Origin of the sequence: Pseudomonas sp. Marseille-Q1929, from assembly GCF_017316265.1 — a bacterium.
Taxonomy (GTDB): domain Bacteria; phylum Pseudomonadota; class Gammaproteobacteria; order Pseudomonadales; family Pseudomonadaceae; genus Aquipseudomonas.
This window is the reverse complement of record NZ_JAFLWU010000021.1, coordinates 1-56,849: the sequence shown is the minus strand read 5'-3', so window position 1 is coordinate 56,849 and position 56,849 is coordinate 1. Positions and strand designations below refer to the sequence as shown.

Here is a 56,849-nt window from a genome sequence, read left to right as displayed (position 1 = left end):
TCGAAGGCGCGCGATTGATCTTGAAGCGTAAGGCAAAGCTACCGAACCCGGTTAAGGCCCGTGAGATTCATCGGCGGGGGTGGAGTGGCCTGTCCACACCCGAGGAGGTCGCTAGCGCGCTGGAGGTGCTGATCGATTACGGGCATCTGATGGAGTTGGAGGTCGATTCCGCAGTGACTGGAGGCCGACCGACCAAAGCGTACAGATGGATCGGGGAGGTCGGTAACGATGGGCAGATGGGTTGAGAGAGCACAGAAATGCCCTGACGACATACCGACAAAACTGACAGAACCGAGTTTTGTCGGTTTTGTCAGTACCCCATCGAACTGTTTTCAGGAAAAAACGCCGGTTGAGCAGAAGGTCGCCCAGATCCTCGGGGAGGATGGCAAGCCGTCGCACCACATCTTTACAGCCGCTACGGCCTCACCTGAATGGCGCAACGCCCGTGACCAATACCTGAATCACCTAATGGTCTGTCGTGCCTGCCATGCTCCGACAAGCCGCTACTGCCCCGCTGGTACTGAGCTGCGCGCCGCCTACAACGTCGCATCTGGTGCTGACCATGCCTAGCCAACAGGACGCACTGCGCAAGCTGTGGAAGGCATATCACAAGCACAATACGGCGGTGATGCTGGCCTGGTTTGCAGGAAGGATGCAGCGCGGGCAACCCAGTAGCCTGCCATTCCCTAATGAGTTGCGCGGCATGACATGCGGGGCCAAGACCCGGGCGGGTACGCCATGCAAGCGCCGAGACCTATTCAAGTCCGGCAGATGCCGCTTACACGGAGGGCTATCGACGGGGCCAAAGAGGAAGCAAACCCCATGAGGTGTTGAGTATTCCTAAGGTAAACCGCGCCGGTGTGCGTATTGGTCTATTACTCGAACAAGCCTGGCAGCCGCTGGGCTTTTTTGTGCGTGATTAAAAAGCATCGGGCGAGAAGTGGCACTCAAGTGCCGATGAGGGGCAGCCGCCAGCATTCGTTTAGCAATTCGTTAGAGATTTGAGTCTATAAACACAAACGGCCTACGCCGAAATGACGTAAGCCGTTGATTTTATTGGTGGGCCCACACGGACTTGAACCGTGGACCAAAGGATTATGAGTCCTCTGCTCTGACCAACTGAGCTATAGGCCCTTAACAGGTCGCGGATTATAGCGATGGTTTCTCTGCTGTGCTATCCGAAAAATCCTCAAGGCTCATACGAAGAAAGCTCGCGGCAAAAAGCTCGGGCGGCAGGGGCAGGCTGACGATGTAGCCTTGCATCTGTTCGCAGCCTTCTGCGGCAAGGAATGCCTGTTGCGCGGGGTTTTCCACGCCTTCGGCGATGATGGTGAATTGCATGCTGTGGCCCAGGGCGATGATGGCACGGACGATGGCGGCGTCGTGGGGGTCGTCGGGCAGGCCGCGGACGAAGGATTGGTCGATTTTCAGGAAGTCCAGCGGCAGGCGCTTGAGGTAGCTGAGGGATGAATAGCCGGTGCCAAAGTCGTCAATCGCCAGTTGTACGCCCAGTTGCTTGAGTTGGTGCAGGACTGCCAGCGCTTCTTCGGCCTGGCTCATGATGAAGTTTTCGGTGATCTCCAATTGCAGGCAGCCGGGTTCGAGGCGGTAGTCGTGCAGCAGTTGTTCGATGCGTGACAGCAGGTTGGGGTGGCGCAGTTGCGCGCCGGCGAGGTTGACCGAGAGTGTGCCGAAGTCGTCGAAGGTGCGACGCCAGGCGTGCATTTGTCGGCAGGCTTGTTCGAGTACCCAGTCGCCAATCTGCAGGATCATGCCGTTTTCTTCGGCCAGGGCAATGAAGTGTTCGGGGGGCACGTCGCCAAAGGTCGGGTGGTGCCAGCGGATGAGGGCTTCTGCGCCGATCAGTTCTTGCGTCACCAAGCTGAGTTTTGGCTGGTAGTACAGGCTCAGCTCGTCGCGTTCGATGGCGCGGCGCAGTTCGTGCTCCAGGGCCACGCGTTCGTTGGCTTGGGCGGTGAGGTCGCGGGTGTAACTCTCGACCCGGTTGCGGCCCTTGGCCTTGGAGCGGTACATCGCGGCGTCGGCGTTCTTCACCAGGGTGGCCACGTCGGTGCCGTCCTGGGGGTAGAGGCTGGTGCCGATACTGGCGCTGATAAAGAACTCGTGTTCGCCGGCCTGGAACGGTGGGGTGAAGCACGCCAGCAGTTTGTTCGCGAGGTAGTCGGCGTCGGTGGCGTGTTGCAGGCCAGGCAGCAGGATGATGAATTCATCGCCACCGAGGCGGGCGACGGTATCGATGTCGCGCAGTTGCTCCTTGAGGCGCACGGCGATGTCCTTGAGCAAGAGGTCGCCAATGGGGTGGCCGAGGCTGTCGTTGATGTGTTTGAAACGGTCGAGGTCGAGAAACAGCACGGCGCCTTGCTTGCCGGTTTCTTGATGGCCGTTGAGGGCGGCCTGCAGTCGGTTTTCGAACAGGGTGCGGTTGGGCAGGCCGGTCAGTGGGTCGTGGTGTGCCTGGTAGTCGAGGCGCGCCTGGGCCAGCTTGAGGCTGGAGATATCGGCAAACACCGCGACAAAGTGCGTGATCAACTGCTCGCGGTTGCGCACGGCGCTGATCGTCAGCCAACTCGGATAAACCTCGCCATTCTTGCGGCGGTTGGAAATCTCGCCCTGCCAATGCCCTTGGGCCGTCAGTTGATGCCACATCGCGGCATAAAACGCGCTGTCGTGCAGCCCGGAGGCGAGCAGGCGCGGGGTGTGGCCCAGGGCTTCGGCCTCGCTGTAGCCGGTGATCTCGCTGAAGGCGCGGTTGACTGCGCTGATGTTCTGCCGGGTGTCGGTGATCAGCACGCCTTCGGCGGTGCTTTCGAAGACCGTGGCGGCCTGTTGCAGCTTCTCCTGCATCAGTTGGCGTTCGGTGATGTCGCGGGCGATGGTGAGCATGCAGTCGTCATCGCCAATGGGCAGTGGCCGGCTGGACAACTCGCAGAGGCGGATCTGCCCGTCGCTGCGGCGGATATGGCAGATGAAGTCGCGGACAAAACCGTCGCGGTGCATCAGTTCCAGCATGTGCTTGCGTTCGTTGAGATCGACCCAGATGCCCAGGTCCAAGGCGGACTGGTCGAGGGATGCCGCGCTGTTGAAACCGGTAATACGGCTGAAGCCATCGTTCACTTCGATCAGCAGGCCATCGCTCTGGCGGCTCAATAGCAGGCCGTCGGGTGAGGCATGGAACGCCTTGGCGAATTTTTCTTCCGAGGTTTGCAGCTGCTGCTGGGTTTCCTTGAGCTGGGAGATGTCGCGCACCACCACCACGATGGCTTCGATGGTGTCGAGTTGGAACGGCTCGGCGGAAATCAGGCCGGTAAAGGCTTGGCCGTTGCTGCGCCGAAAGGCCATCTCCAGGTTGCGGATACTGGACGTCTGCACCCGTTGCAGCAGGTCTGGGCCGGTACCCTCGGTCCCCCAGATGTTCAGCGCCGTGCCGGTTTTACCTACCACCTCTTCGGCGCTCAGGCCAACCTGGTCCTCGAACGCCTTGTTCACTTCCAGCAGGCAGCCATCGGACAGCCGGGCGATTATCAATATGTCCGGGCATTGCTGAAATACCGAGGCAAACTTTTGCTCGGACAGTTGCAGGGCTTCTTCCGTGCGCTTGGCTTCGCTGATGTCGATCATCAAGCCGCGCAGTACGGGCTCATGGCCGTGTTCAATCAGGCTGACAATATCGCGCACCCACAGACAGTGGCCATCGGCGGTGATGACGCGGTAATCAATGCTGTGGTCGCGGTTGGCGCGGGTTTCGCGCAAACAGTAGGTTTCGGCGCGTGTCAGGTCGGCTGGGTGAATGATGTTGCGCCAGAAACCGGGGATCAGCCAGTGCGCGCGGGGATAGCCCAGCAGGTCCTCGGCGTGGGGCGACACGTAGCTGTAGGTGAAATCGACAACGCTGGCTTCCCACGCGATAGCAGACAGGCTCTCCACCAAGCCGCGATAGTGGTATTCGCTGCTGCGCAGTTCTTGCTCTAGCGCGACGCGGCGGGATATTTCCGAGCTGAGCCGGCGATTGATGCGAATGACGATGGCCAGCACGGTGCTCAGCAGCAATACCGCCGGCAAGCCGTAGGTCAGCAGGTCAGTCCAGAACTCACGGTGATCGGTAATGCTGCCCACCCAGTGTTGCTGGATGGCGTCGGTTTCTTGCGGGCTGAGGTCGGCGAGGACTTTATCGAGGATGCCGACCAGCATTTTGTTGTCCCGGGGCACGCCCATCGCCAGTTGGTAGCGGTAGGGCGTTTCGCCACTGACGTACAAGCCATCGAGTTTCAGTTGGCGCAGGCTCCAGACGCTGGAGGCGAGGTCACCGACCACGGCGTCCACTTCGTCGGTCGCCAGTGCTTGCAGGGTCGAACTGACATTCGGCATGGCCACCAGGTTGAGGTCGGGGTGATGGGTGCGCAGCAGTTCATGGGGCGCGTAATTCTCCACCACGGCAATTTTCAGCCCGTAGAGGTCCTTGAGGTTGTGCGGCTTGGCGCCGCCCTCATGGGCCAGGATCACGATGGGAAAGTCCAGGTAGGGGCGCGTGAACGCCATATAGCTCTGGCGCTCCGGGGTGGACATGATGCCGGGCAGCAAATCCAGTTGGTTGTTCCTGGCTTGTTCGAGCACAGCGCTCCAACTGGCCGGTTCGATCAGCTTGATCCTCACGCCCAGGCGGTCCTGGATCAGGCGCACGTAGTCTGCGGCCAGGCCTTGGTAGTGGCCATTTTCATCGCGGTATTCGAAGGGTGGCCATGACGCATCCACCCCCAGCCGCAGCTCCTGATGGTCCGCCAGCCAGCCACGCTCATCATCGGTAAGAGTCAACGCGCCAGCCGTTGCGGTCCAGGTCAGCAGCGACAGCAGCAACACAGTCGGCAATCTGGGCATAACGGTCTCGTTATGGCACGGGGAATGTTTCGAGTGTAGACGGGCATTGCGGGGGGAGGGGGGTTACGCAGAGTTTTCTCGATGCAAAACAAAACCCCCGGCCTGGGCCGGGGGTTTTGGTATCACTCGTCGAGGAAGGAGCGCAGATGCTCGCTTCGCGTCGGGTGGCGCAACTTGCGCAGCGCCTTGGCTTCGATCTGACGGATCCGCTCGCGGGTCACGTCAAACTGCTTACCGACTTCCTCAAGGGTGTGGTCGGTATTCATGTCGATGCCGAAACGCATGCGCAGTACCTTGGCTTCACGGGCAGTGAGGCCGGACAGTACGTCGCGAGTCGCTTCTTTAAGGCTCTCAACGGTGGCGACATCGATTGGCGACTGCATGGTCGAGTCTTCGATGAAGTCGCCCAGATGGGAGTCTTCGTCATCACCGATCGGGGTTTCCATGGAGATCGGCTCTTTAGCGATCTTCAATACCTTGCGGATTTTATCCTCAGGCATTTCCATGCGTTCGCCCAGCTCTTCCGGGGTCGGTTCGCGACCCATTTCCTGCAACATCTGCCGGGAAATACGGTTGAGCTTGTTGATGGTCTCGATCATGTGCACCGGAATACGGATGGTGCGGGCCTGGTCGGCGATCGAGCGAGTGATCGCCTGACGGATCCACCAGGTGGCATAAGTCGAGAACTTGTAGCCGCGACGGTATTCGAACTTGTCCACAGCCTTCATCAAGCCGATGTTGCCTTCCTGGATCAGATCGAGGAATTGCAGGCCACGGTTGGTGTACTTCTTGGCGATGGAGATCACCAGACGCAAGTTCGCTTCAACCATCTCTTTCTTCGCGCGGCGGGCCTTGGCCTCACCGATCGACATGCGACGGTTGATGTCCTTGATCTCGGCAATTGTCAGGCCGGTCTCGGTTTCAAGCGCAGTCAGCTTTTGCTGGCAACGGATGATGTCCGGCTGCAGGCGACCGATGGCTTCAGCGTATTTCGCCTTGCCTTTGGCCAGTGCGTCGGACCAGCTTTCGTCAACTTCGTTGCCCGGGAACTGGCGCAGGAAGTCGGTACGCGGCATGCGCGCATCACGGACACAGAGCTGCATGATCGCACGCTCTTGTGCACGCAGACGCTCAAGGGCGCTACGAACGCGTTCAACCAGGCCTTCGAATTGCTTCGGGACCAGCTTGATCGGCATGAACAGCTCAGCCAGGGCCAGCAGCTCGGCGATTGCCTGCTTGTTGGCGCGACCGTGCTTCTTCAAAGCCTTGCGGGTGATTTCCATTTGATCGGAAACCGCACCGAAACGCTGGGCAGCAATGATCGGGTCTGGACCGCTTTCGACTTCTTCTTCGTCGTCGGTGCTGGCTTCAGCCTCGTCGTCGTCGGTGTCATCGTCCGCTTTCGCGGCTTTGGCATCGACAGGCGGCGGTACTTCGGCAGCAGGCGGCGCGATGCCGTCGTCCGGGTCGATATAACCGCTCAGGACGTCGGACAGGCGGCCACCTTCGGTGGTGACGCGAGTGTACTCGGAGAGAATGTGGTCAACCGTGCCAGGGAAGTGCGCGATTGCGCCCATCACTTCACGGATACCCTCTTCAATACGCTTGGCGATTTCGATTTCGCCTTCGCGTGTCAGCAACTCGACGGTACCCATTTCACGCATATACATGCGCACAGGGTCAGTCGTGCGACCGATGTCGGTCTCCACCGCGGCCAACGCAGCAGCGGCTTCTTCAGCGGCTGCCTCGTCGGTATCGGCGTCGGCCAACATAAGGGCGTCCGCATCCGGAGCACTCTCGTGTACGGGGATCCCCATGTCATTAATCATGCGGATGATGTCTTCCACCTGCTCTGGATCTGAAATATCCTCAGGCAGGTGATCGTTGACCTCTGCGTAAGTCAGATACTTCTGCTCACGACCAAGGGTGATCAACTCTTTGATACGAGACTGCTGTTGCGCTTTTCCGGACATAACACCCTATCCACTGAAGGTCTTGGCGGGCAAAAAACAAGCCGAGGATTATACCCGAGCTATGACCTCACACGCCAGCTGAGGTCGGGTTTGATGCGGAAACATTCTGTTTTAAGAGGTCGCGCATCTGTTTTGCTATCTGAATTTGCTCTTCAGCCGATAATCCAGGCTGCCTTGCTCTCTTGATGAGTTCATCGAGGGTCTGCGTGTGCTGGCCCTCGGATAACCTAGTAATGGTGTCTAAAAACTGTTGTTCAAGGTTATCGCCGTCAATTAGCCACTCCTTTTCCGCGAGTGCCTTCAACAAGCGACCTTGTTCGGTGCCGTGCCAGCGAGCCATCAACTGAATTGAGTTTAGCTTAGGATTTTTCTGCACTGCTTCAATCAGCGCGATTAGCACCTGGGCGTACGTGTTGCTGGCGTTGGCAAAGTGATCGGCGCTTTCAACCTTTCCCGCCAATTGCGGGTGATGGATGAGCGTGCGCAGGGCAATCAAGGTTGGCGCTTCTACGGCGACCGGGGTGCGGGGGGCGTGAGCCTCGTCGCGATTGCCGCGCTTGCCGTCCTTGCTCCAGGGTTTCTTGTCCCATTGCTTGCCGCCGGCGCCGGGTTTTTTCGGTTTCCACTCCTGCTGGGGCGTGTAGGTCTCGTGCGGTTGGTGGAAGTCGCCATAGTCCGGCATGGCGTCGTAATCCATGCCTGGGTCGTAGGCTGGTGGCGGTGCATCTTGCGGCGCGCTGTGGGCCAGCTGGTTGACCGCTTCGCCGCTTAGTCCGGTGATTTCCTGCAAGCGCTGACGCATCAGGGTGCGCAAGTTGGCACCCGGTACCTTGTCGATCAGCGGCGCAGCGAGGGTGGCCATGTGGGCCTTGCCTTCGAGGGAGCGCGGATCGGCCTCTTCGGTCAGTTGCTGGAAGAAGTAGTCCGCCAGCGGCTGCGCATGTTGATTGATGCGTGCGCGGAATGCGTCGGTGCCTTCGGAGCGGACCAGGGTGTCCGGGTCTTCGCCTTCGGGCAGGAACAAAAAGCGCGCACGGCGCCCGTCTTGCAGGCTCGACAGCGTGGCTTCGAGCGCGCGCCAGGCGGCGTTGCGGCCGGCCTGGTCGCCGTCGAAACAAAACAACACGCTGGGCACAACACGAAACAGGCGCTTCAAGTGTTCTTCGCTGGTGGCGGTACCCAGGGTTGCCACCGCGTTGCGCAGGCCCTGCTGGGCGAGCGCAATCACATCCATATAGCCTTCAACCACGATGATCTCATCGAGGTTGCGGTTGTTCTTGCGCGCTTCGAACAGCCCGTAGAGTTCCTGGCCCTTATGGAATACCGGGGTTTCCGGGGAGTTCAGGTACTTGGGCTTGTCGTCCCCCAGTACCCGGCCACCGAACGCGATGATGCGGCCACGGCTGTCGCGGATCGGGAACATCACGCGGTCGCGGAAGCGGTCATAGCGCTTGCCGGTCTCGGCGTTCTCCACCAAGAGGCCGGCGTCGATCATGGCTTTTTGTTGCAGGGTGTCGCTGCTCAGGTGCTTGTACAGGTTGTCCCAGCCGGGTGGGGCAAACCCCAGGCCGAAGTCACGGGCGATTTCGCCGGTGAGGCCGCGACCCTTGAGGTAGTCGACGGCGGCCTTGCGCTGCGGATGGCTTTTAAGCGCCTGACGATAAAAGTCGGCAGCGGCCGTCAGCAGTGGGTACAGCGGCGAATCGGTGGGTTGGCGCGGTTTGTGCGGGCGGCCACTTTCTTCGCGCGGGACTTCCATGCCGGCAGCCTTCGCCAGGTCCTCGATGGCCTGGGGGAAATCCAGGTTGTCGTGGTCCATGAGAAAGCCGAGGGCGTTGCCGCCCGCGCCGCAGCCGAAGCAGTAGTAGAACTGCTTGTCGGGGCTGACGCTGAACGACGGGGTTTTCTCTTTGTGAAACGGGCAGCAGGCCGTGTAGTTCTTGCCGGCTTTTTTCAATTGCACGCGCGAGCTGACAACATCGACGATGTCGGTGCGGTTCAGAAGGTCGTCAATAAAGCTCTGGGGAATCAGCCCGGCCATGGCGTTCTCGTCATCACTGCGTGTAAATGAGGGCCCGCGATGTGCTCGGGCGCACGTATCGTGGCTCGATCATCAGCTGTCTGCTTGGGCTTTCAGGAAGTGTATCTGCCGTTCATTCACTGACGTTAATTTCAATCAGCTTTTCGGCATGGAAATGTTGCCCCGGCATCCGGTGCTGGCCAATGGTGGGCCTCGGAAGCTCGTGCAGGCACAGCCGACTCAGTTGATCGCCTGTTTGTAGGATAAGTGTGCTCGTCAGTAGCCTTGTTAGACTCGTCAGAAGAGACGTGCACCGCTGGCAGAAGAGCCAGTCCTGACGTGTGAAGCAGTTGTTTCGGTCGCGTGTGCGGCGTCAACAGTGAAGCATCAAGCGATATCCGCAAATGCCAACAGCCCGGCTGAGGGCCGGGCTTGGCAGAAGCTTGCTACGAACGTCTGTGTATTAGTACAGACGAACGGCGCGGCGCTGTTCGCGCTGAACTTTCTTAGCGTGACGCTTAACAGCGGCTGCTGCTTTGCGCTTACGCTCAGAAGTTGGCTTCTCGTAAAATTCGCGGCTACGAACTTCAGCCAGTACACCGGCTTTTTCGCAGGAGCGCTTGAAACGACGCAGAGCTACGTCGAAGGGTTCGTTCTCTTTAACTTTGACGGCTGGCATCCAGAGCTACCTTCTTTCATTACCGGGATCAACGTTCTCGTCGCAAGAAATTCGCGGCTGAGGTCGTCGGTTTTTAAGGGTTGCGGATGTTAACCCCTCATTGCCCGGAATGCAAAGCCTCTGATCGAAAACCGCTAGTCGGGAGGGGGAGTGGCGACTATTATGCGCGCCTTCGAATTCAGCCTCTACAAGGCGCAAACCCATGCTAGTACTGGGACTTGAAACCTCCTGCGACGAAACCGGTGTCGCACTTTACGACAGTGAACGCGGGCTTTTGGCCGATGCACTGTTCAGTCAGATCGACCTGCACCGCGCCTATGGCGGCGTGGTGCCGGAGCTTGCCAGCCGCGATCACGTCAAACGCATGCTGCCGTTGATTCGCCAGGTGCTGGACGAGGCGGGCTGCGTGCCGACCGAGATCGACGCGATCGCCTACACCGCAGGCCCTGGATTGGTCGGAGCCCTGCTGGTTGGGGCTTCTTGCGCTCAGGCGCTGGCCTTTGCCTGGGGCATTCCGGCCCTTGGCGTGCACCACATGGAAGGCCATTTACTAGCGCCGATGCTGGAAAAAACACCGCCCGAGTTCCCGTTCGTCGCTTTGTTGGTTTCCGGCGGTCATACACAGCTGGTTCAGGTAGACGGCATCGGCCAATACACCCTCCTGGGTGAATCGTTGGATGACGCCGCCGGCGAAGCCTTCGACAAGACTGCGAAGATGATGGGCCTCAATTATCCAGGTGGCCCGGAAATCGCCCGTCTCGCCGAAAAAGGTGTGGCCGGTCGCTATACCTTCCCGCGGCCGATGTGTGATCGCCCGGGCCTGATGTTCAGCTTCAGCGGCCTGAAAACCTCTGCACTGAATACCTGGCAGCACAGCGTCAGCGCCGGGGACGACAGTGAGCAAGCCCGTTGCGACATCGCGCTGGCGTTCCAGCAGGCCGTGGTGGAGACTTTGACCATCAAGTGCAAGCGTGCCCTCAAGCAGGCCGGGATGAAGCGCCTGGTGATCGCTGGCGGCGTCAGCGCCAACAAGGCCTTGCGCACGTCGTTGGAAAAAATGCTCGGCGACATGAAAGGGGATGTGTTCTATGCGCGCCCTGAGTTCTGCACCGATAACGGCGCGATGATTGCCTATGCGGGCTGCCAGCGCTTGCAGGCCGGGCAGCATGAAAGCCTGGCGATCAGCGTGCAGGCGCGCTGGCCGATGGAGCAGTTGTCGCCGCTGTAACGCGTAACCTGAGCCAGGTTCATCGCGGGTATTTAAAAATGCCGTTCGCGCCCGGCAAACAGGTCGCGTAAATTGCCGCGGTGGCGCCAGACGATCAGCAGTGTCAACACGCTCATCGGCAACAGCGCCGCCGGTTCCTGCCAGGCTAGTAACGGCAGGGTCAGCGGGGTGGCGATCAGCGAGGCGAGCGAGCTGGTGCGGGTCAGGTAGAACGTCAGCAGCCAGGCGATAACGGCCAGCAAGGCCGCGGGTGGGTAGATCCCCAGCAGCATGCCGGCTGCCGTGGCGACACCCTTGCCGCCGCGAAAGCGGAAGTACAGGGGAAACAGATGGCCGAGGACGGCGCACACGCCGATCCACGCCTGCTGTTGCAGGGTAAGGCCGGCGAGGCTGGCGATCAGCACGGGCAACAGGCCCTTGCACAGGTCGCCCAGCAACGTCAGCACGGCGAGCTTCTTGCCGGCCAGGCGCAACATATTGGTGGCGCCGGCATTGCCTGAGCCACTCATTCGCGGGTCGGGATTTCCCGTCAGGCGGCTGAGCAAAATGGCGAAGGACAGCGAGCCGAGCAGGTAGGCGAGAATCGCCAGTAACCAAAACATGCTAACTATTCCGGGCGAGGACGCCCTGATTCTAACGGGGCATCGCGCCCTTGTCGTGCTGCGGAGAAGAGTGCTTGGACAGAGTGTTTATCGAAGGCCTGGAAGTTGACACCGTGATCGGGGCCTACGACTGGGAGCGCGGAATCCGCCAATGCCTGCGCCTGGACCTGAGCTTCGCCTGGGACAACCGCCCGGCGGCGGCCGGTGACGACCTGACCTTGGCCTTGGACTACGCCAGTGTGTCCACACGTATCCAGGCGTTTGCCGAGCAATCGCAATATCAGCTGGTTGAAACCTTCGCCGAGCGCTTGGCCGAAGTGTTGATGAGCGAGTTCCAGATTCCCTGGCTGCACCTCAAGTTGACCAAGCCCGGGGCCGTGCCGGCTGCCAAGGGTGTGGGCGTGGAGATCGAGCGCGGATGTCGCTAACTCAGGTTTACCTTGGCCTTGGCAGCAATATCGAGCGCGAGACTCATCTGTGCGCCGGCCTTGACGCGCTGGCGAGTTTTTTGACGGATATCCGCTGCTCGGCGGTGTTCGAAAGCCAGCCGGTGGGCATCAAGAGTGGTCCGTTCTTCAATCTGGTAGTGTCGGCCTATACCGACCTGCCGCTGATGGAGCTGGATCGCCGCTTGAAATTCATCGAGGCCGACAATGGCCGTTATGCGCCGGAGCGCAAGGGCCTGCCGCTGGATATCGACGTGCTGTTGTATGGCGACCTGGTGGGCAATTTCGATGGCTTGATCCTGCCGCGCGCAGAAATCCTCAAGAATGCCTTCGTGCTGTGGCCGCTGTCGTTGATGGCGCCACAGCGTGTGCACCCTGAAGTGGGCAAGACGCTGGCCGAGCTGTGGCGCGATACGCAGATCGACCAGGTGCTGGCCCCTGTGGGGTTTGAATGGCAGGGCCAGCAACTGACGCCGAGTTCGCTTCTATAGGCTGTGCTGTTCCTTGTAGGCTTTCAGCGCCTTGAGCCGTTCGCGCTTGAGCGCTTCGCCCAGTTCCGGGCCTTTGAAGCCTTGCTCCAGCAGTGGCGCCACTGCCACTTCGCGCGCAGCCTTGGCTGCGCCGCGCAAATAATCGGCCTGTGGATAACTGCGTTGCTCGAAACCCTTGCGGCCCCGGGCGTCCATTTCGCAGGCGACCACAAACTCTTCAAAGCGCTGCGGCCGACGGTACACGTCAAAACTCTGCAGCAACTCCAGCAATGTCGAGGCCTTCAGCTCCAGGGCGCGGTGGCCGTGGGTGTGATATTGGCAGACCAGTAGCGCCAATTCCTGGCAATCCCTCGGTACCTTGAAGCGTTCGTTGACCGCCTTGACCAGCTTCAAACCGGTGTGTTCGTGGGCAATATGCTGCGGCAACTTATCCACAGGTGTCAGGCCTTTGCCCAGGTCATGCAACAGGCAGGCCCAGCGTACGGTCAGCGGCTGTTTGTACGCGGCGGCCTGTTCCAGCACGCTCAAGGTGTGTACGCCGGTATCGATTTCGGGGTGATGGGTCGCAGGTTGCGGCACGCCGAAGAGCGCATCTACTTCCGGCATCAAGGTTTTCAGCGCAGCGCAATCCCGTAGGACCTGGATGAATACCTGAGGCTGATCCTCCATCAGTGCGCGAGAGATTTCTTTCCAGCTGCGCTCCGGGGTCAGGGCTTCCAGTTCACCGGATTCGCTGAGTTGGCGCATCAGTTCCAGGGTTGGTGGTGCAATGGTGAAACCCAGGTTGGCGTAGCGTGCGGCGAAGCGGGCAACGCGCAGGACTCGCAGTGGATCTTCGGCAAAAGCGGGGGAAACGTGACGCAGAACGCGCGCTTCGAGATCGCGCTGGCCGCCATAAGGATCCGTCACATTGCCATCGTCGTCTTCGGCCATGGCATTGATGGTCAGGTCACGGCGGATCAGGTCTTCTTCCAGCGTGACGTCGGGGCTTGCGTGGAACACAAAGCCGCCGTAACCCCGGCCGCTCTTGCGTTCGGTGCGGGCGAGGGCGTACTCGTCGCCGTTTTTCGGGTCGAGGAACACCGGGAAGTCCGAGCCTACCGGCTTATAGCCCAAGGCAAGCATCTCTTCGGCCGTGGCGCCGACCACAACACGGTCAATGTCGGTGACCGGGATGCCCAGCAGGCGATCGCGTACCGCGCCGCCGACTTTATAGATTTTCATGAAAAAGCCTCCATTAGCCCCACAGGATAACGCCTGTGCCTGGCCAATGGAGGCTTTGCGGTTTCAGAGATGCACGACGGCCAGGTCCAGGCGGCCGTAGTCGTTGTCGTTGTGATCGCTGCGCGGTGGCACATGGTGGGTTTTCATCACCTGGTCGCCCTGCAGGGTTTCCAGGTGGATGTCGAAGCCCCAAAGCCTGTGCAGGTGCTTGAGCACTTCTTCGGTGGATTCGCCCAGGGGTTTGCGGTCGTGTTGCTGGTGGCGCAGGGTCAGCGAGCGGTCGCCGCGCACATCGATGCTGTAGATCTGCACGTTGGGCTCACGGTTACCCAGGTTGTATTGCGCCGCCAGGGTCTCGCGGATGGTGCGGTAGCCGGGTTCGTCGTGGATGGCGGGTACCACCAGGTCATCCTTGAGGTCGTCGTCGAGGATACTGAACAGCTTGAGGTCGCGAATCACCTGGGGTGACAGGTATTGCAGGATGAAACTCTCATCCTTGAAGCTGCTCATGGCGAACTTGATCGTGGACAGCCAATCGGTGCCGGCGATTTCCGGGAACCAGCGGCGGTCCTCTTCGGTGGGGTGTTCGCACATGCGCCGGATATCACGGTACATGGCAAAACCCAGGGCGTAGGGGTTGATGCCGCTGTAATACGGGCTGTCGAAGCCGGGTTGGAATACCACGCTGGTGTGGGAAGTAAGGAACTCCATCATGAAGCCGTCGGTGACCAGGCCTTCGTCATACAGGTCGTTCATCAGCGTGTAGTGCCAGAACGTTGCCCAGCCTTCGTTCATCACCTGGGTTTGGCGTTGTGGATAAAAGTACTGGGCGATCTTGCGCACGATACGCACGATTTCCCGTTGCCACGGCTCCAGCAGCGGCGCGTGTTTTTCCAGGAAATACAGGATGTTTTCCTGAGGTTCGGCGGGGAAGCGTGCATTGTCCTTGTCGCTGTTCTTGCCGGTCTTTTTCGGAATGGTGCGCCACAGGTCGTTGATCTGCTTTTGCAGGTGCTCCTCGCGCTCCTTCTGGCGCAGGCGTTCTTCCTCGGCAGAAATCGGGTACGGGCGTTTGTAGCGGTCCACGCCGTAGTTCATCAGCGCATGGCAGGAGTCGAGCAGGTCCTCCACGGCGTCGATGCCGTGGCGTTCCTCGCATTGCATGATGTACTGCTTGGCGAACACCAGGTAGTCGATGATCGAGCTGGCATCGGTCCAGGTGCGGAACAGGTAGTTGCCCTTGAAAAAGCTGTTGTGCCCGTAGCAGGCATGCGCCACCACCAGCGCCTGCATGCAGATGGTGTTTTCTTCCATCAGGTAGGCGATGCACGGGTCCGAGTTGATGACGATCTCGTAAGCCAGGCCCATCTGCCCGCGGCTGTAGGACTTCTCGGTGCTGAGGAAGTGTTTGCCGTAGGACCAATGGTGATAGCCCAGGGGCATGCCGACCGAGGCATAGGCATCCATCATCTGCTCGGCGGTGATCACTTCGATCTGGTTGGGGTAGGTGTCCAGGGCATAACCCGCCGCGATGCGGCTGATTTCCCGGTCGTAGGCCTGGATCAGTTCAAAGGTCCACTCGGAACCCGTGGAAATCGGTTGGCGTCTTTGCTCTTTTTTGGCGGTCATGTCACTAACCTGCGCTGGAAGAGTTCACGGAAGACCGGGTAGATATCGCCGGCCGAGACCAATTGCTGCTGGGCGAACGTGTCGGCAAAGGCTTCGCCGATGCGCTCGTATTCGAACCACAGGGCCTGGTGCTCACGGGGGGTGATTTCAACGTAAGTGTAGTACTGCACGAACGGCATGATCTGGTTGATCAGGATGTCGCGGCAGATCGGCGAATCGTCGTTCCAGTTGTCACCGTCCGAAGCCTGGGCGGCGTAGATGTTCCACTCGTTGGCCGGGTAGCGTTCGGCCATGATCTCCTGCATCAGCTTCAGCGCGCTGGAAACAATGGTGCCGCCGGTTTCCCGTGAGTAGAAGAACTCCTCTTCGTCCACTTCCCGGGCGCTGGTGTGATGGCGGATGAACACTACGTCGATCTTGTCGTAGTTCCGCTTCAAGAACAGGTACAGCAAGATAAAGAAGCGCTTGGCGATGTCCTTGGTGGCCTGGGTCATGGAGCCGGAGACGTCCATCAGGCAGAACATCACCGCCTTGGAGCTGGGGTTGGGCTGCTTGACCAGCAAGTTGTATTTAAGGTCGAAGGTGTCGAGGAACGGCACGCGGTGGATACGCGCGCTGAGTTTCTCGATTTCCGTCTCGATTTCCTGGATATCGCCGAAGTTGTCCGGTTCTTCACGTTTCAGGCGGGCCAATTCTTCCTTGGCTTCCTTCAATTTGGCGCGGCTGCTGCCAGACAGGGCGATACGCCGCGCATGGGCCGAGCGCAGGGTGCGGATGATGTTGATGCGCGACGGGTTGCCCTCGTTGCTGATCCCCGCGCGCACGGTCTTGAAGGTGTCGGTGCCGGTGAGGTTGCGCTTGACCAGGTTGGGCAGCTCCAGGTCTTCGAACATGAATTCGAGGAATTCCTCCTGGGTGATCTGGAACACGAACTCATCCATGCCCTCGCCGGAGTTGCCGGCCTTGCCCGGGCCTTTGCCGCCGCCGCCACCTTGGGGGCGCTGGATATGCTCGCCGGTGGTGAACTCCTTGTTGCCCGGGTGTACCACCGTCTGTTTGCCGCCCCGGCCGTGGTGCAGCACCGGTTCGTCGATGTCCCGTCCGGGAATGCTGATTTGTTCGCCATGTTCCATATCGGTGATGGAGCGGCGGCTGACGGCCTCTTCCACGGCCTTTTTGATGTGGTCACGGTAACGCCGCAGGAAACGCTGGCGGTTTACCGTGCTCTTGTTCTTGCCATTGAGGCGTCGGTCGATCACATAGCTCATGGGGAGCCCTCCGGGCAGCTTCACGTTACAAGCTTCAAACTGCGAGCTGGAAGCTTAAAGACAGGCGGTCAGTTGCCAGGCCCAAGGCCTGGCACTGCACGCGCGTCGCTGCCTTACTGCGATTTGCGAACCCGCAGGTACCACTCGGAGAGCAGCCGTACCTGTTTGTCGGTGTAGCCGCGTTCGACCATGCGTGTGACGAAGTCGTTGTGTTTTTGCTGGTCCTCCTTGCTGGCCTTGGCGTTGAAGCTGATGACCGGCAGCAGATCCTCGGTGTTGGAGAACATTTTCTTCTCGATGACCACCCGCAGCTTCTCGTAGCTGAGCCAGGTCGGGTTCTTGCCGTTGTTGTTGGCCCGGGCACGCAGCACGAAGTTGACGATTTCGTTGCGGAAATCTTTCGGGTTGCTGATACCGGCCGGTTTCTCGATTTTCTCCAGTTCCTCGTTGAGGGCTACGCGGTTGAGAATCTCGCCGGTTTCCGGGTCGCGGTATTCCTGGTCCTGGATCCAGAAGTCGGCGTACAGCACGTAGCGGTCGAAGATGTTCTGGCCGTACTCGCTGTAGGACTCCAGGTACGCGGTCTGGATTTCCTTGCCGATGAACTCGATGTAGCGCGGCGCCAGGTATTCCTTGAGGAAGCGCAGGTAGCGTTCGCGGGTCTCGGCCTGGAATTGCTCCTGTTCGATCTGCTGTTCCAGCACATAGAGCAGGTGCACCGGGTTGGCGGCGATCTCGTGGGGGTCGAAGTTGAAGACCTTGGACAGGATCTTGAACGCAAAACGTGTCGACAGGCCGTTCATGCCCTCATCCACACCGGCGGTGTCGCGGTATTCCTGGATCGACTTGGCCTTGGGGTCGGTGTCCTTGAGGTTTTCGCCGTCGTACACGCGCATCTTCGAGTAGATGTTCGAGTTTTCCGGCTCCTTGAGGCGCGACAGCACGGTGAACTGGGCGAGCATCTTCAGGGTGTCGGGTGCGCAGTGCGCCTTGGCCAGGGAGCTGTTGAACAGCAGTTTGTCGTAGATCTTGATTTCATCGCTGACCCGCAGGCAGTACGGCACCTTGACGATATAGATCCGGTCGATGAAGGCTTCGTTGTTCTTGTTGTTGCGGAAGGTGTGCCACTCCGATTCGTTGGAGTGGGCCAGCAGGATCCCGGTGAACGGAATCGCGCCCAGGCCTTCGGTACTGTTGTAGTTGCCTTCCTGGGTGGCGGTCAGCAGTGGGTGCAGCACCTTGATCGGTGCCTTGAACATCTCCACGAACTCCATCAGGCCCTGGTTGGCCCGGCACAGCGCGCCCGAGTAGCTGTAGGCGTCGGCGTCGTTCTGCGGGAATTCTTCGAGCTTGCGGATATCGACCTTGCCCACCAGCGCCGAGATGTCCTGGTTGTTTTCGTCGCCTGGTTCGGTCTTGGCCACGCCGATCTGGTTGAGGATCGAGGGGTAGAGCTTGACCACGCGGAACTGGCTGATGTCACCGCCGAACTCGGCCAGGCGCTTGGTGGCCCAGGGCGACATGATGGTGTTGAGGTAGCGGCGTGGAATGCCGAAATCTTCTTCGAGGATCGCGCCATCTTCGGTGGCGTTGAACAGGCCCAGGGGCGACTCGAAGACCGGCGAGCCCTTGATCGCGTAGAAGGGCACCTTCTCGATCAGTTGTTTGAGCTTTTCGGCCAGGGACGATTTACCGCCACCGACGGGGCCGAGCAGGTAGAGGATCTGTTTCTTCTCTTCCAGGCCTTGGGCGGCATGGCGGAAGTAGGAGACGATCTGGTCGATGCATTCTTCCATGCCATGGAAGTCTTCAAAGGCCGGGTAGCGGCGGATCACCTTGTTGGAAAAAATCCGCGACAGGCGCGAGTTGTTGGAGGTGTCTACCAGCTCCGGCTCGCCAATCGCCAGCAGCAGGCGCTCGGCGGCAGACGCATAGGTACTGCGGTCCTTTTTGCACAGCTCAAGATACTCCTGCAGCGTGAGCTCTTCTTGCTGTGTGGACTCGAAGCGTTGTTGGAAGTGGCTAAAAATACTCATGACGTCGTCACCTCGCTCGATACGTGGAGCCGACGCCGGATCAATCAGTCGATGCTGGCAGTCATTGACGATCGCCAATGGCCGTTTTCCCCCCAGAACACCCTGAAACGCTACCGATGACCCGCACGCCGGTGTACCGGCTCTCCCCTGATTCGGATGGCCTGCGCTTAAGGATAGTTCGGAATCGGGGAGGTCAAGGCGCGATGCGTAATTAGTTTGGCCGCGCCGTTCGTCAGAAACGGCGCGAGGCCAAGCGTCACGCGGGGTAGCGGGGTTTGAAAAAAATTATTGCGAATCGCCCGAGGCAATTTCCGCAGGAAACGTCGTACGCCACAGCTCAAAGCCACCGTCCAGGCTATAGACGTCGGAGAAGCCCTGGCTGATCAGGTAGGCGGCTGCGCTCTGGCTGGAGTTGCCGTGGTAGCAGGCCACGATCACCGGCGCATCGAGGTCGGCTGCGCGGATGAAGTCGGCGATGTTGACGTTGTCCAGGTGTTGGGCGCCGGTGATGTGAGCCGCCACGTAGGTAGGCTGATCACGGATGTCGACGACCACTGCGCCTTGCCCGCGCAGGGCCTGGGCTTGTTCGGGGGAGATGCGTTTGAATTCGCTCATGGGGGCTCCTAGGGCTTGGCGGCCGGCAGGGTAACGGAAAGGGGGGATTCGCACTGGCAGCTGTGGCGCTCGCCGGTGTCGATGTTCATCAGGGTCATGGCGCCGCCCCACACGCAGCCGGTGTCGAGGGCGAACACGCCGGGTTCATTGCACTTGCCTTCGAGGGCTGCCCAGTGGCCAAAGATGATCTTTGTGTCACGGGTCTTGCGCTCTTTGTGGGCGAACCAGGGTTTGTAGCCGGGCAGTGCGGTATCGGCACCTTCCTTGCTCTTGAGGTCCAGTTTGCCTTCGGCGGTGCAGAAGCGCATGCGGGTGAAGTAGTTGGTGATCACGCGCAGGCGGGCAACGCCCGTCAGGTCGTTGTCCCACTTCACGGGATCGTTGCCGTACATGCCGTCGAGGTAGGCGGTGTACAGGCTGTCATCGGCCATGGCGGCTTCGACTTCGGCGGCGCACTTGAGGGCTTTTTTCAAGGTCCATTGGGGCGGGATGCCCGCATGGACCAAGGCCATGTTGCGGGCCTCGTCGTAGTGCATGATCTTCTGGCGGCGTAGCCAGTCGAGCAAGTCGGCACGGTCCGGTGCTTCGAGGATTTCCCGCAGGGTGTCGCCCTTTTTCAGGCGCTCGATGTTTTTGCTGGCCGCCAGCAGGTGCAGGTCGTGGTTGCCCAGCACGCACACCAGGGCATCGCGCAGGCTATATAGGTAGCGCAAGGTTTCCAGGGATTGGGGGCCGCGGTTGACCAGGTCACCGACCAGCCACAGGCGGTCGCGGGTTGGATCGAAGGACACGCGTTCAAGCAGGCACTTGAGAGGTTCCAGGCAGCCTTGCAGGTCGCCGACCGCGTACGTCGCCATCAGTGCAGGGCTCCCGGCACGGCGAGGCGAAAGGGCGCGATGATCGCGTCGAACAACTGGCCATCGGTGGCTTTCATCTGATACGAGCCCTGCATGGTGCCGACCTTGGAGGTCATCACCGTGCCGCTGCTGTAAGTGTGGCTGGCTCCGCAATCAATCAACGGCTGCTGGCCAACCACGCCCGCACCGCGCACTTCTTCGACCTGGCCGTCGCCGTCGGTGATCACCCAATGGCGCGACAGCAGCTTGGCCGGCACCAGCCCGTTGTTTTTCACCGTGATGGTGTAGGCAAAGGCGAAGCGATTATGTTCGGGTTGCGATTGGTCCGCCAGGAAGCGGGTGACGACGCTGACGTCGATCTGGTAGCGAGGATCGGACATGCAAGAGGCCTTAAAAGCAAAAGCGGGGGGACAGCAGATGCGGATCAGTCTAGGCCAAGAGCTGGGCACTAGGCCAGACATGCTGTCTGGCCCAGGCTCGGCAGGCTTCAGTCCGCGGCGGGCGCTGGCTGGATGGCAAGCTGGTCGGCCAGGCGTACGAACGCGGCCAGGTCCAGCTGCTCTGGGCGCAGGCTGCCATCGACGCCGGCGGCTTCGATTTCAGCGTTGCTCAGCAAAGCCTTCAGCGTGTTGCGCAGGGTCTTGCGACGCTGGTTGAAGGCTTCGCGTACCACGCGCTCCAGCAGCTTGTGATCCTTGGCCGGGTGCGGCAGCACGGCGTGCGGCACCAGGCGCACGATGGCCGAATCGACCTTCGGTGGCGGGTTGAATGCGCCCGGACCTACGTTGAACAGGTGTTCGACGCGGCAGTGGTACTGCACCATGATCGACAGGCGGCCCCAATCACCACCGCCAGGGCCGGCGGCCAGGCGTTCCACCACTTCTTTTTGCAGCATGAAGTGCATGTCGCGGATGATCCCGGCGTTGTTCAGCAGGTGGAAGATCAACGGCGTGGAGATGTTGTATGGCAGGTTGCCCACGACCCGCAGGCTGTTGGGCGCGGCATTGAGGCTGTTGAAGTCGAACTTCAGCGCATCGCCCTGGTGCAGGTTGAAGTTCGGCTTGTCGGCGAACTGCTGGTTAAGGATCGGGATCAGGTCCTTGTCCAGTTCCACCACGTCCAGTTGCCCGCCGCTGGCCAGCAGGCCTTGGGTCAGTGCGCCCTGGCCGGGGCCGATTTCCAGCAGGCGGTCTTCGGGCTTGGCATGGATGGAGCGCAGGATGCGGTCGATAACGCCCGCGTCGTGCAGGAAGTTTTGCCCGAAGCGCTTGCGCGCCCGGTGTTGGTAATGCTCGGTCATATACGGGTCTCGGCCATCTGATAGGCGGTTTCCAGGGCCACGTGCAGGCTGCCGGTATCGATCTTGCCGCTGCCGGCCAGGTCCAGGGCAGTGCCATGGTCGACGGAGGTGCGGATGATCGGCAGGCCCAGTGTCACGTTGACTGCGGCGCCAAAGCCTTTGTATTTCAGCACAGGCAGCCCCTGGTCATGGTACATCGCCAGCACTGCGTCGCAGTGCTCCAGATATTTGGGGGTAAACAGAGTGTCCGCAGGCAATGGGCCGCGCAGGTCCATGCCTTCTTGGCGCAGACGCTCCAGGGTGGGTTCGATGATGTCGATTTCTTCATGGCCCAGGTGGCCGCCTTCACCGGCGTGCGGGTTGAGTCCACAGACCAGGATGCGCGGTTGGGCAATGCCGAATTTTTGTTGCAGGTCGGCGTGCAGGATACGGGTGACGCGTTCCACACGCTCGGCGGTGATGGCGTCGGCAATCTCACGCAGCGGCAGGTGCGTGGTGACCAGGGCGACGCGCAGGCCACGGGTGGCCAGCATCATGACGACTTGTTCGGTGTGGGTCAGTTCGGCGAGGAATTCGGTATGCCCGGAAAAGGCGATGCCCGATTCGTTGATCACGCCTTTGTGCACCGGGGCGGTGATCATGCCGGCGAAGTCGCCATCGAGACAGCCTTGCCCGGCGCGGGTCAGGGTTTCCAGGACGAACGCGGCATTGGCGGTGTCCAGCTGTCCGGCCACCACCTTGGCTTGCAGTGGGGTGTCCCACACATACAGGCTGCCGGCGGGGGCGGGCAGGTCGGGCCAGTTGCCGGGCGACACCTCCAGCAAACTGACAGCCACGCCCAGTTGCGCGGCCCGCTCAAGGAGCAGGTCGCGGCTGGTAATGGCAATCAGGGGGTGTGGCTGGGGGTGCGAAGCGAGCAGCAGGCACAGGTCTGGACCAATGCCGGCCGGCTCGCCGGGTGTTACCGCGAAACGCTGGGGTTTCACTGGGCTGCCTGGTCGGTGCCTGTTTGCTCGGCGCCTGGCAGCTTGTTTTCTACGTAGGCTTCGTCACGGATCTGACGCAACCAGGTTTGCAGCTCTTCGTCGTATTTGCGGTTACGCAGTACGGACAAGGCTTGTTGCTCGCGGGCCTGGCTGGTGTTGTCGGTGGCGCGACGGCCAAGGACTTCCAGCACGTGCCAGCCGTATTGGGTCTTGAACGGCTTGGACAATACACCCTGCGGGGTATCGGCCATTACCTGTTGGAACTCCGGCACCAGGGCTTTCGGGTCGATCCAGTTCAGGTCACCGCCATTGAGGGCAGAACCTGGGTCTTCCGAGAAGCTCTTGGCCAGGGTGGCGAAGTCTTCACCGCTTTGGATGCGGTCGTAGATCTTCTGGGCCAGTTCCTTGGTTTGCGCTTCGGTGCGGATTTCGCTTGGTTTGACCAGGATATGACGAACATGTACTTCGTCTTTCAGCGAGGTCTCGCCGCCGCGTTTTTCCAGCAACTTCAGGATGATGAAGCCGCCTGGCGTGCGTGCAGGTCGAGTGATTTCACCCGGCTGCATGGCGCTCAGCTCAGCGTCGAACGGAGGTGGTAATTGAGCCGCTTTGCGCCAGCCCATATCACCGCCGTCCAGTGCGTTGTCGCTGTTGGAGACGGCAATTGCCGTCTGGGCAAAGTCGGCACCGGCTTTCAGGCGGTCATAAACAGCCTGGGTTTTCGCGGCGGCTGCGTTGAGCTGCTCGGAGTTGGCGCTGTCTGGTGTACCGATCAGGATGTTGGCCAGGCGCAACTCTACGGAAAGCTGTGCCTTGCCCAGGTCCGAAGCCAGGAAGTTCTTCACTTCCTGCTCGGAGACCTGCACCCGCTCGGCCACACGGCGCTGACGTACACGGCTGATGATCATTTCGCGACGGATCTGGTCACGGGCGTCCTCATAGGACAGGCCATCGCGGGCCAGGGCGGCGCGGAACTGGTCAATGCTCATGTTGTTGCGTTGAGCGATGGTGCCAACGGCCTGGTTCAGTTCTTCATCCGAAATACGGATGCCCGAACGCTCGCCGATCTGCAGTTGCAGGTTCTCGACGATCAGGCGCTCCAGCACCTGTTGGTCCAGCACGCTGGTCGGTGGCACACCACCGCCACGCTTGGCGATGGTTTGCTGAACTTCCTTGACGCGTTGGTCCAGCTGGCTCTGCATGATCACGTCGTTATCGACGATGGCCACCACTTTATCCAGCTGTTGAACCGCAGCGTGTGCCGATGCGGTACCCAGGAACAGCGCGCCCAGTACGAGCGGGCGCAGACAATCAGAAAGCTTGGTCTTCACGTTCACGATAACCTTCAATGCCTTTGTCGAGGAAGCTCTCTACCTTGGCGCCGGTCAGGCCGCCGAGTCCTTTGAGGACGATCTGCAGGAAGAGCCCGTGGTCACCCTTTTCGTTAAGCGGGGCGATCTGGCTGTATTCGTCGTTGGAAACCCAGTAACGGTTGATGACGCGCAGTTTCCAGCAGCAGTTGTCGTACTCGAAACCACCGAAGGCTTCCAGGGTACGGTTGCGGGCATAGTCATACTGCCAGCGGGTGATCAGGTTCCACTGTGGAACGATCGGCCACATCATCGAGAAGTCGTGTTGCTGGATTTTGTAGTAATCCTTCACGTACTCAGGGCTGCCTGGCGTGCCGTAGTCGCCACCGAACTGCCATTTGCCGGTCAGCTGGTTGTACACCACCTGGTCGTTGCGATAGCGGTAGCCAACGTTGACGACCTTGTTCGGGTTGTCTTCCGGCTGGTAGTGGAACATCGCGCTGCCGGAACGAGGGCTGTGGCTCTCGGTGTCCCAGTTGTAGTCGGCAGTGGCGCGCCAGTCGCGGTTGAAGCGGAACTCGTAGTCCAGTGCGATTGGCGACAAGTCTGACTGTGCGTCGGCACGGTCCGCTGCAAGTACGCCTGGAAGTTGTACTTCGCGATCCTTGAAGTAAATCGCCTGGCCCACAGCTATGCGCTGACGCTCGAAGCCGTTCTCTTCGATCCAGCGGTTGGTCACGCCCAAGGACAGCTTGTTCTCGTCACCGATCCGGTCGGAGCCGCTGAAGCGGTTGTCGCGGAACAGCGAGGAGTAGCTGAACGAGCTTTCGCTGGTGTCGAATACCGGAATGTCGCTCTGGTCTTTGTTCGGTACGTATAGGTAGTAAGCACGCGGCTCAAGGGTCTGGCGATATTCTTTGCCGAACCAGTTGGTGTTGCGGTCGAAGTACAGGCCGCTGTCGACGCTGGCGACTGGAACTGCGCGATCCTGAGAGCTCTTGAATTTCTGGCCAGTAGCCAAAGAGGCCTTGCCAGTACCATCAAGGTCCAGATCGTATTTGGTGTAGACGTACTTGAGCTTCGGCGTAATGAAACCGTAGGTCGATTCCATCGGGTATGAAACAGCCGGAGCTACGTTCAGGCGAGTGCCGTTCGCACGGGTCAGGCCGGTAACGTAGGTGTCCAGGCGACGCTCGGAATCACCATTTTCATTGGTGAAGTTGCCACTTTCCAAGCTGCGCTCAAACCGAACTGCTTCGGTCTCGTAGCTGAAGTTCAGGCCACCAGGATGGTAAGGCAGCGCACCGTTGAAGGTGATCTGCGGCAACCGGTTGTACGGCGTGATCTGGGAGATTGTCGCCAGCTGGTAAGCCTGGACATTCAAGCGCGCCTGATAGGAGTCGCCCCGGTAGGTCACAGCACCTTGCTGGTTGAGGAAGTCGCGGCTCTCAACACCTTCCTGATAGGCCTTGAGGTCCTGGAAGTAATAAGGGTCGCTGATCTTGGTGTAATCGACCAGTGTCGACACTCGCGAATCCAACCCACCCTTATGCTGCCAGTTGAGCATATAGCGAGTCTTTTGGTATTCGGACTGCTTCTTACGCTCGTCACTATCGTCATTCAGGTACGCCCCACCGAACTGACCTTCGCTGGACTTGGTGAGGTAGCGGAATTCGCCTTCCATCAACAAGCCGCGTTTGGTCATGTACTGCGGATACAACGTGGCATCGTAGTTCGGCGCCAGGTTGAAGTAGTACGGCGTAACCAGCGTAAAGCCGGTTTCGCTGCCGGTGCTGAAGCTCGGCGGCAGGAAGCCGGATTGACGACGGTCATCGATCGGGAAATAGATGTAAGGCGTGTACAGGATCGGAATGTTCTTGATCCGCAACGTCGCGTTGGTGGCCGTACCGAAACCGGTGGCCGGGTTCAACGTGATGTTGTTGCCCTTGAGCTGCCAGGCGTTGCTATCTGGCTCGCAGGTGGTGTACGTACCGTCCTTGAGACGGATGATCGCGTTTTCGGCACGCTTGGCGTACAGCGCGCTGCCGCGGATACGCGACTTGTGCATCACGTATTCGGCGTTGTCGATCTGCGCCGCGCCGGTGTCCAGCTGGACTTCGGCGTGGTCGCCGACGATCAGGGCACCGTTGTCGCGCAGGCGCACTTTGCCGTTCAGCTCGCCACGGTTTTCAGCCTGGTACAGGCTGGCTTCTTCGGATTCAAGCTGCATGCTGCCCTGACGCATGACAACGTCACCGGCGAGGGTTGCAACCTGGGATTCCTGTTCGTAACGAGAGGCCTTGGCACCGATGAAGGTCGGCGCATCGCTCTTGTTCGTCTTGTCGTTCATGCCAGGACGGGTCGGCTCGATGTACGCACCGCCACAGTACGGGCCGGTTTCGGCCAGTTGGGCGGCGGTCAGCTTCTCGCGGGGTACCCAGTCCAGGTGGCTGTAGTCGGCGCTGCGCGAACGCAGGCCACGGCCCTTGGCTTCGGTGACCAGCGCGGTCTGCGGCACGGCCTCGGCGTTGCCACCGGCAGCGGCTTGCGCCGTGTCGTTGGCCGAGCTGGCGGCAGCACCGTCATGCACCGGACGTGGTGGCAATGGGGCGGCGGCGCTTTTTGGCGCGCAAGCCCAGGCACCCGAAGCGGAGACGGAACAGTCATACTGCTCCGCAGCGACCACGAATGAGGTGGCGAAAGGTTGCATGGCCAGCAGACTGCCGGTTACCAGCAACGGAAATTTTCTACGAAACGCGGGGGATTTCAATGCCATCTTATTAGTCCGGGCTTCCTGCGTGCCATCTGCCCGCGGTGTGGGCCGCACGACTCTCGATGGTCTGAAAAAGATGCGTGATAATAAAGCATGACCCGCTTGACGGCTAGGGCCGTCGGAGACCCTTGTAATGCCCGACCAAGATCTACGTTTACAACAGCTGGAAGTCTGGCTGGATGAGCAGTTGCCGATCCTTTTCAACGCTCAAGGCTGGGGTGCCGTACCCCCGGCCACATTGACCGCGGCCAGCAGCGACGCGAGTTTCAGGCGGTATTTCCGCTGGGAAGGCGGCGCCCGCACATTCGTCGTGATGGACGCGCCACCCCCCCAGGAAAACTGCAAACCTTTCGTCGATATCGCTCATTTGCTGGCGAAGTCGGGAATAAATGTGCCAAAAATTTATGCAGAAGATTTGCCGCGCGGCTTTCTTTTGCTCAATGACCTGGGCACAAAAACGTATCTGGACGTGATTGACGCGCAAAACGCCGACCAATTGTTCGCCGATGCCATCGACGCGTTGCTGGCTTTCCAGCAGTTGCCGATGGACGCGCCACTGCCTAGTTATGACGTCGCCTTGCTGCGCCGCGAGCTGGAATTGTTTCCCGAGTGGTACGTGCGCCGTCACCTGGGAATCGAGTTGGATGCCCAGCAGCAAGCGCTCTGGCAACGTGCCAGCGGCCTGTTGATCGACAGCGCCCTGGCCCAGCCGAAAGTGCTGGTGCACCGCGACTACATGCCGCGCAACCTGATGATCAGCGCGCCGAACCCTGGCGTGCTGGATTTCCAGGATGCGGTCTATGGCCCGGTGACCTACGACATCACCTGCCTGTTCAAGGACGCGTTCCTCAGTTGGCCCCAGGCCCGTGTGCGGGAATGGCAGCGCGGTTATTGGGAGCGCGCGATGCAAGCCGGCATTCCGGTGCAAGCGGAATTCGACGATTTCCTGCGCGCCAGCGACCTGATGGGCGTGCAGCGCCACCTCAAGGTCATCGGCATCTTCGCGCGCATCTGCCATCGCGACGGCAAGCCCCGTTACCTGGCCGACGTGCCGCGCTTCTTCGCTTATATAGAAGCCGTACTGGCCGACCGCCCTGAACTGCGCGAACTGGCTGAGCTGTTGACCAGCCTGCGCGAGCCCGTCGAGGCCACCGTATGAAGGCCATGATCCTGGCCGCGGGCAAAGGTGAGCGGATGCGTCCGCTCACCCTGCACACGCCCAAGCCATTGGTGCAGGCCGGTGGCAAGCGGTTGATCGAGTATCACCTGGAGGCGCTGGCCAAGGCTGGCTTCACCGATATCGTGATCAACCATGCCTGGCTCGGCCAGCAGATCGAAAGCTACCTGGGCGACGGCGCGCAGTTTGGCTTGCGTATCCAGTACTCGCCAGAGGGTGAGCCGCTGGAGACGGGTGGCGGGATTTTCCAGGCCTTGCCGTTGCTGGGGGATGAACCGTTCCTGGTGGTCAATGGCGATATCTGGACCGACTACGACTTCACCCAGCTCAAGCAACCGCTCCAGGGCCTGGCCCATCTGGTGATGGTCGACAACCCGGCGCATCACCCCTCGGGCGGCGATTTCTACCTGGATCAGGGTTTGCTTCATGATGCCGCGCCCGGTGCCGATAACCTGACCTTCAGTGGCATTTCAGTGCTCGACCCGCAGCTTTTCGCGGGTTGCACTGCCGGTGCCTTCAAGCTGGCGCCGCTATTGCGGGCGGCGATGGCCAAAGGTTTGGTAACGGGGGAACACATGGCGGGACGCTGGATTGATGTCGGCACGCTGGAGCGTCTGGCGCAGGTCGAAACCCTGCTGACAGCGGAGCAGTAAGATGCTGTGGCCAGGGACGCTGATCGGCGCCGGGGCTGGCTTTGCCATTGCCAGCATTCCGGGGGCCTTGTTGGGTGCGCTGCTGGGGCAGGCGTTGGATCGCCGGCTGCAACTGCACAATTGGGCGCAACTGCGCGAACGCCTCGGCGGGCGCCCGGCGTTGCGCAATGACGAGCTGTTGTTCGTGCTGCTCGGCCGCCTGGCGAAAAGCAATGGCCGGATCGTCGACGGGCATATCCAGCAGGCGCGGCAAGAAATGCGCGCGCTGGACATGGGCGAGCCGGCCCAGCGCCGCGCAATCGCGGCGTTCAACCGGGGCAAGTCCGGATCAGACCGCGTGCGCAGTTACTTGCGCGTGCTCAAGCGCCAGCCCCATGCGGCGGAAGGTGTACTGCGTGCGTGCTGGCGCATGGTGTGGGCCGACGGCAAGGCGGATGACGCCGAGCGCGACCTGATCGAACTGTGGGGCAAGTGGCTGGGCTGGACGCCGCAACAGCTTCAGGCATTGGCCGCTGACTACAAGCCGGAGCGTAAGCCGCTGGTGAGTCGGGGCATGTCTTATCAGGACGCGTTGCGCCTGCTCGGTGTGACGATCAGCACTGAACCTGCGGTAATCAAGCGCGCCTACCGCCGTCTGCTCAGTCGCCACCACCCGGACAAGATCGCCGGCAGCGGTGCCAGCACCGCGCAAGTGCATGAGGCGACCGAGCGCACCCGCGAACTGCACAACGCCTATACGCTGATTCGCGAGCGTCGGGACTTTCGCTGACTGCGACGACTCCTGACTGACAACCCAATCTCCTGTGGGAGCTGGCTTGCCTGCGATGGCGGTGTATCAGTGCCCGATGAGCAAGCTGGTCCACCGCTATCGCAGGCAAGCCAGCTCCCACATTTTGATTGGGTTATCACTGTCGGATCAGTCGGCAGTCGCCTGCGGGCTCAACCACCCGCGAATCCGCCGATACAACTGCTCCTGCTCCGCCGAGCTGTTCCCCGGCAAGGTCTTCAGCGACACCTGCTTATAGCCGTCATTCTTCGACCGTTTGGCCGCCTGAACACGTTCCAGCGCCGCTTTACGATCCTGGGCCGTGTCTTGGTAAAACACATCCGCCGTCGGCACCTTCAGTGTCGGCGCCAGTTGCTGCAAGCCCGGCTGACGACCGATTGGCGACTTGCCCGCAACCATCACCAGTTTCTGCACCTGTGCCGGTTGTTTCTCTTCCAGGTAGCGCGCGGCCCACCACGCGCCGGTGCCATGGCCGAGCAGCACCACACTGCGTGCGCCTTGGGTCTGGGCGAAGGCGACGGCGGCATCGATCCGCTCGAAGATGCGTTTGGCGTCGGTCTTGTCTTGCTCGTCCGCCCCCGCGACCACGGCGGGGTCGGTGCCTTCGGCTTCGGCGCTGGCGGCTTGTTCGATAGGCTTGGCGGCGGTGCTGCCGTCTTTGCTGCTGGTGTCGACCGCCGCCTTGGGCGCTTCGATCAGGCGGGGCGGCAGGGTGTCAATGTTCACGTCCGGCAGCGACAGGCTGAGGGTGCCCCAGTTGGCGTCAGGCAGTTTGCGCCGCAGCGGGGCGATTGCTTGCGGCCAGTCAGCACTTTCCCCGGCGCCCGGTACGATAATCACCACGCCTTCGGGTTCGGCGCTGTTGGCCGGTTTCCACAGGGCCAGGAAGGTGTCGCTGCCGCCCTGCAATTGTTGCTGTTCCTCCCGTGGCACCTGTCGTTCCAGGGCCGCGGCGTCTTCCTGGCCGCGTTCGGCCAAGGGCTGGCGCACGGCGGCTGTTTCGGCGGCTGGCGCGGGCGTGTCGGCGGCCTGTACAGAAAAGCCGCTGGTAAATAATAACGACAGGCACAATGCTGGCACTGCTGAACGGTTTCGAGATGGCATCGTTGATTTCCGGCCAGAAGAGATTCCAGCAGCCTAATGGGTTGGTCTGTATTTGTCAGTGATGTGAGACGTGGATCATGGGTTTTCGCTGTCTGCTGGTTATCGGCTGTTTGTGGCTTCCCTTGATCGCGGGGGCCACCTCTGCGCCTGCGGTACCGCAAGCGCAACTGGATGCGGGGCAACGGGAGTGGCTGGCCGCGCACCCGGAGTTACGGGTGGGCGTGGTCTTGCAGGCACCCTATGCGCAATACGATCGGCGCTTGCAGCGCTTGTCGGGGGCCAATGTCGAATTGATGCAGTGGCTGGCCAAGGCGCTGAACATCGAACTGAGCTGGCGCAACTTTCCCACCCAGGAACAGTTGGAAGACGCGGTGCGCGATGGCGAGGTGGATATCGCCCCCGGCCTGCAACAAACCCCGGCCGGTTTGCGTTTGTGGTTGTTCAGCGACCCGTATATGCGCGTGCCTCAGCATATCGTCGGCATTCGTGACGGTGGCGGTGCCGTCGAGCTGGAAAAGCTCGACGAACTCTCGCGTATCGCCGTGCGCATGCCCAGTGCCGTCGCCGATTACCTGCGCAGCACGTATCCCAAGCTGAACCTGCAAGGCGTGCCCATGGAACGCCAGGCGTTGCAGTTGCTGGTCAGCCAGCAGGCGCGCTACGCCGTGGTGGATGAGGCGCAACTGAGCCGGTTGTCGGGTGAAGCCGAATTCGCCGGGCTGGCCGTGGTGGGTGACATCGGCCTGCCGCAATTGCTGCGCGTAGCCACACGCCGGGAATGGCCGGAGCTGGCCGGCATCATGCAAAGCGCGTTGCGTGCGATCCCCGCCCGTGACCTGGACCAACTGCACAACCGCTGGCTGCAACCCAAGTACCCGCGTTTGTCGGAGTCGCCGGGACTGTGGCAAAACCTCAGCCTGCTGCTCGCCCTGTTGCTGTTGGCCAGCCTGGCCGTGGTGCTCTGGCAGCGTCGCCAGTTGCACGGCCTGGAGCACAGTTTGCTCGGCGCACGGGAAGAAAGTGCCGCGCGGGCGGCGGGGGCCGAAGCGTTGCGGTTGACGCAGTTTTCCATCGACCAAAGCACCGTCGGCATCCTCTGGGTCAACTGGGACAGCCACGTGCGCTACGCCAACCGCTCGGCCGAAAGCATGCTCGGCTACGGCCCCGGCGCGCTGATCGAACGGCCGCTGGCGGACCTTGATCCGACGCTGGACATGGACCGCTGGCTCAACCTGTGGAAGCGCGCCCGCGCCAGCGAAGACGGCCCGCAGAACTTCGCCACCGATTGCCAGCGCGCCGATGGCAGCGTCTTGCCCGCCGATGTGTCGTTGAGCTTTTTGCGCTTTGCCGAGGGCGAATACCTGGTGGTCTACCTCAACGACGTGACCGAGCGCCGCCGCTACGTCGCCGCCTTGCTGCAAAGCGAGGCGCAATTGCGTGAACTGTCCGCCCACCTGGAGACCGTGCGCGAAGAAGAAAAGGCGCGCATCGCCCGGGAAGTCCACGACGAACTGGGCCAGATGCTCACCGTGCTCAAGCTGGAAACCTCCATGTGCGAACTGGCCTACGCACAGCTGGACCCTGGCCTGCACGAGCGCTTGAACAGCATGAAGCGCCTGATCGCCCAACTGTTCCAGCTGGTGCGCGACGTGGCGACGGCCTTGCGCCCGCCGATTCTCGACGCTGGCATTGCCTCGGCCATTGAGTGGCAGGCGCGGCGTTTCGAAGCCCGCACACAAATTCCCTGCCTGGTGCAGGTCCCGGATAACCTGCCGGCCTTGAGCGATGCCAAGGCCATCGGCCTGTTCCGCATCCTGCAAGAGGCGCTGACCAATGTGATGCGCCATGCCCAGGCGCATACTGTCGAGCTGACCCTGGCGGTGGAAGGCGCTCACCTGCGGCTGACCATCAGCGACGATGGCGTTGGGTTCGTCCAGGCCCAGGGCCGCCCGGTGTTGTTTGGCCTGGTGGGCATGCGCGAGCGGGTGCTGATCATGGGCGGGCAGTTGAGCCTTTCCAGCGAGTTGGGGGAGGGCACCACCCTGAGCGTCACGGTGCCGTTGGATGCATAACGCTAAGAGGAAGTCCCTGTGATTCGCGTACTGGTAGCCGAAGACCACACCATCGTTCGAGAAGGCATCAAGCAATTGATCGGCCTGGCCAAAGACCTGCTGGTAGTGGGGGAGGCGAGCAATGGCGAACAGTTGCTGGAGACCTTGCGCCATGTGCCGTGCGAGGTGGTGTTGCTGGATATCTCGATGCCCGGCGTCAACGGCCTGGAAGCGATTGCGCGGATTCGCGCGCTGAGCAATCCGCCGGCGATCCTGGTGTTGTCCATGCATGACGAAGCGCAAATGGCCGCGCGCGCGTTGAAGGTCGGCGCTGCCGGTTATGCGACCAAGGACAGCGATCCGGCGCTGTTGCTCACGGCAATTCGCAAGGTTGCGGCGGGCGGGCGCTACATCGACCCGGATTTGGCCGACCGCATGGTCTTTGAGGTCGGCCTCACCGATGCGCGGCCGTTGCACTCATTGCTGTCGGAGCGAGAGTTCTCGGTGTTCGAACGCCTGGCGCAAGGTGCCAACGTCAATGACATCGCCCAGCAGCTTGCGCTGAGCAGCAAGACCATCAGCACCCACAAGGCGCGCCTGATGCAAAAGCTCAATATCACTTCCCTGGCCGAACTGGTGAAGTACGCCATGGAACACAAGCTTCTCTAGGCACATGCCCAATAACGACACCCCGCAAGCACCGCCAAACCCATTCTCGCTGCTTGCAGCGGCCACACTGTCCCATCCCCGCCATCCGTGTAGGGCGATCCCTACCCCCAACCTTCCATCCGGCTGATGCAATTCTCTCCCGGCCCCCGATTTCCGGGGCCTCGCGCCTGGACTACGCTTGTGCCACAGCAGTCCAAAACACAAAGGTGCGGGTATGAGCGAGGTGGATTCAAATGAGGTCCTGGTCAGCTTTCGTGGCGTGCAGAAGAGCTACGACGGCGAGAACCTGATCGTCAAAGACCTCAACCTGGAGATTCGCAAGGGCGAGTTCCTCACCTTGCTCGGGCCTTCCGGTTCAGGCAAGACCACCAGCCTGATGATGCTCGCCGGCTTTGAAACGCCGACCGCCGGCGAAATCCAGCTGGCCGGGCGTTCCATCAACAACGTGCCGCCGCACAAGCGCGACATCGGCATGGTGTTCCAGAACTACGCGTTGTTCCCGCACATGACCGTCGCCGAGAACCTGGCGTTCCCGCTGTCGGTGCGCGGCTTTAGCAAGACCGACATCAGTGAGCGGGTCAAACGCGTGCTGAGCATGGTCCAGCTCGATGCCTTCGCCCAGCGTTATCCGGCGCAATTGTCCGGTGGCCAGCAACAGCGCGTGGCCCTGGCCCGGGCGCTGGTGTTCGAACCGCAGCTGGTGCTGATGGACGAGCCCCTCGGCGCCCTCGACAAGCAACTGCGCGAACACATGCAGATGGAGATCAAGCACCTGCACCAACGCCTCGGCGTGACGGTGGTGTACGTGACCCACGACCAGGGCGAAGCGCTGACCATGTCTGATCGCGTGGCCGTGTTCCATCAAGGCGAGATCCAGCAGATCGCCGCGCCGCGCACCCTGTACGAAGAACCGAAGAACACCTTCGTCGCCAACTTCATCGGCGAGAACAACCGCCTTAATGGCCGACTGCACAGCCACACCGGCGAGCGTTGCGTGGTGGAACTGGCGCGCGGCGAGAAAGTCGAGGCGCTGGCGGTCAACGTCGGCCAGATCGGCGGCCCGGTGACCCTGTCGGTACGCCCGGAGCGCGTCAGCCTCAACGGCTCCAGCGAAAGCTGCGTCAACCGCTTCTCTGGCCGCGTGGCCGAATTCATCTACTTGGGCGACCACGTACGCGTGCGCCTGGAAGTCTGCGGCAAGAGCGATTTTTTTGTGAAACAACCGATTGCCGAGCTGGACCCAGCCCTGGCAGTTGGCGACGTGGTTCCGATTGGCTGGCAAGTCGAGCACGTACGCGCACTCGACCCACTTCTAGAGGCGAATTGATCGCCCCCATGGCTTCACCAACCCTGCACGTGGAGAGAACAACAATGTTGAAATCCTTGAAGTATTCGGCGCTGGCGATCGGTTTGCTGGGCGCCACACACGCCATGGCCGGCCCGGACCTGACCGTTGTGTCCTTTGGCGGCGCGAACAAGGCGGCACAGGTCAAGGCGTTCTATGCGCCGTGGGAAAGCGCGGGCTACGGCAAGATCGTCGCTGGCGAGTACAACGGTGAAATGGCCAAGGTCAAGGCCATGGTCGACACCAAGAGCGTGTCCTGGGACCTGGTGGAAGTGGAATCGCCAGAACTGTCCCGTGGCTGTGACGAAGACATGTTCGAGCCCCTGGACCCGAAACTGTTCGGCAACACCGCCGACTACGTGAAGGGCGCGATTCAACCCTGCGGCGTGGGCTTCTTCGTGTGGTCCACGGTGTTGGCCTACAACGCCGACAAGCTGGCCTCGGCGCCCACCAGCTGGGCCGATTTCTGGGACGTGAAGAAATTCCCGGGCAAGCGCGGCCTGCGTAAAGGCGCCAAGTACACCCTGGAATTCGCTTTGATGGCTGACGGCGTTGCGCCGAAAGACGTCTACAAAGTGCTGGCCGGCAAAGATGGCCAGGACCGTGCGTTCAAGAAACTCGACGAACTAAAACCGTCGATCCAGTGGTGGGAAGCTGGCGCACAACCGCCGCAGTACCTGGCCTCGGGTGACGTGGTCATGAGCTCGGCGTACAACGGCCGCATCGCCGCCGTGCAGAAAGAAAGCAACCTTAAAGTGGTGTGGAACGGCGGGATCTACGACTTCGACGCGTGGGCCATTCCTAAAGGCCTGGCAAAAGACCGTGCAGAAGCGGCGAAGAAATTCATCGCCTTCTCCGTGCAACCGCAGCAGCAGAAGACCTACTCGGAAAACATCGCCTACGGCCCGGCCAACACCCAAGCCGTGCCGTTGCTGGCCAAGGACATCCTCAAGGACATGCCGACCACCCCGGAAAACATCGCCAACCAGGTGCAGATCGACGTGAGCTTCTGGGCGGATAACGGCGAGCAGCTGGAGCAGCGCTTCAACTCGTGGGCTGCCAAGTAACAACGCATAACCCTCTGTGGGAACAGGCCTGTGTGGGAGCTGGCTTGCCTGCGATGCAGACACCTCGGTGCAACTGATGTACCGAGCCGATGCCATCGCGGGCAAGCCCGGCTCCCACAGAAAGCCCGGGCCACAGTGAAACCACCTTAGATTTCCCGGAGTTAGCCATGGCCATCGCCGTTCCCTCGAACGAGGTCAACAGCCCCACCCTCAAGCAGCGCCTGGCGCGTGCCGAGCGGGTCAACCGCTGGAAGGCCCAGGCCTTGATTGCGCCGCTGGTGCTGTTTTTGCTGCTGGTGTTCCTGGTGCCGATCGTTGCGCTGCTGTTCAAGAGCGTCGGCAACCCGGAAGTGGTGGGCGGCTTGCCGCGTACCGTGGTGGCGGTCACGGCCTGGGACGGTCGCGGCCTGCCGGGCGAGCCGGTGTATCAGGCCCTCAGCGAGGACCTGGGCGAAGCCCGCAAAAACCAGACGTTGGGCGATCTGTCCAAACGCTTGAACATGGAACTGGCCGGCTATCGCAGCCTGCTGACCAAAACCGCGCGGGCGCTGCCGTTTACCGAAGCGCCGGCCTCTTATAAAGAAGCGTTGGAAAACCTCGACGAACGCTGGGGCGACCCGGCGTACTGGCAGGCGATCCGGCGCAATACCAGCAGCCTGACGCCGTTCTATCTGCTGGCGGCCGTCGATCACCGCATCGACGACCTCGGCGAAGTGGCCCCGGCCACGCCGGACCAGGCGATCTACCTGGACATCTTCGCCCGCACCTTCTGGATGGGCTTGGTGATTACCGCGATCTGCCTGCTGCTGGCCTATCCGCTGGCGTACCTGCTGGCCAACCTACCGGCGCGCAAAAGCAACCTGTTGATGATCCTCGTGCTGTTGCCGTTCTGGACCTCAATCCTGGTGCGGGTGGCGGCGTGGATCGTGTTGCTGCAATCGGGCGGGCTGATCAACAGTGCGCTGATGGGTATGGGCCTGATCGATAAGCCGCTGGAATTGGTGTTCAACCGCACCGGGGTGTACATCTCCATGGTGCACATCCTGTTGCCGTTCATGATTCTGCCGATCTACAGCGTGATGAAAGGCATCTCGCCGACCTACATGCGCGCGGCGATTTCCCTCGGTTGCCATCCGTTCGCCAGTTTCTGGCGCGTGTACTTCCCGCAGACCTACGCTGGCGTGGGCGCCGGTTGCCTGTTGGTGTTCATCCTGGCGATTGGTTACTACATCACCCCGGCACTGCTGGGCAGCCCGAACGACCAGATGGTCAGCTATTTCGTGGCGTTCTACACCAACACCAGCATCAACTGGGGCATGGCCACGGCGTTGGGCGGCTTGCTGCTGCTGGCCACCGTGGTGCTGTACCTGATCTACAACCGGCTGGTGGGCGCCAGCCGCCTGCGCCTGAGCTGAGGAGACCTTGCGATGCTGAGCCCTTATATGTCGCCCGTTGAGCGGGTTTGGTTCTACAGCTTGCGGATACTCTGCGGCTTGATCCTGCTGTTCCTGATTTTGCCGGTGTTGGTGATTATTCCGCTGTCGTTCAACAGCGGCAGTTTCCTGGTGTACCCGCTGCAAGGCTTCTCGCTGCATTGGTATCAGGACTTCTTCGCCTCGGCCGAATGGATGCGGGCGTTGAAGAACAGCATCATCGTCGCCCCGGCGGCCACGGTGCTGGCCATGGTGTTCGGTACGCTGGCGGCGATTGGCCTGACGCGCGGCAACTTCCCGGGCAAGGCGCTGGTGATGGCCCTGGTGATTTCGCCGATGGTGGTGCCGGTGGTGATTATCGGCGTGGCCAGTTACCTGTTCTTTGCGCCGCTGGGCCTGGGTAACAGTTTCTTCTCGCTGATCGTGGTGCATGCGGTGTTGGGCGTGCCGTTTGTGATCATCACCGTGTCGGCGACCTTGCAGGGGTTCAACCATAACCTGGTGCGGGCGGCGGCCAGTCTGGGGGCATCGCCCTTGACCGCGTTTCGCCGGGTGACCTTGCCGCTGATTGCGCCGGGGGTGATTTCCGGGGCGTTGTTTGCCTTTGCCACCTCGTTTGATGAAGTGGTGGTGACGCTGTTTCTGGCCGGGCCTGAGCAAGCGACGTTGCCGCGCCAGATGTTCAGCGGGATTCGCGAGAACCTCAGCCCGACCATCGCTGCCGCAGCGACCTTGCTGATTGCCTTCTCGGTCCTGCTGTTGCTGACCTTGGAATGGCTGCGCGGCCGTAGCGAAAAACTGCGTACCGCCCAAATCTAACTGACCGAAACCCGATCAACTGGGGGAGCTGGCTTGCCTGCGATAGCGGTGGGCCAGCTTGCCCACCTGTTGCTGATACACCGCCATCGCAGGCAAGCCAGCTCCCACATGGATTGCGCCCATTCAGAACCTGAATGCTAGGCAACCCGAAATCCCCAGCTACTCTTGTGCCAGCCCATTTCCGAATAAGAGGCCGCGCACATGAGTACTTCCTCATTCAAGATCGCCCACAAACTGCTCACCGGCTCCGGTGCCATCGAACAACTGGCCGCTGAGCTCACCCGCCTGGATGTAGACAATCCGCTGATCGTCACCGATGCCGCGCTGGTCAAGTCCGGCACCGTGGCGCTGGCGCTCGAGCACCTGGGCGAGCGCAGTTATGAAATCTTTGATCGTGTGCTGCCCGACCCGGAGATCGCCATCGTCGAAGACTGCATGCGCGTGTACCGCGAGGGCGGGCATGACGGCCTGATCGGTGTCGGCGGTGGCAGTGCCATCGATATTGCCAAGAGCGTGGCCGCGTATGCCGGTTACCACGGGGCGCTGGCGGATCTGTTCGGCGTTGATCAGGTGCCGCGCAAAGGCCCGCCGTTGATCGCCATTCCGACCACGGCCGGCACCGGCTCGGAAGTGACCAACGTGGCGATTCTGTCCGACAAGGCCGCGCAGCTGAAAAAAGGCATCGTCAGCGACTACCTGTTGCCGGACGTCGCGCTGATCAGCCCGCAAATGACCCTCACCTGCCCGCGCAGCGTGACTGCCGCCAGTGGCGTGGATGCGCTGGTGCATGCCATCGAGTCGTACCTGTCGCTGAATGCTTCGCCGATCACCGATGCGCTGGCGATTGGCGCAATCAAGCTGATCGCCAAGGCGCTGCCGAAAGCCTACGCCAACCCGTCCAACCTGCAGGCCCGCGACGATATGGCCACCGCCAGCCTGATGGCCGGTATGGCCTTTGGCAATGCCGGAGTGGGCGCGGTGCATGCGCTGGCGTATCCGCTGGGCGGGCGCTTCAACATCGCCCATGGGGTGAGCAATGCCTTGCTGCTGCCCTACGTGATGCACTGGAACAAGCTGGCGTGCGTGGAGCGCATGCAGGAAATTGCCCAGGCCATGGGCGTGAATGTCAGCGGCCTGAGTGCCAATGATGCGGCCGACCAGGCTGTCGAGGCGATGACGCGACTGTGTGCCGCAGTCGAGATCCCGGCGGGGCTGCGCAGCTTCGGCGTGCCCGAGGACGCGATCCCCGCCATGGCCAGCGAAGCGGCGGGCATCGAGCGGCTGATGCGCAATAATCCGCGCAAGCTCAGCGCGGCCGATATCGAGAAAATCTACCGGGCTGCCTACTAGCCATTGAGCCAGGTCACGGTGCGCGCGGCAAAGCATGCGGTATACAATGCGCGCCATCGTGATTTAGCTCAGAAAAGGTGCGTCATGCAGCCCTTCGTAATTGCTCCATCGATTCTCTCCGCCGACTTCGCCCGCCTGGGTGAGGAAGTGGACAACGTGTTGGCCGCTGGCGCGGACTTCGTGCACTTCGATGTCATGGACAACCACTACGTGCCCAACCTGACCATCGGCCCGATGGTCTGCGCGGCGCTGCGCAAGTACGGCGTGACCGCGCCGATTGACGCGCACCTGATGGTCAGCCCGGTAGACCGCATCATCGGTGACTTCATCGAAGCCGGCGCGACCTACATCACTTTCCACCCGGAAGCCACGCTGCACGTGGACCGCACCTTGCAACTGATCCGCGAAGGCGGCTGCAAGGCGGGCCTGGTGTTCAACCCGGCGACGCCGCTGGACGTGCTCAAGTACGTGATGGACAAGGTCGACATGGTCTTGCTGATGAGCGTCAACCCAGGTTTCGGCGGGCAGAAGTTCATCCCCGGCACCCTCGACAAGCTGCGCGAAGCCCGCGCACTGATCGACGCTTCGGGCCGGGATATCCGCCTGGAGATCGACGGTGGGGTCAACGTCAACAACATCCGCGAAATCGCCGCCGCTGGCGCCGACACTTTTGTCGCCGGCTCGGCGATCTTCAACGCACCGAACTACCAGGACGTCATCGACAAGATGCGTTCCGAGCTAGCGCTGGCGCGTCCATGAGCGGCTTCGAGCAGCTGTTCCCCGGCAAGCTGCCACGGCTGGTGATGTTCGATCTGGACGGTACCCTGATCGACTCGGTGCCAGACCTTGCCGCCGCGGTGAACGAGATGCTGCTCAAGCTGGGGCGCAAGCCGGTGGCGATCGAGGCCGTGCGCACGTGGGTCGGCAACGGCGTGCAGATGCTGGTGCGCAGGGCCTTGGCCAATGACATCAATGCCGACGGTGTCGATGAGGTCGAGGCCGAGCATGCCCTGGAACTGTTCAACGCCGCCTATGAAGACGGCCACGAACTGACCGTGGTTTACCCCGGCGTGCGTGACACCCTCAAATGGCTGAGCAAGCAGGGCGTGGAAATGGCCCTGATTACCAACAAGCCGGAGCGCTTTGTCGCGCCGCTGTTGGACCAGATGAAAATCGGCCGGTATTTCCGCTGGATCATCGGCGGCGATACCTTGCCGCAGAAGAAACCCGACCCGGCGGCGCTGTTTTTTGTAATGAAAATGGCGAATATTCCGGCGTCGCAGTCGCTGTTTGTCGGCGATTCGCGCAGCGATGTGCTGGCGGCAAAGGCGGCTGGCGTGCAGTGCGTAGCCTTGAGCTACGGCTATAACCATGGCCGACCGATTGCCGAAGAGTCGCCGTCGCTGGTGATAGATGACCTGCGACTGCTAATCCCCGGTTGCTTGGGAGCGGGCGCTGAGATAACGTTGCCCGACACCGATCCGTCCCCTTCTGGAAATCCCATCGTGGTGGTCACTCGCAAACTCTGGATGAAAGTCATCAAGGCCCTGGCCCGCTGGCGTTGGCGCGCCTGACTGATCCCGGCCGCGCCATGCGGCACGTTTGCATACCTGACCGTTAGACCCTCACGCCACGAGGCACACATGATCCGCGAAGAATTCCTGCGTTTGGCCGCTGCCGGCTATAACCGTATCCCCCTGGCCTGCGAAACCCTGGCCGACTTCGACACGCCGCTGTCGATCTACCTGAAACTGGCCGACGAGCCCAATTCCTATCTGCTGGAATCGGTTCAGGGCGGCGAGAAGTGGGGCCGTTATTCGATCATCGGCCTGCCGTGCCGCACCGTCATGCGCGTTCACGACCACCATGTGAGCATCACCCATGACGGCGTCGAGATCGAAAGCCACGACGTAGAAGACCCGCTGGCCTTTGTCGAAACCTTCAAGGCGCGCTACAACGTGCCGACCATTGCGGGCCTGCCGCGTTTCAACGGCGGCCTTGTGGGCTATTTCGGCTACGACTGTGTGCGCTACGTGGAAAAGCGCTTGGGCAAATGCCCGAACCCGGACCCGCTGGGCGTGCCGGACATTCTGCTGATGGTCTCCGACGCGGTCGTCGTCTTCGACAACCTCGCCGGCAAGATGCACGCGATTGTGCTGGCTGACCCGTCCCAGGCGGACGCATTCGAGCAAGGCCAGGCCAGCCTCGAAGCGTTGCTGGAAAAACTGCGCCAGCCGATCACCCCGCGTCGCGGCCTGGACCTCAGCCGTCCGCCGGCCGCCGACCCGATTTTTCGCTCAAGCTTCACGCAGGATGACTACGAGCGCGCCGTCGATACCATCAAGGAATACATCCTCGCCGGTGACTGCATGCAAGTGGTGCCGTCGCAGCGTATGTCCATCGACTTCAAGGCCGCGCCGATTGACCTGTACCGCGCCCTGCGTTGCTTCAACCCGACGCCGTACATGTACTTCTTCAACTTTGGCGACTTCCACGTGGTGGGCAGCTCGCCGGAAGTGCTGGTGCGTGTCGAAGACAACCTGATCACCGTGCGCCCGATTGCCGGCACGCGCCCACGTGGCGCGACCGAAGAAGAGGATGTGGCGCTGGAAAAAGACCTGCTCAGCGACGACAAGGAAATCGCCGAGCACCTGATGCTCATCGACCTGGGCCGCAACGATACCGGGCGCGTCTCGGAAATCGGTTCGGTGAAGCTCACCGAGAAGATGGTCATCGAGCGTTATTCCAACGTGATGCACATTGTGTCCAACGTCACGGGTGAGCTGAAAGCCGGCTTGACCGCCATGGACGCACTGCGCGCGATTCTGCCGGCGGGCACCTTGTCGGGTGCGCCGAAGATCCGCGCGATGGAAATCATCGACGAGCTGGAGCCGGTCAAGCGCGGTGTCTACGGCGGCGCCGTGGGCTATTTCGCCTGGAACGGCAACATGGACACGGCGATTGCGATCCGCACCGCCGTGATCAAGGACGGGGAGCTGCACGTGCAGGCCGGTGGCGGGATTGTCGCCGACTCGGTGCCGGCCCTCGAATGGGAAGAAACCCTGAACAAGCGCCGCGCGATGTTCCGCGCCGTTGCGCTGGCTGAACAGACCCCCAATTCCTGAGGTTGCCCCATGTTGCTGATGATTGATAACTACGACTCCTTTACCTACAACGTTGTGCAGTACCTGGGCGAGCTCGGTGCCGAGGTCAAGGTGGTGCGCAACGATGAAATGACCGTGGCCGAAATCGCCGCCCTGAACCCGGAGCGCATCGTGGTCTCGCCGGGGCCGTGCACGCCGACCGAGGCGGGTATTTCCCTGGAAGCGATCCAGTATTTTGCTGGCAAGCTGCCGATCCTCGGCGTGTGCCTGGGCCACCAGTCCATCGGCCAGGCCTTTGGCGGTGACGTGGTGCGCGCGCGCCAGGTGATGCACGGCAAGACCAGCCCGGTATTCCATCATGATCTGGGCGTGTTCCATGGGCTTAACTTGCCCGTCACCGTGACCCGCTACCACTCGCTGGTGGTCAAGCGCGAAACCTTGCCGGAATGCCTGGAGTTGACCGCCTGGACCCAACTGGAAGACGGCTCGGTCGATGAAATCATGGGCCTGCGCCACAAGACACTGAATGTCGAAGGGGTGCAATTTCACCCTGAATCGATCCTGACCGAGCAGGGCTACGAGCTGTTCGCCAACTTTCTCAAGCAGAGCGGCGGCACGCGCTAAGGACTTTCCATGGATATCAAGACTGCCCTGAGCCGTATCGTCGGCCACCTGGACCTGAGCACCGCTGAAATGAGCGATGTGATGCGCGAGATCATGACCGGTCAATGCACCGACGCGCAGATCGGCGCGTTCATGATGGCCATGCGCATGAAGAGCGAGAGCATCGACGAGATCGTCGGCGCCGTGTCGGTGATGCGCGAGCTGGCGGACAAGGTTGAGCTCAAGACCCTCGACGGCGTGGTTGATGTGGTGGGCACCGGCGGCGACGGTGCGAACATCTTCAACGTGTCGACGGCGTCTTCTTTTGTAGTCGCGGCGGCGGGTTGCACCGTGGCCAAGCACGGTAACCGTGCGGTGTCTGGCAAAAGCGGCAGCGCCGACTTGCTGGAAGCGGCCGGTATTTACCTGAACCTCACGCCGGTGCAAGTGGCGCGTTGCATCGACAACGTCGGCATCGGCTTCATGTTTGCCCAGACTCACCACAGTGCGATGAAGTACGCCGCTGGCCCGCGTAAAGACCTCGGCCTGCGCACCCTGTTCAACATGCTCGGCCCGCTTACGAATCCGGCCGGTGTGAAACACCAGGTAGTCGGTGTGTTCAGCCAGGCGCTGTGCCGGCCATTGGCCGAAGTGTTGCAGCGTCTGGGCAGCAAGCATGTGCTGGTGGTGCACTCCAAGGATGGCCTGGACGAGTTCAGCCTGGCGGCGCCGACCTTTGTGGCGGAGCTGAAGAATGATCAGGTCACTGAATATTGGGTCGAACCTGAAGATCTGGGCATGAAGAGCCAAAGCTTGCACGGCCTGGCAGTGGAAAGCCCGGCGGCTTCGCTTGAATTGATTCGCGATGCGCTGGGGCGGCGCAAGACCGAGAACGGTCAAAAAGCGGCAGAGATGATTGTTCTGAATGCTGGCGCGGCACTTTACGCGGCCGACCACGCCTATAGTCTTAAGGAAGGTGTGGCCTTGGCCCACGATGCGCTGCACACCGGCCTCGCTCGCGAGAAGCTCGAAGAGCTGGGAGCCTTCACCGCAGTATTCAAGATGGAGAATGAAGGATGAGTGTGCCAACCGTTCTGGAAAAGATCCTCGCCCGCAAAGCCGAAGAGGTGGCCGAGCGCCGCGCCCGCGTCAGCCTCGCCGAGCTGGAGGCCCAGGCGAAGCTTGCCGATGCACCGCGTGGTTTCGCCAATGCCTTGATCGCCCAGGCCAAGCTCAAGCAGCCAGCGGTGATCGCCGAGATCAAGAAGGCTTCGCCGAGCAAAGGCGTGATCCGCGAAAACTTCGTCCCGTCGGAAATCGCCGTCAGTTATGAGAAGGGCGGCGCGACGTGCCTGTCCGTCTTGACCGATATCGACTACTTCCAGGGTTGCGACCTGTTCCTGCAGCAGGCCCGCGCGGCGTGCAAGTTGCCGGTGATCCGCAAGGATTTCATGGTTGACCCGTACCAGATCGTCGAAGCCCGCGCCCTGGGCGCCGACTGTGTGCTGCTGATCGTCTCCGCCCTGGATGACGTGAAGATGGCCGAGCTGGCAGCCGTGGCGAAAAGCGTCGGTTTGGATGTGCTGGTGGAAGTGCACGACGGCGATGAGCTGGAGCGAGCACTGAAAACCCTCGACACACCGCTGGTGGGGGTCAACAACCGCAACCTGCACACCTTTGAAGTCAGCCTGGAAAACACCCTCGACCTGCTGCCGCGCATTCCGCGCGACCGTTTGGTGATTACCGAGAGTGGCATCGTCAACCGTGCCGATGTGGAACTGATGGAAATCAGTGGGGTGTATTCGTTCCTGGTGGGCGAGACCTTCATGCGCGCCGAGAACCCGGGAGCGGAGCTGCAGCGCCTGTTCTTCCCGGAGCGGGGTGTGGCGGTCAGTGGTTCGACCCTGGACTGATTGAACCGCGGCCAAAATTTGGAATGTGGTTTAAGTGTGGGAGCTGGCTTGCCTGCGATGAGGGTGTATCAGTCGATGGATTCGTTGGCTGATACACCGCTATCGCAGGCAAGCCAGCTCCCACATTTGGATTTGTGTTTATGTCAGAAAGGTAGGTGTTTGATGGTTAAGCCAGTAAGGATGACGGTTGAAGCTGGGCTTGCCGCCGAGCAAGACCTGTTGGCCGCCGTCTGCGCCGGCGATCAGGACTACGGCCTGCTGTTCTGGCAACCCAACGATCAAGCCTTGGTGATGCCACGCCGGTTGAGCCGCCTGCCAGCATTCGATACCGCCAGCCAGGTTTCGGCAGAGGCCGGTTGGCCGGTGTTGTTGCGGGAAACCGGCGGCGAGCCCGTGCCGCAGTCGTCGGCCACGGTCAACATCGCCCTGGTCTACGCCCCCCCGCGTAGTGAAGGCGATCAGAATCGTATCGAAACCGGCTACTTGCGCCTCTGCCAGCCGATCTGCGATCTGCTGATCGAGCTGGGGGGCGATGCGTCTGTCGGTGAAATCGACGGCGCGTTCTGCGACGGTCGCTATAACGTCAATCTCAATGGCCGGAAAATGGTCGGCACTGCCCAGCGCTGGCGCCAAAGTGGCGGCCGCCCCGTGGGGTTGGTGCACGGTGCGCTGCTGCTGGACGGCGACCGTGAAGAACTGATCGCGTCCGTCAATCGCTTCAACGAAGCCTGCGGTCTCGACCAACGGGTGCGTGCCGACAGCCATATCGCCTTGCACGAAGCCTTTCCCGCGCCGGATGCGATCAGCCGGCTGGACACCTTGTACCGCCAGATGCTGGCCAGCTTCCTGGCGGTTTAGCGGGTACCGAACACCACCATCGTCTTGCCTTTGACGTTGACCAGGTTGCGCTCTTCCAGATCCTTGAGCACGCGGCCGACCATCTCTCGCGAACAACCGACAATGCGCCCGATTTCCTGACGCGTGACTTTGATCTGCATGCCATCGGGGTGGGTCATGGCGTCCGGTTGCTTGCACAGGTCCAGCAGGCAACGGGCCACACGCCCGGTGACATCGAAGAACGCCAGGTCGCCGACCTTGCGCGTGGTGTCCCGCAGGCGCTGGGCAATCTGGCCGCTGAGGGCGTAGAGAATGTCCGGGTCTTGCTGGGCCAGTTCGCGAAATTTGCTGTAGCTGATCTCGGCCACTTCGCACTCGACCTTGGCCCGCACCCAGGCGCTGCGCTCCTGCTCTTTGCCCGCTTGTTCAAACAGCCCGAGCTCGCCAAAGAAATCGCCGGTGTTGAGGTAGGCGATGATCATCTCGCGGCCGTCTTCGTCCTCGATCAGGATGGTGACCGAGCCCTTGATGATAAAAAACAGCGTTTCCGAGCGTTCGCCGGCGCAAATGATGTTGTGCTTGGCCGGGTAACGTCGGCGCTGGCAGTGCATCAACAGCTTGTCGAGATTCTTGATCTTGGGTATGGGCGTAAGAGCAACCATGGTTGTATCCCGGAAGACAGCGCGAAGTTGTTGTATTCGTGGGTATCGGCATTGATACGCGTTGTATAAATGCTAGCAATACGCCATCGATTTGGCGCCAGCTTAACAGACACATTCTGACTCGATTAGCCAATTTACTCGGCAAACCCTGCTATTGATCGCTTTGATGGGAAACGCAGCCGGCGACGGGCCCTGTGCTAAGCTGGCGACCCTTTTTTAGCAGTGGAGTCTGGGCGATGAAGGCACGCATCCAATGGGCGGGCGAAGCCATGTTCCTCGGTGAGTCGGGCAGTGGCCATGTAGTGGTCATGGATGGCCCGCCGGAAGCCGGTGGCCGTAACCTGGGCGTACGCCCGATGGAAATGCTCCTGCTTGGTGTAGGCGGTTGCAGCAATTTCGACGTGGTCAGCATCCTGAAGAAGTCCCGCCAGGCCGTGGAAAGCTGCGAAGCCTTCCTGGAAGCCGAGCGCGCCACTGAAGATCCCAAGGTGTTTACCAAGATCCACATGCATTTCGTGGTGAAGGGCCGGGCGCTGAAGGAAGCCCAGGTCAAGCGTGCCATCGAGCTGTCGGCCGAGAAGTATTGCTCTGCGTCGATCATGCTTGGCGCTGCCGGTGTGGCCATCACCCATGACTACGAGATCATCGAACTGGGTTGATTGCCGATGGGCAAAAGAAAAGGGCGCTGTGATAGCGCCCTTTTTTTGTGGCTCAGATACGGTAGGTGCTTTTGGTCATGACCTTGGCCAATAGGCTCATGCCGAACCGCACCGGCGCCGGGAAGCGGAAACCACCGGCATCCAGCGCGCTTTCTGCGTGGTGTTCTTCATCGATGCGCATTTGCTCAAGGATGGCGCGGGACTTTTCGTCTTCGGCCGGCAATTGCTCAAGGTGTTCGTCCAGGTGTTTGCACACCTGATGTTCGGTCGCGGCGACAAAACCCAGGCTGACCTTGTCGCTGATCAGCCCGGCAGCGGCGCCGATACCAAACGACAAACCGTAGAACAGCGGGTTGAGCACGCTGGGATGGCTGCCGAGTTGGCGAATGCGTTGCTCGCACCAGGCCAGGTGGTCGATTTCTTCCTCGGCGGCATGTTCCATGGCTGCGCGTACTTGCGGCAGCTTGGCCGTCAGCGCCTGGCCCTGGTACAGCGCCTGGGCACAGACTTCGCCGGTATGGTTGATGCGCATCAGGCCGGCGACGTGGCGGGTATCGGTCTCGCTCATCTGCGCGTCGGGCTGCACGATGGCGGGCGAAGGGCGATACGGCTGGCCGCTGAACGGCAGCAGCGTGCGCATGGCCATATCGGCTTGCAACAACAGACGGTCAATCGGCGAGTAGTGACGTTGGGTAGTCATGCTGACCTCCGGGAAGAATCTCGGCGGCCAGTTTACCGCAAGAGAAGGTGAAGCGTTTGCGCTGAGTCAATTTGCCCTGATGGCGAGGGAGCAAGCTCCCTCAGGTTGAAATCAACCCGGCGGCCAGTTCATCTGGCGCTGACCCAGCACATGCATGTGAATGTGATAAACGGTCTGCCCGCCTTTCGGGTTGCAGTTCATCACCACGCGGAAACCTTCTTCGCAGCCCTGTTCCAGCGCCAGGCGCTGGGCGGTGAACAAGATATGGCCGGCCAGGGCTTTGTCTTCTTCGGTCAGGTCATTGAGGGTGGCGATGTGTTTCTTCGGGATGACCAGGAAATGCACGGGCGCTGCCGGATGGATGTCCTTGAAGGCCAGGACTTGGTCATCTTCGTAGATGATGTCTGCCGGTATTTCCCGGTTGATGATCTTGGTGAACAGAGTATCCACAGCTGTTTCTCCATTTTGAATAGGCAGGGTGAGTGTACTCAGGCAATCAACGCGGGCAATAGGCCTTGTTGATCGCGCCGGCAATCTTGCGGGTCAGCCAGCGTGGGCTGAAACGCGGGCTAAAGGCGAGCCAGCGGTTGCGGCGGCCGGGAATGATGATGGCTTGGTTTTTTTCCAGGGCGCGCACGGTGAACAGGGCCACTTCTTCCGGGCTCATCAGTTTTTCACTGCGCTCGAGCTTGGCGGTGTCCATTTGCGCGGTGCCGAAAAACGCGGTACGTGTGGGGCCGGGGCAGAGCACGGAGACCTTGATGCCACAGGTCTTCAGTTCTTCGCGCAAGCCTTCGGAGAAGTGCAGCACGTAGGCCTTGCTGGCGTAGTAACTGCTCATCCACGGGCCAGGCTGGAAGGCGGCCACCGAGGCGACGTTGAGGATCTGCCCACCACCGTGCAGCGCCATGGAGTTGCCCAAGGCGTGGCACATACGGGTCAGGGCGAGGATGTTGACTTCGATCAGGTCTTGCTCGGTCATCCAGTCCTGGGCCAGGAACGGCCCGCTGGTGCCGATGCCGGCACAGTTGACCAGCAGGTCGATCTGCCGTTCGCCTTCTTCAAGCTCCAGCAGAAACCCGGACAAACGCAGCGGCTCACCCAGGTCGCAGGCACGAAACAGCACCTCGACGCCGAAACGCTGAGTCAATTCGAGTGCAATGCTTTCCAACTGATCACGCTGGCGGGCCACCAGAATCAAGCTGCGGCCGCGGCGGGCGAGGGCTTCGGCCAAAGCCAGGCCGATGCCGCTGGAGGCACCGGTGATCAGAGCGTAACGGGTCATGCCTTTCTCCATCGCAACGCCGCCGAGCCTGTGACAGAGGCATCACAGGCGGCGGGCGTTTCTTACTGTTCTGGAGAGTCTACAGGTTCGGCTGCTTCGTCAGCACTTTGCGCGTCGTCTTCCTCAACGATCACGCTTTGGTCAGTGTCAGCATCGGAGGTGATGGAGCTGCTTTCGTAGCTGCTGTCGATGTTGGCGCCGAGTTGGTCGAGGTAGCCGTACATGCTCAGCGTAACCATGATGGCCAGCATCACGGGAATAAACGCCAGCCACAGCGTGGCCAGGACTTTTACCGCGGTCGAGTTGCGCGGTGGCGGCGCGCCGTACTGGTTGGCACCGGCGTTGCCTGGAAGCACCAGCAGCAGAATGGCGAAGACGGTGTTGACGACTGGCACCAGGTTCAGCGCGTACAGCCATCCAGACCAGCCCAGGTCATGCAAGCGCTGCACGCTGATGAGTATGCTGATCCAGAACATCGCGACGATCAGCGCGAGCCACAGCAGAGGGCCGACAATCATGGCGACCAACGGCGAGGCGACCGATATGGCGGCACCCACGGTGATGATAATGCCGGCCGCAAAGAGCATCGCGACACTCATCACCAACATCCACGCCAGGTAGCGCAGGCGGCCAATACGCCCGTTGAGGGTGAAGACGTTGAGGGTGGCGTACTCCGGCAAGTCATCACCTACGGCAGCACGCGGCGGTGCATAGGGGGATGCGCCTGGTGCAGTCGAATCGGTCTCATGGGTTTCGGCAAGGCTGAATGCGACGGGCTGCTCGGCTTCGATGCGGGCATCGACCCCGGCGTTTTTCAGCGCATTGAGATAGGTTTCGGCATCAGGGCGGGACAGGTCGCGTTTCAGCGCGACCGTGCGGCCTGTAAAGAGCTTCTCGATCGCCTCGACGTCGCTTTTGAACAGCTCGGCCAGGTTCAGTTTGGCAGTGGTGCTTTCGACCCCCGGGAGCAAGGCTCCATCAAACACAATCTTGAAACGGTTGTCGCTCATGCGGGCTTCCTTGTCACTTAATCGGGGAGGTAATGCAGGCCTGCTCAATCGGCAGGCCTTGCGGTGGGTTCAGCGTGGCCAGCGCAATTGTACCGCCTGTTCGCGTGCCTTGCGGTATTCGGCATCCAGGCGGGCAACGAGTTCATCGACGCTAGGCAGGTCGTCGATCTCCCCAACGCCTTGGCCGGCCGACCAGACGGTCTTCCAGGCCTTGGCTTCGTCGCTCAATGGCTTGAGCTTGGAGCCGAAGTTGACCTCACCTTTGCCTTGCAGCGCAGCGAGGTCGAAACCCGCGTTCTCCAGGCTCTGGCGCATAAAGCTGGCGGGCACGCCGGAGACTGCGGGAGTGTGCACGATGTCGGCAGCGCGCGATGTGAGCAGCATCTCTTTATAGGCATCCGGGGCGTGGCTTTCGGTGGTACCGATAAAGCGCGTGCCGAAATACGCCAGGTCAGCCCCCAGCAACTGGGCCGCGAGGATTTCGTGGCCGTGGTTGAGGCAGCCGGCCAGCAGCAAGGTTTTGTCGAAGAACTGACGAATCTCGGCGATCAGCGCGAACGGGCTCCAGGTGCCCGCATGGCCACCGGCGCCGGCGGCCACTGCGATCAGGCCATCTACGCCGGCTTCAGCGGCTTTCTCGGCATGGCGCCGGGTGGTCACGTCGTGGAAGACCAGGCCGCCGTAGCTGTGCACGGCATCGACCAACTCCTTCACTGCGCCGAGGCTGGTGATGACGATCGGTACCTTGTGCTCGACGCAGATCGCCAGGTCCGCCTCGAGCCGTGGGTTGCTGTGGTGCACGATCAGGTTCACGGCGTAGGGCGCGGGGTTGTCCAACTGCGCCAGGCCCGCTTCGATTTCTTCCAGCCAGGCTTTGAAACCACTGCTTTCGCGCTGGTTGAGCGCCGGGAAGCTCCCGACGACGCCATTGCGGCAGCAGGCCAGCACCAGTTGTGGATTGGAAATCAGAAACATCGGCGCGACCACTACAGGCAGGCGCAGACGTTGTTCAAGCAAAGCGGGCAGCGACATTGGAGTTACCCCGTGTGATTGAAGTTAGAACGGTTTGACCACGACCAAAATTACGATAGCCAGCAATATCAGAACCGGGACTTCATTGAACCAGCGATAAAAGACATGGCTGCGGGTGTTTTCGCCACGGGCAAAGCGTTTTACTTGCGCGCCGCACATGTGGTGGTAGCCGATCAGCAGCACGACGAGGGTGAGCTTGGCGTGGATCCAGCCGCCCGAGTGAAAGATGCTCGGGTTCAGGTAGATCAGCCAGCCGCCAAACACCAGCGTTGCCACACTCGCCGGGCCCATGATGCCGCGATACAGCTTGCGCTCCATCAGGCTGAAGCGTTCCTTGCTGACGTTATCCTCACTTTGCGCGTGGTAGACGAACAGGCGCGGCAGGTAGAACAGCCCGGCAAACCAGCAGACGATGCTGATGATGTGGAAGGCTTTGACCCATAGATAAAGCATTTTTAGTTATTCCCAGGTTCACGGTAGGGGCGATAGTAGTGGCTCATGCGCCCGTACGTCACGTTGACGGTTGTCGCAGGACGATACGGCCCCTATTATCGTCGGTTTTCCAGTGGGTTCGTTGAGGGCAGGTTTATGGTCAAGGTCGGTATCGTCGGCGGCACGGGTTACACAGGTGTCGAATTGCTGCGTCTGTTGGCTCAGCATCCGCAAGCTGAGGTGGTGGTCATCACTTCCCGATCCGAGGCTGGGCTGGCCGTGGCCGATATGTACCCGAACCTGCGAGGCCACTATGACGGCCTGGCGTTCAGCGTGCCGGACATCAAGACCCTGGGCGCCTGTGATGTGGTGTTCTTCGCCACGCCGCACGGGGTTGCCCATGCGCTGGCCGGTGAGTTGCTGGCGGCGGGTACCAAGGTCATCGACCTGTCGGCGGACTTCCGTCTGCAGGACGCCGATGAGTGGGCCAAGTGGTACGGCCAGCCTCACGGCGCCCCGGAGTTGCTTGAGGAAGCGGTTTACGGCCTGCCGGAAGTCAATCGTGAGCAGATCAAGCAGGCGCGCCTGATTGCGGTGCCGGGTTGCTATCCGACCGCTACGCAGTTGGGTTTCCTGCCGTTGCTGGAAGCCGGGCTGGCGGATGCATCGCGCTTGATCGCTGACTGCAAGTCGGGCGTCAGCGGTGCCGGTCGTGGTGCTGCTGTAGGCTCGCTGTACTCCGAGACGTCGGAAAGCATGAAGGCCTATGCAGTAAAAGGGCATCGTCACTTGCCGGAAATCCGCCAAGGGCTGCGTCGCGCGGCCGGCAAGGATGTGGGGCTGACGTTTGTACCGCACCTGACGCCGATGATCCGTGGCATTCACTCCACGCTGTACGCAACCGTGGTCGATCGCTCGGTGGACCTGCAGGCGCTGTTTGAAAAACGTTATGCCAACGAACCGTTCGTCGATGTGATGCCGGCTGGCAGCCACCCGGAAACCCGTAGCGTACGCGGTGCCAACGTATGCCGTATCGCCGTGCACCGTCCACAGGACGGCGACCTGGTGGTGGTGTTGTCGGTGATCGATAACCTGGTCAAGGGCGCGTCGGGCCAGGCGGTGCAGAACATGAACATCCTGTTCGGCCTGGATGAGAAGCTGGGCTTGTCCCACGCGGGCATGCTGCCTTAAGGCATTGCGGTAGTTGCACAAAAGGCCCGTTGATCGGGCCTTTTGTGTTTTTAATGGCCGCCACGCAGATTGATATACCGTAACAATAGTTGACCGCTTTTCTAGGAGAAGCGGATAATGCCCGCCATTACGCATATGGCGGCGGTACGCCGGGAGATTATCAGCATGAGCGTTGAGTCCTTCACCCCCACGGCTTTGCAATTCACCCACGGTGCTGCGCACAAGGTGAAGAGCCTGGTCGATGAAGAGGGTAATGATCGCTTGAAGCTGCGCGTATTTGTTACGGGCGGCGGTTGTTCAGGGTTTCAGTACGGTTTTACCTTCGATGAAGATGTGGCCGATGACGACACCATCGTCGAGCGCGAGGGCGTGAGCCTGGTCGTGGACCCGATGAGCTTCCAGTACTTGGCAGGTGCCGAGGTGGATTACCAGGAAGGTCTGGAAGGTTCGCGTTTCGTGATCAAGAACCCTAACGCCACCACCACTTGTGGTTGCGGGTCTTCGTTCTCGATCTGATCGATTGCGGATACAAAAACGCCGCTTGGCTTTCATAGGCCAAGCGGCGTTTTGCTGTCTGGGGCTCAGGCGGGGTAGATCGCGCCTAGCACTCGAAGCCCGCGCGCGCCGGTAACGCTGGGGCGGTTGGCGGCGATGCCTTCAAGGCAGCAATGGGCCAGCCAGGCGAAGGCCATTGCTTCGACCCAGTCAGGGTCTACGCCATGGGTCGCGGTGCTGCTGACCTGGGTTGAGGGTAGCAGCGCCGCCAGACGATTCATCAAGGTCGAGTTGTGCGCGCCACCCCCACAGACCAGCAGGGTTTCGGTCTGGGGTTGGGCGGTTTGCAGGGACTCCACGATGGTCTGGGCGGTCAACTCCAGCAGGGTGGCCTGGACGTCCTGGTGCGCGAATACGGGCAAGCGGCCAAGGTGTTGTTGCAGCCATCCCAGGTTGAACACTTCGCGACCGGTGCTTTTAGGGCCCTTGGTCAGGAAGAAGGGGTCGCTGAGCAAGGCGTTGAGTAGCTGGGGCACGATAGTGCCGCTGGCCGCCCATTGGCCATCACGGTCGAAGTGTTCGCCCCGTTGTTCATGAATCCAGGCATCCAGCAGCACATTGCCTGGGCCGCAGTCGAAACCGGCTACTGGCTTGCCAGTCTCGATCAGGCTGAGGTTGCTGAAGCCTCCTACGTTCAATACCGCGCGATTGCCGGTGCGTTCACCAAACAGCGCTTCGTGAAAGGCCGGAACCAACGGGGCGCCTTGGCCACCGGCGGCAACGTCGCGGCTGCGGAAATCGCTGACCACGGTGATGCCCGTCAGCTCGGTGAGCAGGGCAGGGTTGCCGATCTGTACGGTAAAACCGCGAGCGGGCTCATGGCGGATGGTCTGGCCATGGCTGCCAATCGCGCGAATAGCCTGGGGCTTGAGGTTTTGCTGGTCGAGCAAGGCGTGGATGCCTTGGGCAGCGAGCGTGACCCAGTGTTGTTGGGCGATGGCCGAACGGGCGATCTCATCCGGGCCGCTGGCGCACAGGCCGAGCAGCTCGGTGCGCAGGGTGTGTGGCATCGGGATGTAGTGGGTGGCGATCAGCTCGATCGCCGGGCCCTGTTTGATCAGGGCGATATCCAGGCCATCGAGGCTGGTCCCGGACATCACACCTATATAGAGCGACATACCTTAACGCTTCGCCGAGGCCAGCAGGGTGGAGCGCTCCTGGTCCATGCGTGCCATCAGTGGCTGGCTTTGTTGCATGAAACGCGCGCGTTCGGCCTTGGCGATCGGGTCGGCCATCGGCAGCTTCTGGCCCAGTGGGTCGACGTGTACGCCGTTGACCTGGAACTCATAGTGCAAATGCGGGCCGGTGGACAGGCCGGTGGTGCCGATATAGCCGATCACCTGGCCTTGCTTCACGGTGCCGCCAGTCTGCACGCCTTTGGCGAAGCCTTGCATGTGGCCATACAGGGTGCGGTAGGTGTTGCCGTGCTGGATGATCACGGTGTTGCCGTAACCGCCGCGGCGGCCGGCCAGCAGGACTTTGCCGTCACCCGCTGCCTTGATCGGCGTACCGCGCGGGGCGGCATAGTCGACGCCTTTGTGGGCGCGGATTTTGTTCAGAATTGGGTGCTTGCGACCCATGGAGAAACGCGAGCTAATACGAGCGAAGTCCACGGGTGTGCGGATGAAGGCCTTGCGCATGCTGTTGCCATCAGCCGTGTAGTAGCTGCTGTTGCCTTGTTTGTTGGTGTAGCGCACGGCCGTGTAGGTCTTGCCGCGGTTGGTGAAGCGTGCAGAGAGGATATTGCCAGTGCCGACCACTTTGCCGTTGGCGACCTTCTGTTCGTAGATCACGTCGAATTCGTCGCCTTGGCGGATGTCCTGGGCGAAGTCGATGTCGTAGCCAAACACGCTGGCCATGTCCATCGTCATGCTGTGGGACAGGCCAGCGCGTGCGGCCGATTGCGACAGGGAACTGTTGATCACGCCGTGGGAATAGGCGGAACGCATCACGGGCTTGGTGGTGATGCGGTTGAAGGCGAAGCCTTTGGCGCCTTTGGTCAGGCTGATGCTTTCCAGGTCGCTGACATTGCTGTGCAGGTTGTGCAACTGGCCGTCGGGGGTCAGTTCGAACTCCAGTTTCTGGCCGTGCTTGAGTTGGGTGAACTGCTTGGCTTGTTTGTCGCTGGCCAGTACTTCACTCACCGTTGCGGACGGTAGGCCGACCTTCTCGAACAAGGTCGAAAGAGTATCGCCTTTGGCGACGATTACTTCGCGGTGCTGAGGGTTCTTGGCCGCAGGCGCAGGTTGCTCCTGGGCTGCTTGCTGGGTTTCTTCCGGGGTGCCGTCTATCTGGGCGAACGGTGATTCGGTGGGTGCATTTGTGGCTTGTTGCGCGTCGGAAGCGTCTTGATCTTGTGTCAGTTGTTCAACTGGACTTTCCAGGTCAAGGCTCAGGGAGGTTCGTTTGGCTTCTACGTCACTGGAAGGGAATACCAGGAGTGCCAGGCTGAGAAGAGCGGCGATACCACTTGCGGCGAGCAGGTGGGTCTTCGGGTAAAGCGGCGGCGCTTTAGACGGTTCAGTGGTCATAAGTAATTTTGACTTTGAAGATGAAATGGAAAAGATGAATGACATGATGAAGATGAAATAACTGTATAAAATATAACCAAATCATCTGTGGCGCAAGCTCGCGAACGCTGGGCTTGCTGAACGGTGTCCGTGCGCAGGGCAAAACTTGTAATTAGTCCCTGATCTTGTATGGTTGGTTCCCTTTTGAATCTGAGCCTTGCGGGTCTGTTATGAAGTCGGTTGAAGAGCAGCTAGCGCTGATAAAACGTGGTGCGGAAGAACTGTTGGTCGAAGCGGAGCTGATCGAAAAGCTCAAGCGTGGCCAGCCCCTGCGTATTAAAGCCGGCTTTGATCCGACTGCGCCGGACCTTCACCTGGGTCATACCGTGCTTATTAATAAGCTGCGCCAGTTCCAGGAGCTGGGGCATCAGGTCATCTTCCTTATAGGTGACTTCACCGGGATGATCGGTGATCCCAGTGGCAAGAGTGCGACGCGCCCGCCGCTGACGCGCGAGCAGGTGCTCGACAATGCCGAGACCTATAAGACTCAGGTGTTCAAGATCCTTGATCCGGCCAAGACGGAAGTGGCGTTCAACTCCACTTGGATGGATCAGATGGGGCCGGCGGATTTTATTCGCCTGACCTCCCAATACACCGTCGCGCGCATGCTTGAGCGTGATGACTTCGACAAGCGTTACTCCACCAACCAGCCAATCGCTATTCATGAGTTCCTGTATCCGCTGGTCCAGGGGTATGACTCGGTGGCGCTGCGTGCGGACGTTGAGTTGGGTGGCACCGATCAGAAGTTCAACCTGCTGATGGGGCGTGAGCTGCAGCGTGCGTATGGGCAAGAAGCTCAGTGCATCCTGACCATGCCGTTGCTGGAAGGGTTGGATGGCGTCAAGAAAATGTCCAAGTCACTGGGTAACTATGTGGGTATCCAGGAAGCGCCGGGCGTTATGTACGGCAAGCTGGTTTCGATTCCGGATGCGTTGATGTGGCGTTACTTCGAGTTGTTGAGCTTCCGCTCGATGGACGAGATCAATGCGCTGCGTGCTGATGTCGAGGCGGGTGCCAATCCGCGTGACGTGAAGATCAAGCTGGCGGAAGAGATTGTTGCGCGCTTCCATGGTGAAGAGGCTGCGGCCAGTGCTCACCGCGCGGCAGGCAATCGTATGAAGGATGGCGAGCTGCCGGACGATCTGCCGGAAGTTGAGTTGACTGCTGCTGAGGCTATGCCGATTGCCGCCGTCCTTAATAAGGCAGGGTTGGTAAAGAACTCGGCGGTTGCACGTGATCTGCTGGGTTCGGGCGGCGTGCGTATAGATGGTGAGGTTGTCGATCGCACCTTTATATACGAGCTGGGCGCTACCCATGTCTGCCAGGCCGGAAAGAAGGCGTTTGCGCGTATCACGCTCAAATCCGAATAAATCTGTAATTAAGTGTTGACGGCGAATTGTAACTGTCTATAATTCGCCCCACTTCCGGCGCAGTCGAAACGGAAAACTCCTTGGTAAACAATGAGTTATGTAGGTTTCGGCAGCAGGTGCTTCAGTTCATCGAAGCCAGAA

At 60.8% G+C, this 56,849-nt stretch carries 51 protein-coding genes and 1 tRNA gene (1 of these 52 running past the window's edge); 25 read left to right on the top strand and 27 right to left on the bottom strand.

Annotation, left to right across the window (positions count from 1 at the left end; translation table 11 throughout):
* Window positions 1-245, top strand: the end of a protein-coding gene (locus J1G37_RS20700) for a YfjI family protein (RefSeq protein WP_207045079.1). Its footprint begins 1,597 nt before the window's first position; only the last 245 of its 1,842 coding nucleotides appear in the window; the start codon falls outside the window, past its left edge; the stop codon is at window positions 243-245.
* Between the two features lie 812 nt (window positions 246-1,057).
* Here J1G37_RS20700 and J1G37_RS20695 read toward each other — a convergent pair.
* From J1G37_RS20695 to rpsU, 5 genes are all read right to left on the bottom strand, one after another.
* Window positions 1,058-1,134: transfer RNA gene (locus J1G37_RS20695), tRNA-Ile, on the bottom strand.
* Between the two features lie 15 nt (window positions 1,135-1,149).
* A complete protein-coding gene (locus tag J1G37_RS20690; RefSeq protein ID WP_207045077.1) occupies window positions 1,150-4,893 on the bottom strand; it encodes an EAL domain-containing protein in 3,744 nt (1,247 codons plus the stop codon).
* A gap of 122 nt (window positions 4,894-5,015) precedes the next feature.
* A complete protein-coding gene (gene rpoD / locus J1G37_RS20685) occupies window positions 5,016-6,866 on the bottom strand; it encodes an RNA polymerase sigma factor RpoD (RefSeq protein WP_017739518.1) in 1,851 nt (616 codons plus the stop codon).
* 67 nt (window positions 6,867-6,933) lie between these two features.
* Window positions 6,934-8,907 (bottom strand): DNA primase, encoded by a 1,974-nt coding sequence (dnaG, locus tag J1G37_RS20680; protein WP_207045075.1) that lies wholly within the window; start codon window positions 8,905-8,907, stop codon window positions 6,934-6,936.
* A 442-nt stretch (window positions 8,908-9,349) separates the two neighbouring features.
* Window positions 9,350-9,565, bottom strand: a complete 216-nt coding sequence (rpsU, locus tag J1G37_RS20675) for a 30S ribosomal protein S21 (RefSeq protein ID WP_002551877.1) — start codon at window positions 9,563-9,565, stop codon at window positions 9,350-9,352.
* A gap of 202 nt (window positions 9,566-9,767) precedes the next feature.
* On the opposite strand from rpsU, the gene tsaD reads away from it, so the two are divergent.
* Window positions 9,768-10,793 (top strand): tRNA (adenosine(37)-N6)-threonylcarbamoyltransferase complex transferase subunit TsaD, encoded by a 1,026-nt coding sequence (tsaD, locus tag J1G37_RS20670; RefSeq protein WP_017739515.1) that lies wholly within the window; start codon window positions 9,768-9,770, stop codon window positions 10,791-10,793.
* 32 nt (window positions 10,794-10,825) lie between these two features.
* Here tsaD and plsY read toward each other — a convergent pair whose 3' ends face one another.
* The gene (gene plsY, locus J1G37_RS20665) at window positions 10,826-11,395 is read right to left on the bottom strand and encodes a glycerol-3-phosphate 1-O-acyltransferase PlsY (protein WP_207045073.1); all 570 of its coding nucleotides are present in this window, start codon (window positions 11,393-11,395) and stop codon (window positions 10,826-10,828) included.
* Window positions 11,396-11,469: 74 nt separating this feature from the next.
* Here plsY and folB point away from each other — a divergent pair, with 74 nt between their 5' ends.
* Together folB and folK are read left to right on the top strand one after the other, a co-directional pair.
* Window positions 11,470-11,823: a dihydroneopterin aldolase gene (folB, locus tag J1G37_RS20660; RefSeq protein ID WP_053131128.1), complete on the top strand. Its 354-nt coding sequence runs from the start codon at window positions 11,470-11,472 to the stop codon at window positions 11,821-11,823.
* Window positions 11,814-12,332 (top strand): 2-amino-4-hydroxy-6-hydroxymethyldihydropteridine diphosphokinase, encoded by a 519-nt coding sequence (gene folK, locus J1G37_RS20655; RefSeq protein WP_207045071.1) that lies wholly within the window; start codon window positions 11,814-11,816, stop codon window positions 12,330-12,332. Before folB ends, folK begins: the two co-directional genes overlap by 10 nt.
* Here folK and J1G37_RS20650 read toward each other — a convergent pair.
* From J1G37_RS20650 to J1G37_RS20600, 11 genes are all read right to left on the bottom strand, one after another.
* The gene (locus J1G37_RS20650; protein ID WP_207045069.1) at window positions 12,327-13,556 is read right to left on the bottom strand and encodes a multifunctional CCA addition/repair protein; all 1,230 of its coding nucleotides are present in this window, start codon (window positions 13,554-13,556) and stop codon (window positions 12,327-12,329) included. The two genes, folK and J1G37_RS20650, sit on opposite strands and share 6 nt — an antisense overlap.
* Before the next feature lie 63 nt (window positions 13,557-13,619).
* Complete coding sequence (locus J1G37_RS20645; protein WP_017739510.1) at window positions 13,620-15,185, bottom strand: SpoVR family protein; 1,566 nt, start codon at window positions 15,183-15,185, stop codon at window positions 13,620-13,622.
* Complete coding sequence (locus tag J1G37_RS20640) at window positions 15,182-16,453, bottom strand: YeaH/YhbH family protein (protein WP_207045067.1); 1,272 nt, start codon at window positions 16,451-16,453, stop codon at window positions 15,182-15,184. The genes J1G37_RS20645 and J1G37_RS20640 overlap by 4 nt, the downstream gene beginning before the upstream one ends.
* Window positions 16,454-16,566: 113 nt before the next feature.
* A complete protein-coding gene (locus tag J1G37_RS20635) occupies window positions 16,567-18,489 on the bottom strand; it encodes a PrkA family serine protein kinase (RefSeq protein ID WP_017739508.1) in 1,923 nt (640 codons plus the stop codon).
* Between the two features lie 285 nt (window positions 18,490-18,774).
* On the bottom strand, window positions 18,775-19,104 hold the full coding sequence (gene glpE, locus J1G37_RS20630) for a thiosulfate sulfurtransferase GlpE (RefSeq protein ID WP_124529355.1): 330 nt from the start codon (window positions 19,102-19,104) through the stop codon (window positions 18,775-18,777).
* Between the two features lie 8 nt (window positions 19,105-19,112).
* Window positions 19,113-19,961, bottom strand: a complete 849-nt coding sequence (locus tag J1G37_RS20625; RefSeq protein ID WP_207045065.1) for a symmetrical bis(5'-nucleosyl)-tetraphosphatase — start codon at window positions 19,959-19,961, stop codon at window positions 19,113-19,115.
* Window positions 19,961-20,341, bottom strand: coding sequence for a Co2+/Mg2+ efflux protein ApaG (gene apaG / locus J1G37_RS20620; protein WP_207045063.1), 381 nt, complete (start codon window positions 20,339-20,341; stop codon window positions 19,961-19,963). Before apaG ends, J1G37_RS20625 begins: the two co-directional genes overlap by 1 nt.
* 107 nt (window positions 20,342-20,448) lie before the next feature.
* A complete protein-coding gene (rsmA, locus tag J1G37_RS20615; RefSeq protein ID WP_017739504.1) occupies window positions 20,449-21,261 on the bottom strand; it encodes a 16S rRNA (adenine(1518)-N(6)/adenine(1519)-N(6))-dimethyltransferase RsmA in 813 nt (270 codons plus the stop codon).
* Window positions 21,258-22,247, bottom strand: a complete 990-nt coding sequence (pdxA, locus tag J1G37_RS20610) for a 4-hydroxythreonine-4-phosphate dehydrogenase PdxA (protein WP_207045061.1) — start codon at window positions 22,245-22,247, stop codon at window positions 21,258-21,260. The genes rsmA and pdxA overlap by 4 nt, the downstream gene beginning before the upstream one ends.
* Window positions 22,244-23,578 (bottom strand): peptidylprolyl isomerase, encoded by a 1,335-nt coding sequence (locus J1G37_RS20605; RefSeq protein ID WP_207045173.1) that lies wholly within the window; start codon window positions 23,576-23,578, stop codon window positions 22,244-22,246. Before J1G37_RS20605 ends, pdxA begins: the two co-directional genes overlap by 4 nt.
* Window positions 23,559-26,333 (bottom strand): LPS-assembly protein LptD, encoded by a 2,775-nt coding sequence (locus J1G37_RS20600; protein ID WP_207045058.1) that lies wholly within the window; start codon window positions 26,331-26,333, stop codon window positions 23,559-23,561. Before J1G37_RS20600 ends, J1G37_RS20605 begins: the two co-directional genes overlap by 20 nt.
* Window positions 26,334-26,463: 130 nt before the next feature.
* On the opposite strand from J1G37_RS20600, the gene J1G37_RS20595 reads away from it, so the two are divergent.
* From J1G37_RS20595 to J1G37_RS20585, 3 genes are read left to right on the top strand one after another with little or no spacing between them, the layout of a single operon-like run.
* The gene (locus J1G37_RS20595; protein ID WP_207045054.1) at window positions 26,464-27,489 is read left to right on the top strand and encodes a phosphotransferase; all 1,026 of its coding nucleotides are present in this window, start codon (window positions 26,464-26,466) and stop codon (window positions 27,487-27,489) included.
* Window positions 27,486-28,160 carry an N-acetylmuramate alpha-1-phosphate uridylyltransferase MurU gene (murU, locus tag J1G37_RS20590; protein ID WP_207045051.1) on the top strand — a complete coding sequence of 225 codons (675 nt, stop codon included), beginning with the start codon at window positions 27,486-27,488 and terminating at the stop codon, window positions 28,158-28,160. Before J1G37_RS20595 ends, murU begins: the two co-directional genes overlap by 4 nt.
* A gap of 1 nt (window position 28,161) precedes the next feature.
* A complete protein-coding gene (locus tag J1G37_RS20585; RefSeq protein ID WP_207045049.1) occupies window positions 28,162-28,929 on the top strand; it encodes a TerB family tellurite resistance protein in 768 nt (255 codons plus the stop codon).
* Window positions 28,930-29,076: 147 nt separating this feature from the next.
* Here the strand turns inward: J1G37_RS20585 and J1G37_RS20580 are convergent, their stop codons facing one another.
* Complete coding sequence (locus J1G37_RS20580) at window positions 29,077-30,051, bottom strand: alpha/beta hydrolase family protein (RefSeq protein WP_207045046.1); 975 nt, start codon at window positions 30,049-30,051, stop codon at window positions 29,077-29,079.
* A 77-nt stretch (window positions 30,052-30,128) separates the two neighbouring features.
* On the opposite strand from J1G37_RS20580, the gene J1G37_RS20575 reads away from it, so the two are divergent.
* The 14 genes from J1G37_RS20575 (at window position 30,129) to J1G37_RS20510 (ending at window position 45,263) form a co-directional block, all read left to right on the top strand.
* Window positions 30,129-32,123 (top strand): transporter substrate-binding domain-containing protein, encoded by a 1,995-nt coding sequence (locus J1G37_RS20575; protein ID WP_207045043.1) that lies wholly within the window; start codon window positions 30,129-30,131, stop codon window positions 32,121-32,123.
* 18 nt (window positions 32,124-32,141) lie between these two features.
* Entirely contained in the window at window positions 32,142-32,771 is a 630-nt protein-coding gene (locus J1G37_RS20570; RefSeq protein ID WP_032883847.1) for a response regulator transcription factor, read from the top strand.
* A gap of 214 nt (window positions 32,772-32,985) precedes the next feature.
* On the top strand, window positions 32,986-34,098 hold the full coding sequence (locus J1G37_RS20565) for an ABC transporter ATP-binding protein (protein WP_207045041.1): 1,113 nt from the start codon (window positions 32,986-32,988) through the stop codon (window positions 34,096-34,098).
* A gap of 44 nt (window positions 34,099-34,142) precedes the next feature.
* Window positions 34,143-35,183: an ABC transporter substrate-binding protein gene (locus J1G37_RS20560; RefSeq protein ID WP_207045039.1), complete on the top strand. Its 1,041-nt coding sequence runs from the start codon at window positions 34,143-34,145 to the stop codon at window positions 35,181-35,183.
* Between the two features lie 167 nt (window positions 35,184-35,350).
* Window positions 35,351-36,598 (top strand): ABC transporter permease, encoded by a 1,248-nt coding sequence (locus J1G37_RS20555; RefSeq protein ID WP_124529331.1) that lies wholly within the window; start codon window positions 35,351-35,353, stop codon window positions 36,596-36,598.
* 12 nt (window positions 36,599-36,610) lie between these two features.
* A complete protein-coding gene (locus J1G37_RS20550) occupies window positions 36,611-37,435 on the top strand; it encodes an ABC transporter permease (protein WP_124529329.1) in 825 nt (274 codons plus the stop codon).
* A 201-nt stretch (window positions 37,436-37,636) separates the two neighbouring features.
* Entirely contained in the window at window positions 37,637-38,785 is a 1,149-nt protein-coding gene (locus J1G37_RS20545) for an iron-containing alcohol dehydrogenase (RefSeq protein WP_207045037.1), read from the top strand.
* An 84-nt stretch (window positions 38,786-38,869) separates the two neighbouring features.
* The gene (rpe, locus tag J1G37_RS20540; protein WP_207045034.1) at window positions 38,870-39,544 is read left to right on the top strand and encodes a ribulose-phosphate 3-epimerase; all 675 of its coding nucleotides are present in this window, start codon (window positions 38,870-38,872) and stop codon (window positions 39,542-39,544) included.
* Window positions 39,541-40,359: a phosphoglycolate phosphatase gene (locus J1G37_RS20535; protein WP_207045033.1), complete on the top strand. Its 819-nt coding sequence runs from the start codon at window positions 39,541-39,543 to the stop codon at window positions 40,357-40,359. Before rpe ends, J1G37_RS20535 begins: the two co-directional genes overlap by 4 nt.
* A gap of 69 nt (window positions 40,360-40,428) precedes the next feature.
* Window positions 40,429-41,910 (top strand): anthranilate synthase component I, encoded by a 1,482-nt coding sequence (gene trpE, locus J1G37_RS20530; RefSeq protein ID WP_124529323.1) that lies wholly within the window; start codon window positions 40,429-40,431, stop codon window positions 41,908-41,910.
* A gap of 9 nt (window positions 41,911-41,919) precedes the next feature.
* The gene (locus J1G37_RS20525; RefSeq protein ID WP_124529321.1) at window positions 41,920-42,513 is read left to right on the top strand and encodes an aminodeoxychorismate/anthranilate synthase component II; all 594 of its coding nucleotides are present in this window, start codon (window positions 41,920-41,922) and stop codon (window positions 42,511-42,513) included.
* A gap of 9 nt (window positions 42,514-42,522) precedes the next feature.
* Window positions 42,523-43,572 (top strand): anthranilate phosphoribosyltransferase, encoded by a 1,050-nt coding sequence (gene trpD / locus J1G37_RS20520; protein ID WP_017739618.1) that lies wholly within the window; start codon window positions 42,523-42,525, stop codon window positions 43,570-43,572.
* Window positions 43,569-44,405: an indole-3-glycerol phosphate synthase TrpC gene (gene trpC, locus J1G37_RS20515; protein ID WP_207045031.1), complete on the top strand. Its 837-nt coding sequence runs from the start codon at window positions 43,569-43,571 to the stop codon at window positions 44,403-44,405. The genes trpD and trpC overlap by 4 nt, the downstream gene beginning before the upstream one ends.
* Before the next feature lie 162 nt (window positions 44,406-44,567).
* A complete protein-coding gene (locus tag J1G37_RS20510) occupies window positions 44,568-45,263 on the top strand; it encodes a lipoate--protein ligase family protein (RefSeq protein ID WP_207045029.1) in 696 nt (231 codons plus the stop codon).
* Here J1G37_RS20510 and crp read toward each other — a convergent pair.
* A complete protein-coding gene (gene crp / locus J1G37_RS20505) occupies window positions 45,260-45,904 on the bottom strand; it encodes a cAMP-activated global transcriptional regulator CRP (protein ID WP_026137165.1) in 645 nt (214 codons plus the stop codon). The two genes, J1G37_RS20510 and crp, sit on opposite strands and share 4 nt — an antisense overlap.
* A gap of 236 nt (window positions 45,905-46,140) precedes the next feature.
* Between crp and J1G37_RS20500 the strand changes: the two genes are divergently transcribed.
* A complete protein-coding gene (locus J1G37_RS20500; protein WP_005792019.1) occupies window positions 46,141-46,563 on the top strand; it encodes an OsmC family protein in 423 nt (140 codons plus the stop codon).
* A 52-nt stretch (window positions 46,564-46,615) separates the two neighbouring features.
* On the opposite strand, the gene coq7 is transcribed toward J1G37_RS20500, so the two are convergent.
* The 6 genes from coq7 to hemJ all read right to left on the bottom strand — a co-directional run bounded on the left by coq7 (window position 46,616) and on the right by hemJ (window position 51,043).
* Entirely contained in the window at window positions 46,616-47,263 is a 648-nt protein-coding gene (gene coq7 / locus J1G37_RS20495; RefSeq protein ID WP_017739622.1) for a 2-polyprenyl-3-methyl-6-methoxy-1,4-benzoquinone monooxygenase, read from the bottom strand.
* A gap of 111 nt (window positions 47,264-47,374) precedes the next feature.
* Complete coding sequence (locus J1G37_RS20490; RefSeq protein ID WP_192299781.1) at window positions 47,375-47,713, bottom strand: histidine triad nucleotide-binding protein; 339 nt, start codon at window positions 47,711-47,713, stop codon at window positions 47,375-47,377.
* Window positions 47,714-47,759: 46 nt separating this feature from the next.
* Entirely contained in the window at window positions 47,760-48,548 is a 789-nt protein-coding gene (locus J1G37_RS20485; RefSeq protein ID WP_207045027.1) for an SDR family oxidoreductase, read from the bottom strand.
* Between the two features lie 62 nt (window positions 48,549-48,610).
* Window positions 48,611-49,558, bottom strand: a complete 948-nt coding sequence (locus J1G37_RS20480) for a DUF805 domain-containing protein (protein ID WP_207045025.1) — start codon at window positions 49,556-49,558, stop codon at window positions 48,611-48,613.
* A gap of 69 nt (window positions 49,559-49,627) precedes the next feature.
* Window positions 49,628-50,590 carry a nitronate monooxygenase family protein gene (locus J1G37_RS20475; protein WP_207045024.1) on the bottom strand — a complete coding sequence of 321 codons (963 nt, stop codon included), beginning with the start codon at window positions 50,588-50,590 and terminating at the stop codon, window positions 49,628-49,630.
* A gap of 24 nt (window positions 50,591-50,614) precedes the next feature.
* Window positions 50,615-51,043 (bottom strand): protoporphyrinogen oxidase HemJ, encoded by a 429-nt coding sequence (gene hemJ, locus J1G37_RS20470; protein WP_207045022.1) that lies wholly within the window; start codon window positions 51,041-51,043, stop codon window positions 50,615-50,617.
* A gap of 135 nt (window positions 51,044-51,178) precedes the next feature.
* On the opposite strand from hemJ, the gene argC reads away from it, so the two are divergent.
* Together argC and erpA are read left to right on the top strand one after the other, a co-directional pair.
* Window positions 51,179-52,213 carry an N-acetyl-gamma-glutamyl-phosphate reductase gene (gene argC / locus J1G37_RS20465; RefSeq protein WP_010206935.1) on the top strand — a complete coding sequence of 345 codons (1,035 nt, stop codon included), beginning with the start codon at window positions 51,179-51,181 and terminating at the stop codon, window positions 52,211-52,213.
* A gap of 165 nt (window positions 52,214-52,378) precedes the next feature.
* Window positions 52,379-52,729: an iron-sulfur cluster insertion protein ErpA gene (erpA, locus tag J1G37_RS20460; protein WP_003176443.1), complete on the top strand. Its 351-nt coding sequence runs from the start codon at window positions 52,379-52,381 to the stop codon at window positions 52,727-52,729.
* Between the two features lie 65 nt (window positions 52,730-52,794).
* Here erpA and J1G37_RS20455 read toward each other — a convergent pair whose 3' ends face one another.
* Window positions 52,795-53,886 carry an anhydro-N-acetylmuramic acid kinase gene (locus J1G37_RS20455; RefSeq protein ID WP_207045020.1) on the bottom strand — a complete coding sequence of 364 codons (1,092 nt, stop codon included), beginning with the start codon at window positions 53,884-53,886 and terminating at the stop codon, window positions 52,795-52,797.
* Window positions 53,887-53,889: 3 nt separating this feature from the next.
* Window positions 53,890-55,299, bottom strand: coding sequence for a peptidoglycan DD-metalloendopeptidase family protein (locus J1G37_RS20450; RefSeq protein ID WP_207045017.1), 1,410 nt, complete (start codon window positions 55,297-55,299; stop codon window positions 53,890-53,892).
* 209 nt (window positions 55,300-55,508) lie between these two features.
* Between J1G37_RS20450 and tyrS the strand changes: the two genes are divergently transcribed.
* A complete protein-coding gene (tyrS, locus tag J1G37_RS20445) occupies window positions 55,509-56,708 on the top strand; it encodes a tyrosine--tRNA ligase (protein ID WP_017739632.1) in 1,200 nt (399 codons plus the stop codon).
* Window positions 56,709-56,849 lie beyond the last annotated feature (141 nt).

Bases quoted from the DNA above. Each gene is read 5' to 3' on its own strand.
- J1G37_RS20580 (WP_207045046.1), bottom strand. From the start codon at position 30,051: ATGCCATCTCGAAACCGTTCAGCAGTGCCAGCATTGTGCCTGTCGTTA.
- rsmA (WP_017739504.1), bottom strand. From the start codon at position 21,261: ATGACCGAGCATTACCAACACCGGGCGCGCAAGCGCTTCGGGCAAAAC.
- trpC (WP_207045031.1), top strand. From the start codon at position 43,569: ATGAGTGTGCCAACCGTTCTGGAAAAGATCCTCGCCCGCAAAGCCGAA.
- hemJ (WP_207045022.1), bottom strand. From the start codon at position 51,043: ATGCTTTATCTATGGGTCAAAGCCTTCCACATCATCAGCATCGTCTGC.
- J1G37_RS20475 (WP_207045024.1), bottom strand. From the start codon at position 50,590: ATGTCGCTGCCCGCTTTGCTTGAACAACGTCTGCGCCTGCCTGTAGTG.
- J1G37_RS20625 (WP_207045065.1), bottom strand. From the start codon at position 19,961: ATGGCGACGTACGCGGTCGGCGACCTGCAAGGCTGCCTGGAACCTCTC.
- apaG (WP_207045063.1), bottom strand. From the start codon at position 20,341: ATGTCCGATCCTCGCTACCAGATCGACGTCAGCGTCGTCACCCGCTTC.
- J1G37_RS20575 (WP_207045043.1), top strand. From the start codon at position 30,129: ATGGGTTTTCGCTGTCTGCTGGTTATCGGCTGTTTGTGGCTTCCCTTG.
- murU (WP_207045051.1), top strand. From the start codon at position 27,486: ATGAAGGCCATGATCCTGGCCGCGGGCAAAGGTGAGCGGATGCGTCCG.
- J1G37_RS20635 (WP_017739508.1), bottom strand. From the start codon at position 18,489: ATGAGTATTTTTAGCCACTTCCAACAACGCTTCGAGTCCACACAGCAA.
- J1G37_RS20455 (WP_207045020.1), bottom strand. From the start codon at position 53,886: ATGTCGCTCTATATAGGTGTGATGTCCGGGACCAGCCTCGATGGCCTG.
- coq7 (WP_017739622.1), bottom strand. From the start codon at position 47,263: ATGACTACCCAACGTCACTACTCGCCGATTGACCGTCTGTTGTTGCAA.
- argC (WP_010206935.1), top strand. From the start codon at position 51,179: ATGGTCAAGGTCGGTATCGTCGGCGGCACGGGTTACACAGGTGTCGAA.
- plsY (WP_207045073.1), bottom strand. From the start codon at position 11,395: ATGTTTTGGTTACTGGCGATTCTCGCCTACCTGCTCGGCTCGCTGTCC.
- rpoD (WP_017739518.1), bottom strand. From the start codon at position 6,866: ATGTCCGGAAAAGCGCAACAGCAGTCTCGTATCAAAGAGTTGATCACC.
- dnaG (WP_207045075.1), bottom strand. From the start codon at position 8,907: ATGGCCGGGCTGATTCCCCAGAGCTTTATTGACGACCTTCTGAACCGC.
- J1G37_RS20565 (WP_207045041.1), top strand. From the start codon at position 32,986: ATGAGCGAGGTGGATTCAAATGAGGTCCTGGTCAGCTTTCGTGGCGTG.
- trpE (WP_124529323.1), top strand. From the start codon at position 40,429: ATGATCCGCGAAGAATTCCTGCGTTTGGCCGCTGCCGGCTATAACCGT.
- J1G37_RS20550 (WP_124529329.1), top strand. From the start codon at position 36,611: ATGCTGAGCCCTTATATGTCGCCCGTTGAGCGGGTTTGGTTCTACAGC.
- J1G37_RS20535 (WP_207045033.1), top strand. From the start codon at position 39,541: ATGAGCGGCTTCGAGCAGCTGTTCCCCGGCAAGCTGCCACGGCTGGTG.
- erpA (WP_003176443.1), top strand. From the start codon at position 52,379: ATGAGCGTTGAGTCCTTCACCCCCACGGCTTTGCAATTCACCCACGGT.
- tyrS (WP_017739632.1), top strand. From the start codon at position 55,509: ATGAAGTCGGTTGAAGAGCAGCTAGCGCTGATAAAACGTGGTGCGGAA.
- J1G37_RS20650 (WP_207045069.1), bottom strand. From the start codon at position 13,556: ATGAAAATCTATAAAGTCGGCGGCGCGGTACGCGATCGCCTGCTGGGC.
- trpD (WP_017739618.1), top strand. From the start codon at position 42,523: ATGGATATCAAGACTGCCCTGAGCCGTATCGTCGGCCACCTGGACCTG.
- glpE (WP_124529355.1), bottom strand. From the start codon at position 19,104: ATGAGCGAATTCAAACGCATCTCCCCCGAACAAGCCCAGGCCCTGCGC.
- J1G37_RS20690 (WP_207045077.1), bottom strand. From the start codon at position 4,893: ATGCCCAGATTGCCGACTGTGTTGCTGCTGTCGCTGCTGACCTGGACC.
- J1G37_RS20600 (WP_207045058.1), bottom strand. From the start codon at position 26,333: ATGGCATTGAAATCCCCCGCGTTTCGTAGAAAATTTCCGTTGCTGGTA.
- J1G37_RS20640 (WP_207045067.1), bottom strand. From the start codon at position 16,453: ATGAGCTATGTGATCGACCGACGCCTCAATGGCAAGAACAAGAGCACG.
- J1G37_RS20595 (WP_207045054.1), top strand. From the start codon at position 26,464: ATGCCCGACCAAGATCTACGTTTACAACAGCTGGAAGTCTGGCTGGAT.
- rpsU (WP_002551877.1), bottom strand. From the start codon at position 9,565: ATGCCAGCCGTCAAAGTTAAAGAGAACGAACCCTTCGACGTAGCTCTG.
- J1G37_RS20555 (WP_124529331.1), top strand. From the start codon at position 35,351: ATGGCCATCGCCGTTCCCTCGAACGAGGTCAACAGCCCCACCCTCAAG.
- tsaD (WP_017739515.1), top strand. From the start codon at position 9,768: ATGCTAGTACTGGGACTTGAAACCTCCTGCGACGAAACCGGTGTCGCA.
- J1G37_RS20485 (WP_207045027.1), bottom strand. From the start codon at position 48,548: ATGACCCGTTACGCTCTGATCACCGGTGCCTCCAGCGGCATCGGCCTG.
- J1G37_RS20645 (WP_017739510.1), bottom strand. From the start codon at position 15,185: ATGACCGCCAAAAAAGAGCAAAGACGCCAACCGATTTCCACGGGTTCC.
- J1G37_RS20450 (WP_207045017.1), bottom strand. From the start codon at position 55,299: ATGACCACTGAACCGTCTAAAGCGCCGCCGCTTTACCCGAAGACCCAC.
- J1G37_RS20560 (WP_207045039.1), top strand. From the start codon at position 34,143: ATGTTGAAATCCTTGAAGTATTCGGCGCTGGCGATCGGTTTGCTGGGC.
- folK (WP_207045071.1), top strand. From the start codon at position 11,814: ATGTCGCTAACTCAGGTTTACCTTGGCCTTGGCAGCAATATCGAGCGC.
- crp (WP_026137165.1), bottom strand. From the start codon at position 45,904: ATGGTTGCTCTTACGCCCATACCCAAGATCAAGAATCTCGACAAGCTG.
- J1G37_RS20585 (WP_207045049.1), top strand. From the start codon at position 28,162: ATGCTGTGGCCAGGGACGCTGATCGGCGCCGGGGCTGGCTTTGCCATT.
- J1G37_RS20510 (WP_207045029.1), top strand. From the start codon at position 44,568: ATGGTTAAGCCAGTAAGGATGACGGTTGAAGCTGGGCTTGCCGCCGAG.
- J1G37_RS20480 (WP_207045025.1), bottom strand. From the start codon at position 49,558: ATGAGCGACAACCGTTTCAAGATTGTGTTTGATGGAGCCTTGCTCCCG.
- J1G37_RS20545 (WP_207045037.1), top strand. From the start codon at position 37,637: ATGAGTACTTCCTCATTCAAGATCGCCCACAAACTGCTCACCGGCTCC.
- J1G37_RS20500 (WP_005792019.1), top strand. From the start codon at position 46,141: ATGAAGGCACGCATCCAATGGGCGGGCGAAGCCATGTTCCTCGGTGAG.
- rpe (WP_207045034.1), top strand. From the start codon at position 38,870: ATGCAGCCCTTCGTAATTGCTCCATCGATTCTCTCCGCCGACTTCGCC.
- J1G37_RS20525 (WP_124529321.1), top strand. From the start codon at position 41,920: ATGTTGCTGATGATTGATAACTACGACTCCTTTACCTACAACGTTGTG.